The sequence below is a fragment of the Lysinibacillus sp. NPDC093712 genome, from assembly GCF_050280025.1.
Lineage (GTDB): Bacteria > Bacillota > Bacilli > Bacillales_A > Planococcaceae > Lysinibacillus.
The window spans coordinates 57,672-115,342 of record NZ_JBNNUU010000001.1 but is presented as its reverse complement, the minus strand read 5'-3'; the positions used below and the strand labels follow the sequence as shown (position 1 = coordinate 115,342).

Below are 57,671 nucleotides of genomic sequence, written 5' to 3'. Positions count from 1 at the left end.
GGAACGATTAAACGAAAAATCCACAAAGTCTCCTGCATGAAAAGAAACTAAGTGGATTTTTTTAATTTATAGCTTACTGACAGCTAGCAAAAAAGAAAAGATTCCATCAAATATTGAATTTTAATACCGTCGTATCCCTGGCTATTTTTTTCAATATAAAAGTCTATTGTAATATCCCATATTTATTTTTTATCCGCTCGAGCTTTTCGGAAATCGGTTTAGCTAACAATAGTAGAAAAATCACATTAGAAATAGCGTAAATTATTGTAAAAGGAACCGCAGAAGTCAATGCCAGTGAGTAGGCTTTCCAGCTGAAAACTCCATATATTGATACAGTTCCCCAAATATCCATTCCAAACGAAAAAAATATACCGGCAGAAATACCAAATATAATAAGGGGAATTTTTTTATGCATTACGCCTGTTTTACCTAACAAGCCCGCAATAAACCCAATTATTCCCCACATAAACATTTGGAACGGTGTCCAAGGACCTTGTCCAAAAAACATATTCGATACTAATGCAGAAATAGCCCCTGTTAAAAAACCTGCTTCTGCTCCTAGTGAAAAACCAGTAATAGCTGTAATAGCTGCAACAGGTTTAAAGCCAGGGGTAACAACAAATAAGGCACGCCCTGCCACAGATATAGCAGACATTACTGCAATGATTAAAATTTCGCGTGGCTGAGGCTTTCTACGTTCAAAAGATAGAAAAAAAGGAATACACGCCAAAACCATAATAACCAACGAAATAAAATAATATTTTCGGTCAGCCATTACCGTAATACCCGCAAATAAAGTTAGTGGAATTAAAATAAAAATAACAATGAGTGAAATAATTATACGTATGTTTTTTGGCATAAAGTTACGACATCCTCACATGTAATGGCATTGCTCAATAAATCTCTTGATATTCGATGAGCAGCAGTCGTATAAAAATTATTTCCACTGTAAAACTCTCGCGGCTCACCATCAGATACAATACTACCATCAAAAAATAGAGCGCATCTATTGCTGTGTTGTGCAGAAAATTCAATATCATGTGTCACCATAATAATTGTCATACCTTTAGCTTGTAAACCTTTTAATAAATCTGCGAGTTCTTCTTTTGCATGTGCATCCAGCCCCTTGGTCGGCTCATCTAGCAACAGAATTTTAGGTTCTATTAATAAAAGCTTTGCGAGAGCTAGTTTTTGCTGTTCACCCCCACTTAAATCATACGGATGTCGATTTAATAAATGAGTTAATCGAAACAATTGGATAGTTTCCTGAACTTTTTCATCTGTAACCTTATGTAATCGCACCATATCATCTAACTCTTGATGTACAGTTTTTTGTACAAATAGTGTTTTTGGATCTTGGGGTAGTAAAGTCAAGTATTGGTGATACAATTGTTTATTACTATATTTTTTTAAAGCTTTATTTAGTAACATTACTTTGCCATGATAAGGCTTTTGTAGTCCAGATAAAATAGAAAGAACCGTAGATTTTCCTGTTCCATTCCCACCTATTATAGTTAAAAATTCTCCTTCTCTGACTTGTAAATTAAAATGATGAACAATATCAATATCATTCTTTTCATAACGAAATGCAACATCGTTTGCTTCTAAAACAATATCTGTTTTATTTTGAGATTTTGTCGGAATAGTAAGCGACTGAGAAAAAGTGTATTGCTGGCTCTGAAGCCAACGTTGGCCTTCGCGAATAGTAAGTGGGATATGCCCTGTACCATTCAACAAGTGAAAAATTTTAGTAGCCGCCGGTAATGCCGTTATCATGGCGTGTTTCTCTGGTAGAGAATTTAAAATTTCCTTAGGTGGACCATCAAATAATATGCTACCTTCATCCATAATAAATACTCGATCAGCAAGGGGTAATACTTCTTCAAGACGATGCTCAATTAATATTATTGTAATACCTAGTTCTCTATTTAAACGATGCAGTGTCTGGATAAACTCCAATGCAGCTATTGGATCTAATTGCGATGTTGGTTCATCTAACAGCAGTAGCTTCGGCTGCATAACCATAATGGATGCTAAATTTAAAAGTTGCTTTTGGCCACCAGAAAGCTCGGTCGTTTTATGATGAAACCATTTCTGAATACCAAAGAAGTTTGCCATTTCAGCTACTTTCCTGCGAATTGTTGATGTATCGACACCGAGGCTTTCAAGTCCAAATGCAAGCTCATGCCATACTTTATCAGTAACAATCTGGTTATCAGGATTTTGAAATACATAGCCTATATCCGCTGCAGCCACTTCAGCAGTTAACTGTTCTAAGTCACAATCTTTATAAAAAATATTACCTGTCATTGAACCATGCGGTCGCAATTCCCGTTTAAAATGGCGAAGCAAAGTACTTTTTCCACAGCCTGATTGTCCTATTAGCACGATAAATTCACCTTGCTGAATATTTAAGTTAATATTTTTTAATATAGGATTTGCTTCATTAGGGTAAGTAAAACTTACATTGTCGATTTTAACGATCGCCACTTTAATGCCCCCCTTATTTCGATTGCTAATGGAATAGCGAGCAGAATGCAATAGCTCATATAAAACAAGATACTTGTAGTATCCCATCTAACTATCCCGAAAGTTGGATAAAAATAAAATGTTGTTGTACCAATGAAACTCGCGACTATATTACAACTAAAGAGCAATATAATTATTGCCAAAACATAGCCATCTCTACGTTCGAAAATAAAAATAGAAAAAGCAGTCCGCTTAGTAACACCATAGCCACGGGCTTTCATTGAATCAGCAGTATCAATGGCATTTTCTAACGCCCAAGTAATTAAAATAGATAAGATACGAATTATACATTTGACGCGATGCCATAGAGAGCCTGAAGTATAATCCATTCCGATTACTTTTTGCGCTAGTACAATTTGCTTTAATTGCCGCTTAAAACGTGGCACTAATCGTAATGAAATCGACAATGTTAGTGAGATTACTGGAGATATTTTTCCAAATAAATAAATAAACTTATCTGACGTTATTAGGACATTATAGCAGCTAAACCATAGCATAATAGAGACAATCATTGTAGAAATTGCAATACCATATGTAATGGCCTCTAACGTAAGTGGATTGCCATTTATATAAAGTAATACAAGTTGACCATTATGGCTTATCAAAGGGTTAATAATCGCCATTATGAAAAACAAAGGTACATATAGTTTCCAGTCCTTAAAAAAAAGCTGCCTGCGTAAAGCTAAATTTAAGCTTATTGCAAAGAAAATTGTAATAGCTAAATAGACTGGATGCATAAAAAACATAGATAAGCCAATAGTAGCGGCAAAAAAAGAGAAAAGAACAATAGGATGATATGTCTCAAATGCCTTCATTAGTTACCATCCCACCGATTTCCTAAATCGCGCCCTAAATCAACCGTGTAGTGCCATTCAATTACATCGCCATCCTTTAATACGTACTGACTGCAACCATAATTGGGATAAACACCGTTTACTTTATACATCCAACCACTTAATTCCCCCGCACTAAATTCATATAAATGATTAATTCCCTCTACATAGACACTATTGTAAATATTTTCGTTTGCTCCTTGGTATTCCATCTGAATTTTATACTCCTTCGTTGCACGCTGTAAAACATCCCAAACAGTATCCTTCTCTGAAAGCAGTTCGTATGTTGTTGGCTTCAAAATAATACCATTCTTAGGTACATATTTCTCACTTTGGAGGTTAGAATCTAACTTATCCCAATGCTTTAGTAACGTATCAACGCGAATCGCAATGGTTACAGTGTTTTTTTGGGTAGCTGGCTGTTGCTGAACTTCATTTGGTGGCGTAACTGTATTCGTTTTTTCTTTATCGCCAGTTTTATTAGTAGCTGTTTGTTCAGTTTTTGTATTTGGAGCTTTTGTGACTTCTTGCTTTTTCTCAGCTTCCTTTTTTGGTTGTTCCACTACTTCTTGGTTTTCTTGCTGAACATCTTGCTTAGGTTTGTCCTGCTTCTTCTCATCTTTGGAGTTCTCATCGATTCCAGACTTCATTTCAGCTTGCTTCTCTTCGTCAACTGAAGGCATTTCTTCTGTTGCTTCATGTTGTTCATTAGTAGATTTGGGCTCAACACTCCGTTCCTGCTCTTGCATTTGCTCAAATTTCTCTACTGTTTGAATATTACATGCTGTTAAAAAGATAGTGAGTAATAATAATAGTAATAAGGGTAATTTTATTTTCATATTACTCCTCTACAACCTTTAAGAAATTGACATACATTTTAGACGCATGGGCGCGTGTTATAAAGTTTTTTGGATTATACACACCATTGGAGCCTTGTGCAATTCCAAAATCATATAAGAATGTAATTGCTTGTTGCGATTCCTTTGATAACTTCGCAATATCATTTAAAGGTGCCATTACATTGGATACATACGGACTTCCTGTTTTATGTGTATAAGCATTTGCTAGAATTACTGCTAATTCCTCCCGAGTAATTGGTGAGGCAGGTAGAAATTTATTTGATTTAACCATTAATAAATTTGCCTCGTAAGCAGCAGCAATTTCTTGTTTTGTTTCAGCATTATATGAGTTTATGTCAGTGAATGGTGCATTTCCGGAACTTGTCAGATGAAGAGCGCGCACTAAAATTGATACTGCCTGTACACGAGTTAAATTGTTATCTGGTCTGAATGTATTGTCTTCATAACCTTTTAATAAGCCTTTGTCTACTGCAGCTTCAATATCTGACTTCGCCCAATGCGATTGAATATCCTTAAAACTTACCTTAGTCGGAGGAGCTGTAGGTTGGCTTGGCTTGCCTGGTGTTGCCGTATTATTTGGCTTTTTATCAGATGTATCATATAGCTTTGTTTTGCTTAAAAGCAGACGGTTATATGCTGCCAATGTATAAGAGGCCTGCTCTGTTGCCATACCATTGGCTACTGATTCAGTTAAAACATGTTTAAATCCACCATCTTGGGCATTGTAAAAAGTAAAAAAGCTTGTAAATAGCTTATTAAAGCGTTGGTCTTTGTTCGCATCAATATTTAAGCTAGCAAGTGCTGTAATTACCTGGGCAACACTTTCTAAATTTGTAGTTCCCCAGCTTTGGTAACTACCATTAGCTCCTTGCAAGTTTTTTAAAGCATCAAGTGCTTTATTAATAGAGACCTTAACATCTGATCTATCTTTATAAGTGGAGAGCGCTTGAATAGCCATAGCTGTCATATCTGGATCTGCTTTCACACCAGATAAATCCCAACCGCCGTCAGGCAATTGCTTTGATAAAATATGCTGGATAAGTTTTTCTCGTGTAGTTGTTGCTGTTTTGGAAAGCTCGAAGCTCCATGTATCTAAAGCGATTAATGCAAAAAAAGCCCCATTCGGACCTTGCCATACAACTTTATCAAAGTCGCTTAATTTTTCCACTAAATTGTAACCACCTACATTAGTAGGATCTTTTCCAATGGCAGTGAGTGCAATAATTAAACGTGAGTATTCCGTATATTTACGGTTGTGTAATTCTCCTTTTACAGATTTTACATGCTTCTCGACGTTTTCATAATATTTTTCAAAATAGCCTTTTGGAACATTGTATTCTCCCCTTGCAAGTGCAATAACAAACCACTCATCACCAAAAGAAGGGTTAGGTGCTTTGGTAACTAAAAACTGACCAGTTATTTGATAACTATCTATTGTTGATACTTGCTGTGCGGAGACTGGTGCTGCCATAGTAAGCAACATAACAAGTACCATTATAAACTTAGATATTCTTTTCATTAGCGTAACCTCCATCGATAAAAGGGTACTAACCCAAATACAAAATGCATTTGGGTTAGTGAAGAAATTTACATAATGCCTGAAATATTTAATGTACGTTTTAAAATTTTCGCTGTTTGTCCACGTGTAATTGGAGAGCTAGGGTCAAATGAACCATCCAGCTTACCTGTCATTATATCAAGGCTATTTAATAGCTTAATATAAGGTAAGTATTCAGCGCTAATATGACTAGCATCATTGAAATTAATCTCTCCTGCGGTTTTCACATCAGTATTTAAATATTCTAGAATGCGTGCCATAAATGCCGCTGCTTGCTGACGTGTTATTGGCGCATCAGGTTTAAATGTTGAAGCAGTTGATCCTTTTGTAATACCTGCCTCGTATAGAGCTTGAATATCTACCTCATACCATTTGCCTTTTGTATCGTTAAATGGATTTTCACCTATAGTTTGTAAACCAAGAGCGCGGCTAATTAATACTGCAAATTGGGCACGCGTAATTGGTTTATTTGGCTCAAACGTCTCTGGTGTAGTTCCTTGGATTACGTGACGACTCGCTAAAAATTCAATTTCTTCTTTATTTGCTAACTGTGCAATATCCTTAAAGGTTACTGTATTTTCAGTTATAACGAATGTACCGCTTATTTTTGTGAACAAAATAATTTCACCATTCACTATTTTATGTGGAACAGGTTTATATTCCCCATCAACAAGCTGTAAAACGACAGTATTAGAGTTGATTTCGCTATCCAATAGTGTAACTTTCAAATATTCTTTTCCTAAAGTAATAGGCTTTGTTTTACCGTTAGTAGACTCAATACCGAATGTAACAGAGAATTTTTTATTTTTAATATCCTTTGTTACTTCGACTGTTAACTCTTCGTTTTCAGCAAGTTTAATGCTATTAAAGATTGAAGTAGGGACTTCTATCTTGAAATTCTGTTTGCTTTGAATAACTATCTTTTGAATGTTCTTTTTAATATAATCTTGAATATTTTCAGATTTAATAATTGCTTTGTTACTACCATCTTCAATAGTAATCTCAGCTAATGAACTATCTTTATTTGTTTCTTCAGACACTGTATCATCGTCTTTATTGTCTTTTTCTGTTTCTTCAGTACATTGTTTATCATCGGCTTTACATTTTACTTCTTCTTTACATTTATCTGTTTCTTTCTCTTTACATTCTTTATTTTCTTCACCTTCACCTTTACCTCCACTTTCGATACCATCAACATAGCCACCGATATCTTTACCTAAATCAAGTGTGTATAGCCATTCCACAGAATCCCCAGGTGATAATTTATAGAGTCCTGCAGAATAAGAAGGGAATTGACCATTTACACGATACATCCAACCACTTAAAGGACCGCGGTCGAATTCATAAAGACCCGCAATACCATCGATATATGTGCCATATTGTGTTTCTCGATAGCTTAAATCGATACCATTTTCAGTTGTCACACGTTTTAATGCATCGAATACTGTATCTCCGGTATTTAGTTGAACAGTAGTTGTTCTTAATGGAATCTCTGAAGAAGAAATTCTAATTAAAAATGTTGCATAACCACTTGGGATACTTCCCCCTGGGTTAGATGGATTTCCACCTTCTCCCGGATTTGAAGGGTTTCCTCCTTCTCCTGGGTTAGACGGGTTCCCTCCTTCTCCTGGGTTAGATGGATTATTAGACTTCGTATCGGACGTATCATAAAGTGCTGTTTGACCGTTTAGCAGACGATGATAGGCCGCTAATGTATAGCCAACCTGCTCGGTAGCCATTCCATTTGCTTGCTTTTCGTTTAAATCGTGTTTAAAGCCACCATCTTGTGGGCTGTAATAAGTCATAATATTAGCAATTACTTTATTAAAGCGAGGATCTTTATTTGCATCAATGCCTATGCTTGCAAGTGCAGTAACAACCTGAGCAGCGCTTTCAACATTTTCTAATCCCCATGATTTATAGCCACCATTCTCTAATTGCATAGCAGCCAACGTACCTAATGCATTATTAACAGCTATCTTAACTTTTGAATTGTTGTTATAGTATGGAGCTAGTGCTTGTATAGCCATAGCTGTCATATCTGGATCAGACTTTGTTCCTGATAAAGCCCAACCACCATCAGCTAATTGCTTGTTTAAAATGTGCTCTACAAGCTTTTCAGGTGTTGTTGTAGCTGTTTTTGGTAGCTCAAAGTTCCATGTGTTAAGAGCAATTAATCCAAAATATGCACCATTTACACCTTGCCAAATTACTTGGTCAAAATCAGATAGTTTTTCAACTAAGTTATAACCACCGACATTTGTTGGATCTTTACCAATAGCAGTAAGAGCAATGATTAAACGTGAGTATTCTGTATATTTCCGTTTATCTAGTACACCATTTTTTGCAACAACGTGGTCAACAACATTTTTATAATACGTTTCGTAATATTCTTTAGGTACTTCATAGCCTCCGCGTGCTAATGAAATTATCCACCACTCATTATCAAATTTAGGGTTAGGTAGTTTATCTACCATGTATTGACCAACAGATTTATAAGCCTTCGAAGTTGATGTATCTGCATTAGATTTTGTTCCAACTTTTTTCGCTTCATTAAATATCGCTGTGGCCTGATTTAGTGCTAAAACTTTCGCATCAATGCTATCTTGTTCCGCTGTATTATCTGCTATTAATTGTTGGGCAGATAGGATTATATTTGTATAGGCATCTTGTACAGCTTGAGTAACCCAAAAATCAGCAGGGTCTATATTTTTTCCATCAGTACTTATTTTTACAGAACCCTTGTTTTGTTCTGCTTTCTCAATTGCACTTTGTAATACTGATTTATCAATGACTACTTTTTCATCTGAAATAATCGAAATCTCTGGGAAGATGCTGTAGTAACCTTCTCGAGCTGATGCATTAAGGTTAGGACTCGCTCCAGTTATAGGGTTAATATTGTGGTGTTCACCTATTGGACTTCCATAAAAACTCAGACGAATATGTCCATCACGTAACTTGTATTCACCCTTGTGTTCTTGTGGAATTGTAAATGTAACACTGTTTGCCTGCGTTGCCATATTGTATTGTCTTGCATCGCCTGAAACAAGAGTATTTTCAGGACCAGCGAAAAATCTCAGCTGACCTTGGAAGTTATATATACCAGAAAGTTTATTTGCTGGGAAAGACAAGCCTTTTAAAGTAACTTTTATTTTATCTCCAGGTACTATTTTTTTATTTGCTGCTGTTAAGTTTTCAATTGTTACATCAAGTGGACGTGCTGTCATCACGTGATACTCAGCTTTTCCATCTTTTTCAACCTTAACTATATTACGTCCTTCAGTTAATAAAACTGTGAAAGAGCCATTTCCACTAGATTGAACACTCTCTGTTGAAAATTCACCATTTCCATAGGATGCTGTCCCTAGACTATGATTAATTTCCGGACGCAAAACGCTTACTGAGCTACCAGAAGTCGGTGTAAACGTATAATATGCTCCTTGTTCGCCTTGAACATAGTAAACACTATCAATATCAGCATCAAAAACACCATTTTGTAGGTTTAGAAGGTCGCCACCTTTTTTACCTTCATTAACTTTTTGATTACGTTCTTTGTTACTTTCTATTCCTGTAGAAATACCTGTATCACCTTGACCAACAGTCACAACAAAGAGACCGACATTTTCTGGCCAAATAGCACTGAATGCATCATTCGCATCACTAATGTACCCGGATCCATTAACCTTCAATGCGTCATACGTCACTTTTACAACAGCTGTCCCATTTTTCAATGCTTTGACTGTCGAATAACTTCCTGGCTTACCAGGATCAATTTGAATTACATCATCGCCTGTTATGATTTCATAATGGAAATCAGGCTCAAAGAAATAGTTGTTAATTCCTTCTATTAATGCTTGCCAGCTACGTAAAGTTAGTAAATTGAAGCTATCTCCTTGGTTTAACTTCAAATGATTTTGTTCATTGATATTTAAATAAATATTACCTTCAAGGTATGTTCCTTTATTTAATATTGCTGTTGGCAATTGAATTGAGAGCTGTTGTTTTGTAATTGCCAATGATGCATTTTGAGCATTTGCTTTAAATGTACCTACATTTGTAAGTTTTCCTGCTTGGCTAACTCGGTAGTTATAATCACCATTGTTTATTAACTTGAAAGAAAATGTTTTTGTACCATCCGGGTTATTTGTAGCTACCCCTTCAGGCTGGACTTCTTCAAATGCAATAAAGTGTTTGATTTTTTTTCCTACAAATAATTCAGCATCTTGAGGAACTGTAAAAGTTATGTTCCCAGAAAACGGAATAGCTGCACTAATTGTTTGTACTGATGCCGAAAGTGTTACTGTAGTGCTATTACTAAATGGAACATATTGTGTGTGCTTTGCATCTGGCTCAAACGTATAGTAGATTTTTCCCCCTACAAGGGCTAATACTGGAATCTGTCCTTGTGTAGTTACTTTACCTAGTTTTATTGACGTATCGTTCGGTATTTCTTGCCCAACTTTTACAGTGTAATCACTATCAACATTCCAACTTGTATTACTAGCTTTAAAATTAAGCTGGCGGAATTGAAATTCTTGAGTTGATTCTGCTTTTACTGTTAGCTGACCACCGCCAACACTGTTATGATTGCTATCAAATCCTTCGTAGCGATAACTTCCTACTGGTATAGTTGCTGTATAAACATTGTATGTTCCTTCAACACCAGAGCCTAAGTTTATTTCTTGATCATTCGTATCATAAAGCTTTAAAATGACAGCTTTAGGTGCGACAGTAAATTTCACTGTGCTAGTAATATCTGTTTGTAAACCAGTTTTTTTACTAAATGCATTTGTGGCTTGATTTAGTGCTAAAACTTTTGCATCTATTTCTTCTTGACTGGCATTTTCATCTGCGATTAGTTCCTGTGCGTCTATAATTTCATTTGTGTATGCATCTAATTCAGCTTGAGTAACCCAGTAATCAGTAGGAGCTACATCTTTTCCATCTAAGCTTACTTTCACAGAAGCTTTTGTTTGTTCAGCTTGTTGAACCGCTGTTTGCAAAGCTGTTTTATCAGCTTTAACGATTTCTTCCCCTTCTCCATTTAAAGCAGCATTTAAATGGAGAAGTGCTGCATCCACATTTGTTTGACTACTCTCCATATTTTTAAGCTGCACATATGCGGCGTCATAAGAAGACTTTACTTGTTCATTTGCTAAAATTTCGTTTTTAGTTGGTGAGCTATTAATTTCAGCAATTTTCGCTGTTAACTCATCTTTATTCGCTGGCGTAATTAAACTACTTCCCTCAAAGCCGCCACCTAAATCTGTTCCATACCCCCATACTGTAAACTGCCATCTAATGATATCACCATCTTCTGGGAACCATTCAGAAGCACCTCGAGGAATAAAGTTATTATTTACAGCTACCATCCAGCCAGACATAGATGTATAGTCCATCTGTTTTAACCAGTCGGATTCCATTCTTCCATTAACGGGACCAGATTCATCAAGAATGTATTTTGGGACGCTCACTTCTCCAGGATCAGGATCAAAGACACCTGCTAAGTAGAAGCTTTCTTCTACAGATCCTGTAATGTCATAGTTACCTTCTCCTAACAGGTTAACTATAACCTTAGCTATATTATCCCCTTCATAAAAAGGAACACGAACAGGTTCCTTTATGTAGCCTTGCCCCAGTGTAAACTTCTCTACGGAAACCGTCACATAACCTTTAGGTTCAGTATTATTAAATATCGTCGCACTATCATTACTGGTAATAGGTGATAGCTCGCTTTCCGTTTGCTCGGTCATTTCTTTCTCTATTGATTCTTCATTAGTTTGAATAGTAGAATTTGTTTCTAACTCACTAGTATCATTTTGTTGTGTCTCAGCGAATGCGACTGGTGATAATAACGAAAATGATAAGATAAAGACAATCGCTATATTCAACCATTTTTTATAAAAGTCCATTTCTTTCCCCCCAATTTTTTTATAGATGAATGCGCTTGCAATAACTAGAAAATAAAAAAGATGCTTCTCTAATAAAAGAGAGCATCTAAGGAAAACAGAAAACGGCTTCAAATACTATTTGCCAATTCGTCTATTTGCCGTAAGTTCTCCTAGCTTCCGAAGAGATTTAATACGATGAAATAAAGGCAGGTCTCCTGGCTTGTGTACCCTAATCAGAACCTTCCCATCTACTTGAGGCATTTTTCCTCGTTTGACAGTGGTATTTTCTGGGGTCATCTACACATACAGTTGCGGAAACAGCTTCGGATTTGCACCGAATTCCCTATTAAGCTCTTAAAAGAGCACCTTTATTCTGCATTTGCTATTCACTTAATGCTAAGTTTAGCATAGTTTCCATCTTTTCAAAATAGTTTAAAAAAACAAGCATGACTGATTATCTAATAATAATGGAGTTGAATCTTTTTTTGCTATTATCCTTTATTCAATTAAATTAGTAGCACAACAGTATTCTCAATAAAAAACGCCAGAGCAATGATACTCTGACGTTGAAATCATTATTTTGTCGTTACTTTTCTTCCGTATGTCATCCATCTCCACACTTTTTCCAATGGCCCGATTTTGAAAAATTTAAAATAAATGATACTAAAGATGATTTGAATCACAAAAATCATAATGGCAATGATGACAATATAGGAAGTCGAAAGTACTTCGAGTCCCATGAGAGATATAATAGCTAACCCTATAAAACTTTGAGCTAAATAATTTGTAAACGCCATCTGTCCGACACGTCCAATTGGCTGTAGAATTTTTACAACATTTTTGTGTTCTAGAATCAGGAATAAACTCGCTAAATACAAATATGTAGTCGGGATTACACCTAAACCTAGTACTAATTGAAGCTTTTGATCATCATTTTGAGATGCAAACCAAATCCAACTAGATATAGCTACAAATATTGGAGCTGTTACATATAATACCAACTTTATTTGCTTGGTAAGTTGTCTCACATTTCTTATCCAGTCAGCTTTTGCTACTAGAAAACCTGTTAAAAACATAATAAAAATAGTTATTGTATCATTCCCTAGTACATTAAAAACTGTTGAAAGGATAGCTAGGTTTGGCAAAAACATTTGTCCAAGTATGCTTACAATGTGAACAGTAATTATGCCAATAAGCCAGTTGCGAATTGTATCAATCTGCGCTCGATAAAATGGTAGTAAAAACAAACCAATTACTGCATATACTGAAAGGATAGAACCCCAGAAAAAAATTATATGGACAATCCCAATAACAAATAATGCTAGTAAACGTCTTGCAAAACGCCATCGAGGCTTATCACCTCTTGCTTCAGCGCGTGAAGCAAAAATATAAAAACCGACACCGAAAAGAAATGAAAAAATGGAAAAGAATTTTTTCTCAATGAATATATCAATTAGTGTATCAATAATACTATTGAATTTACTATAGGCTGGCACCGGTCCGCCTTCAACTACTATTTGATAAGCACCTACATTAATAAATAGAATGCCAAATAACGCTAATCCACGAATAATATCTAAGGATATAATTCTTTCTTTTTGTGTAACTGATGGATTCATGCTTTCAACTCCTTATCTTCAATACTGCAATTCATGCTCCTTGGCTATTATATCTACTCAACCTTACAGTAGTTTGATGATTAGCTTACAAAAACCTTAACTGAAGGATTTTCATTTATCTTAACGATTTATTTAAAATTGCAGTTTCTTACGCAAACAATAAAAAGGTCTGGATTAATTTCCAAGACCATTCTTTTATTCATATTATTATCATGCGTAATCTAATGCATTAGCGGCTAATGGAATGTGAAATTTCATCTTATTCTTTTTCATGTTTACTTAGTTTTTCATCCCTTTTTAAAAGTTAAGCCAACATATTTTATAGTATGTAGACTATTTTGAAAAGAGGTGACCAAGGTGAATAGGAATAGAAGATTAAGATTTTGTTATCCTGGCTATAAATATTGCGGACCTGGATGTTCAGGACCTGGTTCACCAACAAATGCTGTTGATTCTTGTTGTAAGAAGCATGATGAATGTTATTCAAAATACGGTAGAACAAAAAATTGCGATGAATTATTCCAGCAATGTTTATTAGCACATATGAATACCAATAGCAAAATGGGCAGGGATGCTAGACTGTTCTACAAAGTTTTCGATTTGCGTAAAAAATTTTTTTAAACGTCAAAAGCCAAGAATGAACAACAAGTTTCATTCTTGGCTTCAAAGAAATATAAATGTCTATTGCCGTTGATTTCCGCTACGGCGGCGCTTTCCACAAAATTGTTTGAAAATTGTTTGAGTGCCTGACACTTTTATGGGTACTTTTACTTAATTGGGATCCAAATTTCCGAATAGAGATTTTCGCTTGTAGGATCTTCATCTGTGTAAACCTCTAATTCAGGTGTTCCAGCAGGCTCATATGGATTCGAAGGGAACCATTCGGAGAAAATTTGCTTCCATGCATTTTGCATCGCATCCGGCATTGGGCCGTGTACTTCAAACACAACCCATTTTGATGCTGGCACTTCCATCGCTAATAAATTTTCCGGTACATCCCCTACGTGTTCTGTTCCAATCCAATAATCCATTAAATTATTTTCTTTATAGTTTTCGTCTGGTACACAAACACCCAATACCCCTTTAATTTGTCCATCATTTAATGCAAATAATTGCTCGTCCATTCCTTGACGGTTTACTTCATCCCAAAATAGAGGGATACCTTGCAAATTCTCGCCTTTTTGGCAATTATACGTTCTTTTCACTCCTACAACTTGGAACTTTTCCTTTTCTACAATGTTATACTTCATTGGTTCTGCTCCCTTCAGACTCACCTGGATTACAAGGCGGTTATATGATTGTAATGGTCCTTGCTGTTTTCGTGCTTCACTCGGCGTTACGTTATGTTGCTTTCGGAATGCTTTTGTAAAAGCTTCGGGAGAGTCGTAGCCATATTTGAAGGCGAGATCGATTACTTTTATATCTGTATTGATCAATTCCTGTGCTGCTAAAGTCAATCTTCTTCGTCTTATATAATCTGCGATTGACATATCTGTTAAAATAGAAAATGTTCGTTGAAAATGAAAAACAGATGCATTCACTTCGTTTGCGATTTGCTCCATTGTAATCGTATCTTGCAAATGCTCTTCTATATAATTTATAGCTTTTTGAATCGACTCAATCCAACTCAAACTCAAATGCCCTCACTCCTTGCTTAAAGATTAACGTATTCTAGTTTTTTCTTCCTGTCTTTTTATGCTATCTTTGGACTGGTCCACTCAGTTGTATGCATAGTCTACTACATATCGTCCATTTTCCAAACCTTTACTTAAGAGTGCTACTGCTTCAATAATAATCATTTTTACGAGCCCATAACATAAAAATTTTAAGAAGATTAAGTGAGTGGAAAGCGTCAACCTGTAGCTTACGCTACCAATTAAATCTTTGCACTGAGCGTTATTTGTTGCTGAAAGTATATAAATGAGCAATTTTATTAATTATTAGTAGATTCTTAGTATTTAATTAATTTAAAATAAACAGTATTATTAAGTATTATAGATATTTCATCTAATGACACAATACGCGGAGGATATGACATGTTAGAGATAGCAAAAGAAATAACAACAAACCCAAAAGAAAAACCTGCAGTAGACCAATTAGGTTTTGGTCAATTTTTTACAGATCATATGTTTATAGTCGATTACACAGAAGGCATGGGTTGGCATGATCCACGTATTATCCCGTATCAGCCGCTTTCTATAGATCCTTCGGCAGCGGTTTTCCATTATGGGCAAGCTGTATTTGAAGGATTAAAAGCTTATGCAACAGTGGATAATAGGGTCCTTTTATTCCGTCCTGACCGTAATTTTAACCGCTTAAATCATTCGAATGAGCGTATTGTCATTCCAGCAATTGATGAAGAATTGGCGTTAGAGGCGTTAAAGCAGTTAGTAACATTGGATCGCGAATGGGTTCCAAAGGCACCTGGAACATCTCTTTATATCCGTCCATTTATTATTGCTACTGAGCCACACTTAGGTGTACACCCTTCTAAAAACTATAAATTTATCATCATTATGTCTCCATCTGGCTCGTACTACAAAGAGGGCATTAATCCAGTAAAAATCATGGTGGAACAACATTTTGTAAGAGCTGTAGTTGGCGGCACCGGCGAAGCAAAAACTGCTGGTAACTATGCGAGCGCCTTAAAAGGACAAGAAATTGCGAATAAGGAAGGCTATTCTCAAACTTTATGGCTAGACGGTAAAGAACACCGTTACATCGAAGAGGTAGGTAGCATGAATATATTCTTCAAAATAAACGGAACAGTCATCACACCAGCATTAAATGGTAGCATCTTACCTGGGATTACACGTAATTCAATGCTTCAAGTATTAAAGGCGAAAAACATTCCAGTTGAGGAACGTCGTATTTCAATCGATGAAGTGGTAGAGGCTTATCATAATGGCACTTTGGAAGAAGCATTTGGTACAGGAACAGCTGCGGTTATTTCACCTGTCGGAGAATTAAAATGGCAAGATGAAAAAATAGTGATTAATAACGGTGAGATTGGTGAAGTTTCACAATTGCTTTACGACACATTAACAGGCATCCAAAATGGCACGCTTGAAGATACATTTGGTTGGACGATTAAATTATAAAAATATACAAAAAGTGTTAGATTGATCGCAATCAATCTAACACTTTTTTACTGTCGTTTTTGTAGCGCAACATAAGCCACTAATATAGTCGTCTCCACATTTTTGACCTTTAATGATATTGGAATAACACCAAAATAGTCGTATCTTTTTCGCTTTCCCAAAGCTCAACAAAAAAGCAATATCCATTTGGGAAATCATTTAAATATGCCTCATCATCAAGGCAAATGTTATTTTTATACTTAGTATTCCATTCTGACTTAACATCATTTATTAATAAACGCTCTAATGTACTTTTTCGTTCCGTTTGATAGTTACAGATAAATATTTCTTCTACTTCGCCATTAAAAATCATTTGTCCAAGTTCCTGTAACGTAATATTATTATAGTAGATTTTACTTGCCACTACTACTTCATTGTTATAAATCTGATTTTTTTCCTTGTCTATGAAGTAGCCTTTTTTTGTCACACTGTTCACCTCTTCTAGTTTTTTAATCGACTAAGAAAAATCAAACATTAACTTTATAATTCAGTGCTAACTCATCCCCAGGTAGTCCTCGTATCCCCCAGTTATGCTTAGGTGTTTCAAAAATAGTAATTTCTATATCTTGAGGAGCTATACTCAATTGACTGTTAATTTTTTTAAATAGCAATGCGAGTAATTGTTTTTTCGTTTCCATCGTTCGACCTTCGAACATACTAATTTCAATAATGGTATATGCTTCAGTTCTTTCACTAGGAAAGTAAAAATCCTCTTTGTCCATCGGGAAAAAACGATGAAATTTCTTATCGGTTGGCAATGCCAGTGCCTCCATCATACAAGAATGAATAATAGTCGATAATGCTGCCTTAATAGGATCTAACCTATCCTTAATACCATATATTTTAATTTGACTCATGCTCATCTCACCTTTCTCTTCTAACCACCCATTTCTATTCTATAAAAAAACATGAAATTCCTTTATTCGTTCTTGCATTCAATAATTAATTCGCCTCTCTACAATGTAACTGGCACGAATAGGTAAAAAAGAGCTACATCCTTCGCTACCCAATCTCGCAATATTATTTAATAACCGGCAAGCTCACCCTGTTTACCCAATCATAAATAAATCTTTCTTGATGCACGTTTAGCTCAGGGAGGTTGTTACGGGCAAAGAATCGATGTTCGTGACTTTCATCAGAGCGTTGAATTAATTGTCCCGTAAAACAGCTTGAGTAAAAAATAATTTGGACACTGAAAACTTTATCGCTATTCGGATATGTTGCAAATCCTTCTTCACCAGAATAAATACCAAACAACGCCAATTGTTCAACTGTTAAACCTGTTTCCTCAAAAGTTTCTCTTACGGCCGCTTCAAGAAACGATTCTCCAGGCTCCATAATGCCACCTGGGATACCCCAAACATCTCGATCCGTTCGATGTTGTAGTAAAATTTGGTTGTCTTGTTCAAGTATAACGCCACAGCCTACAGTCATTAGCATTTCATTGCCAATGAGCTGCCGCATTGTTTGTATGTAATTCATTTTTTTCTCCTTTTATTAATTAAAGTATATGACCTATAAATCTTGCACTCAAAAACATTTTACACAATATAATTTTAGCATATTTATCCAATTTATATTAACACCTGTTCTTCACATTTTTAGAGAGGCTTTGAATTTAGGCAAACTTTTACTAAATGTACGATGTATGAAGTCAATAATCAGGGCAAGATTAAAAGTATAAAATTTTAAAATGAGGTGAATGAATAAAAAAAATAATGATCAATCCTAACGACAGGGCTATAAATTTCATTATCACGTTTACACAAAAAACCAGCCCAAATATGAGCTAGTTTTAAATTTATTAATTTTTTAATGCAAAAAGTTATAAATCGGCGCTCGAATAAATTGCATAAATATTCATGAATGAACAATGTATGAATTCAAAAATTAGGGCAAGAATAAACCTATATAATTCCACTATGAGGTGAATAGATGAAAAAATTAATCATCGGTACTTTTACTGCCATCCTAACAACTGGGTTATTATTTGGCTGTGGTACAGCGAAAGATAAAACAGAGACAAAAAAATCTGAAGAAACTTCTACACATAAAGAAGAACATAAGGAAGAGATAGATAAAAAAGATGAGAAAGCAAAAGAGTAACATTGCCTACAGTTCATTAGAGGTTCCTGGAAGAGAGCATGACCCTAGAGACTACTGGCTCTCAGACCCCCCACCACTCTGTAGCGGACATTAACATAAACAGCAAAAAAGTGTTAGATTGATTAATGTCAATCTAACACTTTTTCTCTTTTGCACCATCCGCAGAATCGTAGTTACACCAAAAGAAAACTATTCAGCAATAATCGTTACAGTACGATTATCACTTTTATATTTGCTTCCAACACCATCAGCGTCACCTTGTGCATTTATTGTGTAAGATCCCGCTGATATAACTTTGTTTTTAAATTCAAAGGCGATATCACCACTAGTATTAACTCCAGTAAATGTAAGTGTATGACCATCAGCACTAATTTCTGATGATGTAATGTTTCTCCATGATACACCTAAGTGAACGTAATCATTAGTAGTAGCTACTATTTCAGATGGTAATGTAATAACAAGTGTTCCGTTACTAAATGTAGTATAAGAATAATAATCTAATCTAAGAGTATTCGCTACATCTTTTGTTACTGTCAAACTAGTACTCCCCATACCACCAATTGTAAATGTAGCATTTGGTATTAGTGCGCTACTCTCGTCTTATCCCATCTTTTTGGTTTTATAACGAGCCTTCACCGTACGAGCGACTTTCATCGCATACGGCGATCCGTCAACAATAGCTTAAAAACTTATTTCCCCATTATTTAAGTTATCAGATGCAACTCTCAAAAAACTAACCAGGATTTATAAGCTATAATCTAACGCTAAGCTTTTTCTTTCGTTTTAGGATTATTATTTGGATGTAGTACTTCGAAAGACAAAAGATTCGTGCTTCTAACGCTTTAACAGATCCTTCAGCTGGTGTTGACTTCGTTGTTCTTTTTATCTCTTTTTCATAGATGGATGCCCCTTTTTCTTAGAAACAAGAGCATCATAACCACCACCAACTTCAAACTTCAACTTCCAATTCCGAATCATGCCAGGAGATGAAATATTGAATAGTGCAGCTGTGTCTCTCGAAGATGTACCTGTCTCGTTCATATAATTAAGACATTCATTTTATAGTCAGCTGAATATTTTGTATAGGACTTTAAGAAAGTCTCTACGCCATTTTTTTGATAACGGCGAACCCATTCACTGACAACCTCTGCTGTCACACCGATATCTTTCGCAATTTCAAGCATGGTTTCATATCCATTTAAATATCGTTGAACTGATTGAATACGTTGTTCAACACTTACTTTTGCCATAAAAAAATCCCCGTAAAAGTTAGATTGATGTCTAACTTTTACGGGGCAGATCAAATAGAGCTGGTTTTTTTCATTAAATTGAAATTGAATGTGTGAATTTTATCTTTAGAATTAATTGATATTATCCTTTAGGCTCTAATTTCCAGTATGAGGAATCGCCAGTTAACCCTAAACAATCGCCGATACCCACAGCCCCAACACTTCTTTTCTAATACATTGTCATATATTCATCGCGTTCCCAGTTGTATTGTAAAATTAAACCATCAGCAAAAGCATTCTATCGGAAGTAGTATAATTTTAATAGGAGACTAATGAATAATAGTAACATGCTCTTTTTTTACTAAACGAACTAATATTTTCTTTTGTATTACGCATTCTTTAAAACGTCTATTAATAATATTTTGCATAGATGTATTATCTACATCAGTAAAAAATGTCACGAACATATTTTCTTCTATCGCCCTTTTGACAACGGGCGCATACACTAACATCCCCCCTCCTCCCAATCTGGTAGCGGGCAAACGCTTCACATAAGAATGGGGTAAAAGTATCATGTTCTGTGCAACTCTCTCAGCAATACACCACCCCACTAAATCTCCCTCAAGAAATAAAGCAAAGCTAAATTCTTCATCGACATCGCCTAAATTCTGAACAAAAGGATAGACATGATCATCAAACTTATTCTTATTAGAAATTGCTTCTCTAAATATCTCACCCACATGCTGACTCCAAGGTACTACTGTTAAACTAGTAGGTATTTTTAAATTCCATAACCACTCATTTTGTTGTATTCGATTAAAATCCAGCACATATTTTTCTATACCTTGTACATTCCCACTCCATCCTTGATTGGTTAATATATTTATGAAGTCATCAGATTTACTGTTCATAGTAAGCGTTATTTCTGTTATCAAAAAGCCGATCTTTTCAAAATAATTTTCCGCTTCATTATATAGTTGCATAACAAAATGATGGGCATTCTCCTCATCATTTACAACTAAATGTGTAATCGTTGCTGACTTATTTTCAAAATTGATGTCTGCAATAAGGATACCTATTGGACTTGTATGGTCAACTAAACCTATTCCCCATAAACTTGCGTCCATTAATTGCAACCTTTTAAAATGATTAGGATTCAAAAAAGTTAAAAACATACTATAATTACTTGAAGTAAGATTTAAAATTTCCATTAATTTCACCTCTTAAAAATAAGTAGCCTAAGTTATTAGGCTACTTGGAAATACTACGCTTCGTCAAATGACTCTGTTACGGGATTAAATACAAGGTTGGCAAAGTGAATATTTTTGTAATTTTTAGTTAAAGCATACTTATTCTCAGTAGTTCTTAATTCATAACCTGCAGTTACAGCCGTTTCTATACCATTAGTTGCTTCAATGAAATAATAATATGTCGTAAATGGTGTTGCTGTATCATCATTCCAGCGTTGTGTACCACTCGCAATGTTTGATTGTAAAACCATTGCCCCTACTAAACTATTGCTTGTGTTACGTTTTATCGTATAAGTAACCGTTCCTACAGATGATTGATTATCTGTCCAAGTAATTGTATTTCTGACGCCACCCGGTGATAAATCTAGTGAACTTCCACTCACATTTGTTACAGGTAAAAATACGCTATTCTCGTTTTATCCCTCTCTATATCTCGGTTTTATAACGAGCCTTCACCGTGCAGGCAACTTTCATCGCACACGGCGATCCGTCAGCGATAGATCTATAAGATTTATTTCCCCGTAGTTAATTATAAATTAATTTAAGTAATGTCAATACTGACAAATGTTAATATTAATGTTAATTTTTAAAATTTTTTCACTTCTAAAACTTATAATATGATTATGCTGTTTGCTGTGTATTCATCATCAATTATACAAATTTCTAAAAAGCAATATGAACTTATTAAATGGAATGTTTCAAGTACCACCTATATTATTTTTAGTTTAACTTGGTTATTTGCTGCTTTAGAAAACTGTTTAGCTTGATAATGAGGATTAAAAAAACCCCGAATAAGTTCACTTTTAAAAGTGTCCATTATTCGGGGTGCAGTTCAATTTAAGTTTGTTAATTCAAACTTATGGGGTGCTTTAGTTAAATATTAAACTTCATATATCAAAACAAAACAGAGTTCATTCTATATGTAACTGTAAGATTAACTCTGTAATTTTTGTTTTAAAAGTAACAGTCTCTAGAAAAAGCCTTAAATTAATACTGTCTCTTTCTTCTTACTCTTACTTGCAACACGCAACACTTCTTTTCTAGTACATCGTCAAATATTCATCACGTTCCCAGTTGTGGACGCGTGTGCGGTATTTGTTCCATTCAATTTCCTTCGCTTCTGTGAACTTCTCAAAAATATGATTGCCAAGTGCGTCACGTACAATGTGGTCCATCTCTAGCTCGATTAGTGCGTATTCTAAAGAGGATGGTAAACTATCAATGCCATTTAATTCACGATCTACGCGGTTCATTTTATAAATATTTCGATCTACAGCATCTGGTGGTGTTAAGCCTTTACGTATCCCATCAAGTCCAGATGCTAAAATAACAGCCATCGCTAAGTATGGGTTAGCCGCTGGGTCAACAGAACGTAACTCAATACGAGTTGAAAGACCTCTTGCTGCTGGGATGCGAATAAGTGGTGAGCGGTTTTGAGCTGACCAAGCTATATAGCACGGTGCCTCATAGCCTGGAACTAAACGTTTATAAGAATTTACTAAAGGGTTTGTCACCGCTGTAAAGCCGTGAACATGCTTCATGACCCCTGCCATAAAGCTTCGAGCCGTTTCGCTCAATTGTAATTCTGCATGTTCATCATAGAAGGCATTTTTATCACCTTCAAACAATGAAAGATTGAAATGCATCCCTGAGCCATTAACGCCAAATAACGGTTTTGGCATAAAGGTTGCATGTAAACCGTGCTGTGCTGCGACTGTCTTAACGACGAGTTTGAACGTTTGGATATTATCGCACGCTTCAATGGCACTTGCGTATTTAAAATCAATTTCATGTTGACCAGGTGCAACTTCGTGATGCGACGCTTCAATTTCAAAACCCATGCCCTCTAACTCAAGCACAATATCACGTCGACAGTTCTCGCCTAAATCAGTAGGCGCTAAATCGAAATACCCGCCACTATCATTTAATTCAAGTGTTGGATGCCCTTTATCATCTAGTTTAAATAAGAAAAATTCTGGCTCTGGACCAAGGTTAAACGAACTAAAACCTAACTCTTCCATTTCCTTTAATACCCGCTTAAGGTTGGAACGTGGATCACCTTCAAACGCTGTACCATCTGGTCGTGCAATATCACAGATAAAGCGCGCTACCTTACCTCTTTCCGCTGTCCATGGAAAGATAACGAAAGTATCTAAGTCAGGACGTAAGTACATATCAGACTCCTCAATACGGACAAATCCTTCAATCGATGAACCATCAAACATGACCTTATTATCTAATGCCTTCGCTAATTGACTAACTGGTATTTCCACATTTTTTATTGAGCCCAATATATCAGTAAATTGTAGGCGAATAAATTTCACATTTTCTTCTTTCACCATGCGGATAATATCATCTCTTGTATGATGTTTCATTCTTCACCACTCCAATTGTCATTTTTCTTAACGTGTTTTTTTATAACTTCTTTTAAAGTACACTAAAACAACAAAAATGCGCAATGGGCATGTAATGTTTTCTTACATATGTATTTTCGAATAAATTTATCTTTATTTTAGATGTATAGATATATTAGGTTGGACCTATATATTGACATCAACTAAAATAAAACTTAATGATTACTAAAATATTTCATTTATAGAACATTAGTCTTGCGTTTTTTATATTTTACTGGTACATTATAAACGAAATATAAATTCAATAGTATCTAATAGGATATTTTTACTATTCTATATACCAATCCTTATTAAAGTAATTGAATAATTCAAAAGTAGCTTTTATAATAATGACGTCGGTGGAAAAAGTCCTTTGATTCCATCCAGTACAAAACAAAACTCCCTTTCAAATGGTCCTAACTACCAATTGAAGCAAACTTCGCAAACTCCAGGCAAATGATTTAGCATCGCCTTAAAAATTCTTATATAACACATTGTCACCAACATTAAGTATCCATATATTCAGAAGATACATAGACTTACAAGTTTTTTACTGCTATAGGTGACAAAAACCATAGAGTGAAAACAGTATTAGTCAACGATATTCATTCCTTTATCACACATAACTATTTTTATAGAGATGACATTAATTGTCTGCGTTTTCATTCCTATTCTTTCTCAATATAATAGCGATGACCTATTTAACTTTGCTTACATCACTAGCGAAAATATAAATGTAATTTCACGTACAAGATAGGTGATTGGCAATGAAATTTACACTGCGAGTTCAAGCAAATCGACAAGCAGTTCATTTTATTGATAATGTGATGGAAAACTATACAAATATTTATAGTATACCTTTCAGTAAAGAATTGAGATTTGTTTTACACGAATTAGTAATTAATGCTATTGAAGCGATGGAAAAAATCGATTCCCCCTCTCCCGACGGCAAAATTCAAATTCAAATTTTACATAACGATGAGGAGATTAAGCTAACTGTCATCGATGAAGCACAAGGCATTACTGAAAATGATATAAAGAAGGCTTTGCAATTCGATCCTAATGTACATAATTATACAGATCGAGGCCGAGGATTATTTTTTGTCAAAAATATGGTCGATTCTATTTGGTTTAAACATCTTTCAAGTACCAAATTTTTAGTCGGTGTTTCCAAGAAAATTCATGGATAAAGTACATCTGTAATTAGGAGGGACTTTTTGTGAAATGGACAATCCGTAAAAAAATGAATTTACTTATTCTTACCTGTATTTTGTTAATGATTACTCTTATAGCTGTAATTGATTTTTTTGAAGCTAAAAAGAATTTTTTAGAAAGTGCAAATGCCAAACTTTTATCGGATTTACAATTAAGTTATCAATATTTTGATGTTAAAATCCCTGGAGAGTGGGACATCAAAAATAATGAATTGTATAAAGGCAATGTTAAAATTGCTGGCAATTTCGATATTGTAGATGAGATTGGCAATCTAGCAGACGGTAACTTCGTGACAATCTTTCAGCACGATACACGCATTAACACAACTATAGTGGAAAATGGTATACGACAAGTGAACACGAAGGCCCCTAAAGAGCTTACTACTGCTGTGTTAGAGCAAAAAAAACGTTTTATTGGTACAACAAATGTATTAGGTAGTATGTATCAAGTTGCGACAGAGCCGATTTTCAATAGCAAAGGCGACATCATCGGCATGTGGTCGACAGGCACGCCATCTGCGCCTTATATTAACATCGCTACAAAATATGTCCTTGAGAATGTTGCCATTTCATTAGGAATAGCCATTTTGATGTTTGTCAGCATTAGTTGGTTTTTACAGCGTCAAATTATTGGACCAATTAATCAATTAAGTTTGAATGCTAATGAACTTGCTAATTTAAATTTAAGCGTAAAAATAGTAAATCCTAAAGGAAAAGATGAAATCGCCAATTTAGCACAAGCATTTAATAATATGAAGCAACGTTTAACCGAAACAATGACCATTGTCTCGAATAGCGCAAATCAAATAGCTAGATCCTCGCAGACATTAGCCGAATCATCACACCAAACTAGTGAAGCCTCAAACCAAATTGCGTTAACAATGAACGACATTTCAAATGGTACGACCATTCAATCAGACCAGGCTGAACGCATTGTTATGATGATGAAAAAAACAATTGAGGAAGTAACCAATAGTTTAGAAAAAGCAGAAGCAACTTTAAATAGAGCGATTCAATCTACCTACATCGCTCGAAAAGGAGAAGATGCCATTAATGAAGCAATTAAACATTTAAACACTGTCACACATACAGTTTCTTATGCAACCGATTCAATTCAAAAACTAGGTAAACGCTCAGAAGAAATAGGTGGAATTATAACTGTCATAACGGGTATTGCGGAGCAAACAAATTTATTGGCTTTAAACGCTGCCATCGAAGCCGCTCGAGCCGGAGATCAAGGAAAGGGCTTTGCTGTAGTCGCATCAGAAGTTCGTCAGCTTGCTGAGCAATCGAGTTTAGCTTCTGGTCAAATTACAGATTTAATTAACAACATACAAGCCGAAACCGCTGTGACCGTCCGAACTATGGAAAGTAATTTACTTGCAGTAGAAGAACAGGTGAACATCATTAGTAAAGGCGGACATGCCTTACAAGAAATCGTTGAACATGTTGTTGAAACAGAACGAGGTGTGAAACAAATGAAATCTGCATTCACGCATGTCAATGACAATTCATTAGGTGTTCAACAGGCAATACATGATATCTCACGCATTCTAGAAGATTCTGCGGCAGCTTCCGAAGAAATGGCAGCTACTTCTGAAGAACAACATGCAACTGTAGCTGAGATATCACATAAATCAGAGGAGTTAGCGGAAATTTCTACTAAACTACAAAACGAAGTAAATAAATTTAAATTTTAATCTATTAACTAAATGACATGGAGGAGCACTGAAATGAGGAAGAATAACATGATAAATTTTGATTCAAAGACTGATTATATTTCAATCGCCTTTACAGGTAATTTAGAATATGGGTTAATCGATGAGTTAAAAGAGGAGCTTCACGCTATTAGTGTAGACACAAAACATGGCTATGTAATCGATATGCAAAAGGTGACGAATATTGATAGTACCGGTTTTGGTATGATTATTAATTTTGCAAAGAAAGTTACGATTGCCGAAAAGAAAATCGCCATTATTGTGACAGATGATTTTATTCGTAAACTGTTCGCCATCTCACAATGTGACAAAGTATTTCCTATTGCAAAAAGTGAACTGCAAGCGCAGCAAATGATTAAAGAAAAAAGCTGGTTAGGTGAGCTTGCCCTCAGTGAATATTAAGTGCCAATATTAAGTGCCAGGCACCCAAACAATTCTGAATTTTTTAACAAAATAAAAATTCACGTAGACTCCTGCGGGAACGTATAAACGAAGCCGCAACAATCGCGCGATAGCGAGTGTTGCGGCTTATATTGTGTCTGCGAGTGCCAGGCACTCAAACAATTTCATTCAATATTATTTTTGTAAAAGCATATTTAATAAAACAACGATAATAACGATAGGTACGACTACTAACATTAACACGCGATAAGTCTTATAAAACCCCTGCCCCATTTGGCTGCCCATGAGCAATTCCTTTTTCACAAAGCTTTTATCTACGACATAGGCAATAAAGATCGCAATCAATAAGTTGCCCAATGGTAGCATTAAATTGGACACTAAATAATCAGTAGCATCAAAAATCGACTTCCCGAAAATGGATACATCTGCTAACAAACTAGATGATAATGCCGATGGAATGGCAGCAATAAAGACAACAACTCCTAGTAACATCGTTAAGGCTGAACGTGACATATGCCACTTCTCCATAAATGCTGCAACAATGATTTCATATAAACTAAATGATGACGTTAACGTCGCAAATAAAAACAGTAATAAAAACAGCGCTAAAAATACTTCACCAAAAGGCATTTGACTAAATGCTGTCGGTAGCACCATAAATAATAAGCCAGGTCCAGCTTGTGGCTCTAAATCAAAGGCAAACACTACAGGGAAAATAGCTAGTCCTGCTAAAAATGACACGAGCACAGTCAATATAACTACTGAGCCTGCTGAGTTTGGTAAACTAACATCCTTTTTCAAATACGAACTATATGTAACCAAACAAGAAAACCCTACTGCCAAACCAAAGAATGACTGCCCTAACGCCTCTAATAACGCTTTACCCGTTATATTTGAAAAGTCTGGCCATAAGAAGAATTTCACACCTTCCATCGCCCCATCTAATGTTAACGCACGAATAACAAGAACGATAAACATAACAAATAATAATGGCATCATCCACTTATTTGCTTTTTCAATGCCGTTTTGTACACCTAGCGAAATGACAAGTACATTTGCCAGTGTAAATAACGCTAAACCTAGTAACGTAATCCACGGAGTACTAATAATTTTTCCAAATAACTCACTTGGATTAACCGTTGAATCAATAACAGCCCCAGATACACCTAGGCCACTATAAATAAATATCCAGCCCCCTACAACACTGTAAAAGGTTAATAATAGAAAACAGCCAAGTACACCCATGCGTCCAACCCAAGCCCAAGCAGGTTTCGTTGGAACAACCTTTTTATAGGCTGTGATCGCCTCTGATTGCGTACCACGCCCTAAAATATACTCGGATAATAACATCGGTAGGCCAATCAACAAAGTGAACACCACAAATATAAGGAAAAATGCGCCGCCACCACTTTGCCCTGTGACATATGGTAGCTTCCATATTGCCCCTAGTCCAATCGCAGCACCCGCCGATGCTAAAATAAACCCTAACTTACTGGACCATTGTCCATTGTTTTCACTCATCTCTTCAATCTCCTCAAATCTAACTAATCTCACATTAATTGTACATTAAAATAGTAATTTAGACTAGTCAATTCCTGAATATTCCAGTATGCTATTAGATCTATACACAAAAAACCCCGAGTAAGAATAAACTCGAGGCTTAATTTATTATTTTGATAAATACATTGTACGTTGTTGTTCAATCCATCTACGCATCGTTGTGAACAGTAACACCATAATAGCTGTTAATAGAACACCTTTTACGATATTAAATGGCAAAATACCTGCAATAATCATTTTATATAATGAATCGCCAACTACTGGCTCCATACCTAAGAAATAAGTGTACATCGGTAAAAATACTGCGTAATTTAAAAAGCTCATTCCTACTGCCATAACAACTGTTCCTGTCGCCAAACCTCCAACAAGACCCGCCATTGTTTTAAAACGATTAAAAACAAATGATACTGGTAAAATAAATAATATACCTGTCACAAAGTTTGCAATATGGCCAACCGGAACCCCTGTAGGCGTACCCGAGAAAATCCAATCCAGGATATTTTTAAATAGTTCTACTAAAATACCCGCCACTGGCCCCATTGTGATTGCTGCAAGTAATGCAGGCATATCACTGAAATCCACTTCTAAAAATGCTGGGAACGGCGGAATCGGGAAATTAAAAAGCATTAATAAAAACGAAATACTACTTAGCATACCAATCGTAATAAACGATTGTAGTTTGATATTTTTCTTCATTGAAAACTCTCTCCTCTTTGCTGATTCAATCTTGCAAGAAGAAAGGTTACGACGTAATCGATTGTTTTTTCACGAAAAAACCCTTATGCACATCAGCATAAGGGAGAAAAGGCATGATAAAATAACGCCATTACTAGCTATTTTTTGCGCAAACAGTGTAATCAATAGACACACTGAAAAAACGCTTGCACATAGCTTAATTCGTAACAACGAATGACGATCGTACCTTCATCTTCTCCCATCCAGACTATACTGTCGGCCTTGGAATCGCACCAAGTCAGCCATGCAAAAAAATCTTTGCACAGGTCGCGGGCTGAAGAGCCATGTAGTAAATCATGCGAGCTAATGTAGTTTTGTACAACACTAGCGATTTACAACTCTATTACCGCCGGTCGGGATTTTCACCCTGCCCCGAAGATGAATCAATATTATTTTATAAATTAACTATAATGTTTTATCATACAAAAGTAAATACTTCTGCTTAAAAAATTCCGATTAAATCTGTATGTTTTAATGAATGCTTCTTAAAAAAAGCCATGTGCGACGGATTCCGCGTTTTAGCATTGGAATTCCGCGCTTTCGAGCCTGAATTCCGCGTTTCAACAGCCGGATTCCGCGCTTCTGCACCCGATTTCCGCGTTTCCCCCACCAGTTTTCTGACGCCAAAACAACTCATACAAAAAAACAGCTACCTCATAAAAGATAGCTGTCTTCCTTTGTTACGGCATTGTTTGTTTATTTGCACCTACAGGTATCGGCAAAAAATTTGTTAAATCAAAGCCTTCCCAACTATCCTGTACGACGTTATCTAAGCGCAGCTTTTTATCAAAGCTTGAAGCTGTCAGCATCATGGCCTCGATTAATTGCGTTGCCCGCACAGCCTCCATTGTCATCAAATCCAGCGGTGCGTCAAAGGTGATGACAACACCCCCCTCTTCTTCTTTCACTGTGTACGTTACATTTTCAGGGATGACCGGTACATAAATATCATCTTTTTTATCACGCATGGCGATAAGTGCCTCTGTAACAGTAGGATATGTTTGGTGGAAGTCGGGCGATAAATATTCAGTCCCATTTTCTTCTTTATATAAATAATAGTTGTAATGATTATCTTTCGTTAACTGCATAGGCTCACTTGGCTCACCAACCTGCGAAAATTCATAAGGAGTACCATCTGCATTTTTTAACGCAATCGCTTTATATTCAGAGTCGGAAAAAGTATCTTTTAACGAGCTTAAATATTTTGTTACGGAAGCTGAAGCTACATCGTAATCATTTTTTTTAGGTAAGACGTGAACTAGCGTCTCACCCTCTTCTTTCAACTCGCCTTTGTATGGATGATAATTAGCAAAACCAAGTGCTTCCTCATCAATTTGTGGTGCGTATTTTTCATACATTTGTAGAGTTGTCGGCTTTTTCTTTCCAAAATCAGCCGTTAATTTTTCGTTCGGGATTACATAGGTCATTGGTATGCTATCAGCATTGCCACCTGGTAAGCCGATTCTAAATACTACTGCATCTGCTAAATCGTCTTCGTAAACTGATGTCCGAAGTGATAGCATGCGTGCATGTTCGGCACCGATATTCGCTTTCATCACACCATCTGCATTTTCATTTTCTTGTATAGCACGATCCTCTTGCATCGAAGAATAATTTTCAGCAGGGGCGTTTGCCTCATCCTTAACTGGATTATTATTTGTTAAAAACACGTATCCTGCTATTGATAGAACAAAAACAGCTGCAATACTACTAAAAATAGGTAACTTACTCTTTTTACGCTGTTGCATTGGCTTGATATTTTCATTCTCGTGAGCTGCAATAGACTGCTCTTGCTCTTCAAGCACTTTTGACTCTGTTGGTTGTTGCATTGCTTCTTGAAGATGTATATTATCTTGCAAACGTGCATCTGCAAGCAATCGTTTCAACACTTCTTCTTTCGAACGGTCATCAGTCAGCTTCGGGGCATTCTTCAACATTTGTTCTAGTTGTTCATCGTCGTCAAATTGTTTATGAGTCATTGCCTTTTCGCCTCCTGTTCCCTAACCTGTTGTAGCTGTTGCCTTAAAAACTTAATGGCTCGATGTTGCGTCGTCTTAACCTTTGCTTCTGTCCAATCAAGTATTTGCGCTGTTTCAGCAATCGATAAATCTTGGAAAAAGCGCATAATAATCACCATTTTTTGATCCCCTGTACAATTTTCGAGTGCAGACTCTATTTGCATTAATTCATCACTGGCCTGTAGCATATCTTCCGGTGATGGTGTGGTTGAATGTAGTTGTTCCGTTTCCCAGTCAAAAAAATCGAGCGAATGTTTTTTCCGCACTGCCTGCTTTCTAAAATGATCTATTGCGACATTTTTAGCAATAGCAAAAAGCCATGTTTTTTCACTGCTATTTCCTGCGAATTGTTCATACGATCGCAGAACACGAACGTACACCTCATGTGATAGATCCTCAGCAAGTGTACGATTTTTTACTAGATAAATTAGAAACTGGAACACGTCTTGATGGTATGAATCGTATAATCGATGGAACAAGGAGTCATTCAAAGCACTCCACCCCCGTTCTCATAGTATTTGTCGTCTAACGCTCGCACAAGTTACATCTTAATTAATGATTTGCTCAAAATTTCGCTATGTGCCAATCCCTGCACTAAAACTACATACAATCAGCTTACAGACATTGGCATTAAGTCCGCTAACATGCTAGCCACCAGTATCCTTTATTAATAACTTTTCAAATCAATGGATTTCTAACGGACAAAGTTAGTCGAAGGGTAGATAGAAAGTAAAGGTTGTTCCTTCTTTTAATACACTATCGACCATAATATTTCCAGAATGTGCCTTTACAATGTTTCGAGCAATAGCAAGCCCTAAACCCGTTCCCCCTTTAGAACGCGTACGCGCTTTATCAGCCTTGTAAAACCGCTCAAAAACATACGGTAAATCTTCTTGTGGAATACCATGTCCCGTATCCTGAACAGAGATTTTAGCAAATGTCGGTTCTTTCTCTACTTTCACAATGACAGAACCTTCATCTGTATGACGCAGTGCATTATCAACTAAGTTCGTTAACACTTGTTCAATACGATCCTCATCCATGCTTATTACCGCATCTTCCTCAAACTCACTATTAAATAGGAGCTGAATATGCTTTTCTTTTGCTACTTGCGCAAATTTTTGCGTAATGCGCTCAAAAGTCGCATTAATCGGTACTTCATCTTTGTATAATGTCATATGTCCAGATTCCATCCGTGCTAAATCCAATAAATCTGTAACTAAACGTCCCATACGCTTTGATTCATCATAAATAATTTTAGTAATCTCATTGCGCTCTTCTTGATCTTGTATAAAATCATCATCCATTAGCGCTTCTGAGTAGCCCTGAAGCATTGAAATAGGTGTCCGTAGTTCGTGTGATACATTGGCAATAAAGTCTGAGCGAAGCTTTTCTAGACGATGCTGTTCTGTCATATCACGGATAACAGCAACAGCTCCTCGTATCAATTCCCCACTATAGAGCGGGCTAATCGTAAATGTGTAATAATTTCCATCCATCTCAATTTCTTCTTCCAGCTTATCTTCAAACATTAATACATGATCAAGCATATGATATAGCTCAGGTGGAATAGGCTTGGCACTTTGCGAGCCTTTATTAACAAACCATTTTTGCATTAAGCGTTCCGCAGGTGGGTTGCTGAGTAAAATAGTACGATCCCGATTAAACGTGATAACAGCATCAGTCATAGAAGTTAAAATATTGGATAATTGCTCATTTTCTTGATTGATTACCTCTAAATTGTGCTTTAACTGGCGCCCCATTTGATTGAATGCAACCGCAAGCTGTCCAATTTCATCGTTTTGCGTTGTCGGCATTTTTGCCTCGAAATTACCTTTTGCAATTTCAAATGCTAGCTCGCGCATTTTTCGTAGAGGAGAAGTAATACGTGATGAAAGGAAAAATGCAAAGAATGTCGTTAACACAAAGGCAATGAATGCCGCTAAAAAGACAATTTTCGTAGTCTCTTTAGACGTTTTATGTAACGCATCTGGACTTTGGTAAATAAATACAGCTCCATGCACTTCATTTTCCACATTTAGTGGGAAACCTAACACGACATATGATTCCATTTTTTCTTTATCAGTCGAGGATGGCATCATCATTTCCTTAATGATAGGATCATCTGATTTGAAAACTTCATGGAATGCTTTATTCGCTAAAATTGCGCCTTGGATTTCTTTTTTGTTAACGCCTTCTTGCATCGCAAATGTTACTTCTAGATGATTAATAGCGATAAGCGCATTTGTACCATCAGGTAAAATATCTGTTAATAGTTGCGAAGTCGATTCTGCTGTTTCATTGTCATCCACTATACTCGCTATTGTTGCAGCCGTTTGACGCAAAGAAATCTCGGCTTGCTGCATATGATAGTTTTGAAGGAATTCGAGCATTAAAACCGTGAAAACAAATAATACAAATGAAACGAGAAGCAATATGGTTACCCATAGCTTCCCGACAACACTGTTCCATATTCTATTCATTGACAACCTCAAATTTGTAGCCAACGCCCCAAACAGTGACAATCATTTTTGCAGCGTTTTCTGATACACGATTGAGCTTCTCACGTAATCGCTTAACATGTGTATCTACTGTACGTAGATCCCCAAAGAAATCGTAATGCCAAACCTCTTTTAGTAATTGTTCACGGTCAAATACTTTGTCTGGAGATTTTGCAAGGAAATACAATAATTCATACTCTTTCGGTGTTAAATTGACTTCGATTCCCTCTGCAGTTACACGGTGTGCATCATGATCAATCATCAAGTGTTGGAATACCACTAAATCTTTTGATGAAGATGCATTTGTTGTAGGTGAAAATGCTTGTGATCGACGTAAAATAGCTTTTACACGTAGCACTACTTCACGTGGACTAAATGGTTTTACAATATAATCATCTGCCCCAAGCTCGAAGCCTTGTACACGGTTTGCTTCCTCACCTTTTGCAGTTAATAAAATAATTGGAGTTGCAGCACGTTCTCTAATTTCTGCACAAACTTCTAGCCCATCTTTTTCAGGCATCATAATATCTAATAAAATACAGTGATACTCTTTTTCTAAAGATTTCTCGATCGCTTCTTCACCATTCTCTGCTTCGTCGACTTGGTACCCTTCGCGCTCCAAATACATTTTTAATAAGCGGCGAATACGATCCTCATCGTCTACTACTAATACTGAAATATTCTCTGACACTTTCACGATCCCTCTCTTCCAAACTTTCTCTACCCTCTATTGTACATGGTACACAACGTCTTGAAAAGAAAAGAAAGCCCTTTCGCCGCAGCGAAAAGGCTTTTCGTTTCCCATTGTTACGCGTAGGAGTGTAAACCTGCAAGAATTAAGTTAACAGCTATTAGGTTAAATAAAATAATACCAAAACCAATTAGTGCTAACCAAGCAGATTTTTCACCTTCCCAGCCCTTAGATAGACGTAGGTGTAGGAATGCTGCATAGAATAACCATGTAATAAGGGCCCATACTTCTTTCGGGTCCCATCCCCAGAAACGACTCCACGCAAGTTGTGCCCATATCATCGCAAAGATAAGTGCACCTAACGTGAAAACAGGGAAACCAATAATAACAGATCGATAACCAATTTCATCTAATAATTGCAGATTTACACGTTTAACAAGCGGCTGGAACAATGCGCTAATTCGGCGACGTGCAATAAGACGAATTAATAAGTATAGTAATGACCCTACTAGTAATGACCAAACAACTGTTGTTAATTTTTTCGCATTAATGAGTGCAGGCATTTCTACTAATGGAGACATGCCATGTTCTTCAACTGCCTCATAATCGTGCATACCAAAAATTGGTGGCAAATTATAAGTAATTTGACGAGATACACCTTCTTTATCAAGATATGTGTATTTTGATTCGTAATCCATAGCACTAAATGTAGACGAAACAGCAACAAAGCCAATTACAATAACTAAACAGTACATAACGGCTTCAAGCCAGAAACGTTGCTTTGAAGGCTTCTTTAAATCAACAACTTTTAATAAGTAAATTAAACCTGCAACTGCACTAATCGCTAAAATGGATTGACCCATGGCAGCTGTAATAACGTGAATTGTTAACCAATAACTTTGTAATGAAGGTACTAATGGACTTACTTCGCTCGGGAACATCGACGCATATGCAATAATTAAAAGCGCTACAGGTAACGCTACAAATCCTAATGCTGTCAGACGATAAATAAAGTAGATTAAAATGAATGCTGCAACGATAAACATCCCGAAAGCAGTTGTAAATTCAAACATATTACTTACAGGAGCATGCCCTGTATGAATCCAACGTGTAATAAAATAACCAAGTTGTGCAAGGAAACCAACAATTGTTATTGTGATTGCAAGTTTACCCCATTTATCGGTATTTTTACCCGAAGCATTGGATTGTTTAATTGCACCGCCAAATAATAAGGTTGCTACTAGATAGGCTACAAATGCTACAAATAATAGATTCCCACTTAAGTCAATCAAACTCATAAGGTGTTGTCACCTTCCTTTTTATTATTGCCATGGTTTGTGGAATTTTCATCCTCTTCTGCCATATCTAACTGGTCATTATATTGTGGTAGACCAGCAAATGCAGTCACGGCATCTAAATCTTTTTTCATGCTAAACATATTTTTGTTTACGTGGGCAGCCATCAGTAATTTACCATCTGGCTCTACTTGTAACCAAAGACGACGGTGATTCCAATATGCACCAATCGCAACGCCAATCATGAAAATAATACCACCAACAAATAAAATAGGGATTGTACGGTCTTTACGTATCGTAAAGCCTGACATATCTCGTGTTTCCACACTTGCAAACTTCATTTTGTATTGATTTTCGCCTAGTGGCTCTAGTGTTTGTTTAATAGCAACAAAGCTTGTTTCACCCTCTGGTGTTTCTGGTGTTGTCATTTTAAATAGAAATGCTGGATTATTAGGAACGGATGTCGCAGTTTGCGGTACACCATTTTCAAACCCAGAGAAGTCTGGCGTGTAGACAAGCAGTTTAACAGTTGTACCATTTCCTAAATCATAGACCTTTTTAGGGTTTGTTAAATCGATTTCTACTTTACCAAGTGATTGCTCAGTTGTTTTATTTACTAGTTCAAAATTCATTTGCTTCAATTCATTTAGACGATAATCCATTTGATATAATGCGTAGCCTTCTTCTTTTAACGGATGGTTAACTCGAATTGAATAATCTCTAACCTTCTCTAGATTATCCGTATCACCAGCAATTGCATCTTCAGGCTGTTTGTATAACGTAACATTAGTTTGGAAGTTTTTCGCAACGACGTTCACGCCTTGTTTCAGCTGTTCGCCTTGTGGTGTATTATCATGTGTTTCTAAAATAAATTCATGATTTTCAATAAAATAACCTTCCATGCCAGTTATTGCACGTGTTTCACCTTCACGTACCCATATCGATTCATCGACATAAAAACCAGGAACTAAACGCAACATAACCCCTGCTAAAAAGATAATGAGGCCTACATGATTTATGTACGGACCGTAACGAGAGAAACGCCCTTTTTCTGCTAACAAAGCACTTCCATCTCGACGAACATTATATTTCATCTCAGTCATTTTCTTTTCAACTTTATTAAGCGTCTCTTCAGGACTTTCAGTTACTTGTCCTTCAGCAACAATACGTTGGCGCTTCATAAAGCTTTCATGGCGCTTTACTCGTTGATTTTTCAATGATTTATAAAGTGGTATACCACGGTCAAGACTTGCAACAATAATCGATATTGCAAGCATCCCAACTAAAATTTGGAACCACCAAGAGCTATATAAATCTGAAAGACCTAATGTATAATAGATTTTCCCTACGAAACCATAAACATCCTCGTAATATGCTCCTTTTTCAATGTCAGAAGCTTTTACGTAAAACTCTTGCGGTAATAAGGTTCCGATTGAAGCTGCTATTAATGTGATAATAATTAAAGCGATTCCAACTTTAACACTAGAGAAAAAATTCCAAATTTTATCGACAATTGTTTTGTTGTACGTTTTTGAGCGAATAGCCGTACCATCATAGCGCATATCGACAACTTTATTCTGTTTTTCTTCTTCGGTTAAAGGACGACCACATTTCTCACAGAGCTTCGTGCCAAACGGATTACTATGTCCACAAGCACAAATGATATTCTCCATCGTCAATTACCCCTCATTTTGGCTTTATTAATTCCATGTAAGAAGCGATATTCGCCTCTGTCATTTCTCCAGTCGTAATTTTAACTACCTTACCATCTGGATCAATTAAAACAGTTGCAGGTAAATTTCCAACATTATAGGCAGTCATAACACTTTTTGTTTTGTCAATTACTACAGGAAATGTAAGATCGTACTTATCGACAAAATTTTGTACTTCAAAATCTGTTTGTGCAATGTTGACAGCCAATGTTTGAACACCTAGGTCTTTAAAGACTTGATACTGGCTGTTCATTGCTGGCATTTCCTTCTCACATGGCTTACACCAAGTTCCCCAGAAATTCAAAAATACCCCCTGCCCTCTATAATCAGACAGTTTGTGTTTCTCTCCATTTAAATCTACTAACGTGAAGTTTGGTGCTTCAGAGCCAACTGCTACTAACTCTACCTTATCCTTTGTCGCTGTCCCGTAAACAGTGTACCCTATGGCAAGCGCCAAAATAACTAAAATAATGGTACGGGTTACAAGACGTTTTTTCTTTTTCTCCAAGTTAATAAACCCCCTACTCAAATACGCCTCGAGGTAATTATGTCGATATTTCGCATTCGTACAAGAAACATCTGTTATATCTCCCCGAGACTTACTTTGTTCAGCGTCTGCTGGATAAATTTAAAACTGGTGTACTATTCTCACCTATTATAGCAAAATGATACAAATTAACTTAGTTATTAATTATGAATGATTTATGAACGTTTTCACACGAGGAAAGTGAAAAACTCACTATACGTATAACGGTATGTTCACCTTCCATCGCTAATGTCCTTTTAGCCGAGTTGTCCCGTTTCAGCTAACACGCGCAATTGCTTGACTTCATGTTTCGACAATTCACGGTATTCTCCTGGTGTTAAACCATATAAATCTAAAAACGCAAAACGTTCACGTTTCAGTTTAACTACTGGTGTACCGATTGCCTCAAACATACGACGCACTTGACGATTTCGCCCTTCGTGAATAGTAATTTCACAAATCGCCTTGCCCGCTTGCTCATCAAAAGAAGTCATACTCACTTTTGCTGGTGCTGTTTTGCCATCTTCAAGCTTAATACCACGTTGTAGCTTTTTTAGACCCTCAATTGTTGGTATACCTTTTACGCGCGCAATGTACGTTTTATCAATTTTAAATTTCGGATGCGTCAACATAAAAGAAAACTCTCCATCATTTGTCAGTAATAATAATCCAGATGTATCATAATCTAGACGACCAACAGGGAAAATACGTTGCGGAATATGCTTAAATAAATCTGTGACAGTTTTGCGTCCTTTATCGTCCGTTACAGCAGAAATTGTTCCACGTGGTTTATATAGTAAGTAGTAGACTTTATCTTCTTTCTCAAGTTTGACACCTTCTACTTCAATTGTATCCGAGTTGGATACTTTTGTTCCTAGCTCACGTACAACAACACCGTTTACCTTTACTTTACCTTCTACAATCAATTGCTCTGCTTTACGCCTTGAAGCGACACCCGCATAAGCAATAACTTTTTGTAATCTTTCCATTCTTTCACCTCTAGTTAAAAATGTAACCTTTTTAAGGTTATTTTTCCCGTCAATCTGTGAAAATTATGTCATACTTTTGTGTAATATAAAAGAGAAACTAATTTTGTACTAGTAATACGATAATTCTAAATAGTGTATTATTTGCTAGTTTATCGATTATTTGTCTTTGCGTAACCTAAAGATTCATCGATGTTTGCTATATATTTCTAATATGGACCAATCAACAAAATGCAAATCGCATTTAGTACCGATATTAAAAAAAAAGTGCCAAAAAAAGTGCCAGGCACTCAAACAATTTGTCTGCATTCTACAGCCTAATTAAAAAAGCTGCCCTCTTTAGGCAGCTTTTTTTAATTATTCATTTTCACTATATACATTTTCGATTGTAATGCCATTTTTACTTAATTCATAATTGATAAATGCCTTTGCTTTTGCTAACTTCGCCGTTAAAGATTGTTCGATTGTCGAACCATCGTTCAATGTGAAAATAAGCTTATCTGGTTTAGTTACGCCATCTTTCTGCACATTTGTTTGTTCGACTTTAACAATCTCTTCCCAGCTTGTCGAGTCTTCTTGCAAACTAAAAAAATTATTCGTATGTAACCCTTTTTCATCAATAATTTGATAATGATTAATACATAAAAATAAAATCGCAAGAACGAGCAGCCATGATGTACCAACGATTGTTCGTTGGACATTTCTCCCCTTTTTTGTAGTGGGAGTAATCAATAAATTTATTAATAAAATTATTGCCATCGCAATTAAAACAAACATCAATATAATATATGCTTTAAAAATGGTCTCAAAAAGGTAATATTCGTGTGGTCGGTAAAGAAGCTCTTGAATGGGAAATAGCAAAATAAATGGTGCTGTAAAGCTTGAAAGAAATAAAATAATGATAATAGCGATTTGAGTTTGCTTACGATTATTTTCACTAGTAGCCATAATAGTATACCTCCTAATGCTTCCATATTATAACTCTCATTATTTTACACCAATTACAATAAATATAAAATAGTTTTTAGTAAACAATGCAACATAATGTTCATTATAAAAAATCAGCGCATCGCTTTTAACGATCCGCTGATTCTACTTTAACAGGCGTTGCATAAATACGCTCTTCCCCAATAAATATCGAAAGTACGGCTTCCTTTCTTTTTCTGGACACTTGAAGTACTTGCCTAACTGTCTTTTTTTCCTCTTTGTTTAATTGCAATTGAATTGGTTGCTCTAAACGGATAGCCAGTTTATCGTTGACATTGTATTTCCCTTTTTTCACAACCGTCTCCATATTATAATTTTTCCAAACTTCATTTGCTAAACCTCGATGCATATTCCAGTCATCAGATTCATTTAAAGTAACAACAATACATGTTTGCCCATCTTTATGAAACGCTGTTGCCAATGTTCTTCCAGCAACCTTTGTAAAACCAGTCTTTCCAGCAAAAGCAGTACCTGTTGCTGATTTTAATGAACTTACAGGTTGTTCCGTTTCATCATCTACATCAGCTGCGACTCCTGAGCCTTCTCGTAATAAGCGGTGTTTATTTTCCCAAAGCATGCCGTTTTCTGTATTGGCACGATAAAGGACAGTAGATGCAATTTTTTCAAAGGTTTTATTTTGGAGCGCTAACCTCAACATCTCCGCTGTATCTCTTGCAGAAGATAAATGCTCGTCATGATGTAAGCCAGACGGGTTCATAAAAACTGTATTTGTGAGTCCAGCAATAACTGCTCGTTCATTCATTAATTTGACAAAGCCTTCAACTGAACCACCTGCATGCTCAGCTAATGCAGTTGCAGCATCATTGCCAGATCGGAGCATTAAGCCATAAAGCAAGGTTTCAACTGTTACCGTCTCACCAGCTTGCAAATAAATAGACGAACCTTCAGCCATTGCAGCTCTTGGAGAAATTACTACTTCATCTTGCAGATCACTGTTTTCAATCGCGACGAGAGCTGTCCAAATTTTTGTTAAGCTCGCGATTGGGAGCCTTGCATCACTATTAGTACCTGATAATACGCGGCCAGTGTCGCCGTCTAACACAACATATCCGCTTCCGCCTCTTGCCAAACCATTTTGTGGAAAAACTAAAATTCCAACTACTATCATGAACAACATTACTCGTAGTAACCGTAGCAACAAGCCACTCCTTATTATAAGTGATAGAAAGTAAAACTATTAAACTAAAAAGGAAAGCGACAAGCACATTTCCTCTATTACTTAACGCCGTTAAAAGTTTCTTGGAATTTGGTCATAAATAAATCCGTTTCTTGCTCTGTATCTCCATTTTCCTCCTCAGGTAATGGAGGCATTTCTTCAATACTATTTAAACCAAAGTAATTTAAGAACTCTTTCGTTGTGCCATATAAAATAGCACGTCCAGTTCCCTCTGAACGGCCAACCTCTTTCACTAGCCCTCTGGAAGCAAGTGTTTGCAGTGGTCGTTCACATTTTACGCCCCGTAAATCTTCAATCGCCACCCTTGTAATAGGTTGTTTATACGCCACTATCGCCAATACTTCTAAGGATGCCTGAGACAATGATTGTGCAGTCGGATTCTCTACTAATTTTTGAATCGTATCTGCAAGCTCTGGCTTTGTAATTAACTGGTAAACGCCAGCCATTTCTTTAATTGTAATTCCTCTATTTTCATCTTCGTCAAATGCTGTACGTAATGCATCCATAGCTTGTGCAACAACTTCTTCTGCATCACCAAGTAAGTGTGCTAATTGCTTAATCGTTAAGCCATCATCTCCCACAACAAATAATAAAGCTTCAATTCTACTTTGTAGGATCATTGTTTTCGTCATCATCCCATTCCTCCTTCTGTAATGTGACCGTTAGTTCTTCAAAATTACCGTCTTGCTCTACAATGACAATCTGACGTTTCATCAGTTCAAGCAGTGATAGAAACGTTAAAATCAATGTTGGTTTATCTTCATAGGGAAAAAGCTCGAAAAATGATGCACGTCCACCTGTGGAACGTAAAGAATTGACAACAGAACGCATTTGATCTTTAACAGAGCGTTCCTGCCTCGTGACAGTTGTTTTCAATGGTTTTTTTAATTTTTTTCTGCGCATCAGCTTTTGAAAGGCACCAAGCATATCATATATATTGACATTCATATCAAACAACGCCATTTGCTCATCTGATGCCAACCCCGATAAATCTGTAGGTGGTCTTGTAAACACCTGCGCTCTATCTGATTCAAGCTCCTGTAGGCTGCCTGCAGCTTCTTTATATTTTTTATACTCTATTAAACGTTGAACCAGTTCCTCACGAGGGTCAGGTCCATCGACTTCAATTTCCGCATCCTCTAGCTCACCTTCATGTATCGGTAAGAGCATACGACTTTTAATGGCTAACAGTGTAGCAGCCATCACTAAATACTCACTCGCCTCATTTAATTCCAGTACCTGCATTGCATGGATATGATCTATATATTGTTGCGTAATTTCAGCCATTGGAATATCATAGATATCAATTTCCAATCTGTGAATTAAGTGCAATAATAAATCAAGAGGTCCTGAAAAGGCTTCTAATTTTACTTCATAAGACATTATTTTACCACCCTGATATTCAATGTTCTTTTAGTATAGTGGAAAGGAGTCCAAAATGCATCCACAGCACCATACTTTATTTATTGATTACTGTGCCTATTTCAATGGCAATGGGGATTTTTTTGAATGCCATGAAGTACTCGAGGAATATTGGAAGGACATCGCGCCTGGCAATAAAAATCATCCTCTTGTAGGTTATGTTCAATTAGCGACCGGATTATATCATTGGCGTCGCGGCAACGCAACTGGTGCTTTCAAAATCCTACATAAAGCACTCAATAATTTTCAACTCAATAAAGGAAATGTGTTTTTTCATGAAATAAACTACACAATTCTTATCACACAATTAACCGAAACGCTCAACAATATTCAAATGGGCAAGGCCTTTCAAGCGTTTCAATTACCGCTAATGCCCGCTTTACATGATTTAGTGATGGCGCGCATACTACTTTTACCGGAAAGTAGCTCTGATTATCTTCTTCATAAACATATGCTCCGTGATCGCTCACATATTCTTGCTGAACGACAAGAAAGCAAACAAAGAAAAAGCAGACGTTAATTTTCGTCTGCTTTTTCTTCATTACATTGTATACATTTTTGAACAAATTCACGCGTTTCATCCGTTGCACGCACATGTTTGTATTGGCCAAGTTCTGCTACTTCTTGTAGCATTTCCTTTGCCACACCTTCACCTCTATAAGATGGAACTACAGAAACGTGCTGAATAGTTGCTGTGTTATTGTCTACTACAAGCCCGACGATACCAACATACTCATCGTTCTTTTTCCATAAATATAATACCCAATTCTCATCATTTTCATAGGATTGGATTGTCTCTGTGAGCTTTTTAATGTCTTTTTCGTTAGGCATAAACGAGAGTAGCCCCATCGCTATTTTCTCGAAAGCTTTTTTATATCGAATTAACATAATTGTCTATTCCCTCTTTTTCTAGCTGTACATAATCTTTGACTATCCTACACGATTTGTACTATTACCGCAAGCCAATTTCTGTCTTACGAACCAGGGCCGAGAATACCTTTTGATGCTAACACCCAATAGACAACGCCCCACAATAAAATAAATGTCGTCATGGACGCTAATAATACCCATTTATTTTTTCTCAAATTCATTCACCCTTTTTTAACGTTAACGGGAGATCATTTTGTACAATATCTTCATAACTTTCACGTTTAATGGCTAATTGGTGCTGTCCATTTTCTACAAATACCACCGCTGGACGTGGTACACGATTGTAGTTGCTCGCCATTGAATAGCCATATGCCCCTGTACAGAAGATTGCTAGTACATCACCTGAAGCTGCTTCTTGTAATTTTGCATCGATAATCAATTTATCGCCCGATTCACAAAGTTTTCCAGCTACAGTGTACGTTTCTTCTTTTGGTGCATTGGCTTTACTCGCAATGACCGCCTCGTATTTCGCATCGTAAAGTGCAGGACGAATATTATCACTCATTCCACCATCAACTGCAATGTAGTTCCGTACATCTGGTACTGTTTTTTGAGAACCTATTGTATAAAGTGATGTTCCTGCATCGCCAACCAGTGAACGACCTGGTTCAATCCAGATTTCTGGCATCGTTAGCCCAAGTACCGTTGCTTTATTTTTCACAACTGTAATCATGTCCTCAACATATACTTGCGGTTCAAGCGGTGCGTCTTCTTCTGTATAGCGAATACCAAAGCCCCCACCTAAGTTTAACACAGTGCACGTAAAACCGTGAGTCTTGTTCCAGTTAGAAATCTTGTCGATTAATTTTTCTCCCGCTAAACCAAAGCCAGCTGTATCAAAAATTTGAGAGCCTATATGGCAATGTAAGCCTAAAAGCTGTAAGTATTCATGTTTAAATGTTTGCTCAAATGCTTCATCTGCTTGGCCATTGTTTAAGTCAAAGCCAAATTTAGAATCAGCTTGCCCTGTCGTAATGAAATCATGTGTATGTGCCTCAACACCTGGTGTGACACGTAACAAAATACGCATGTTTTGCTGACGGCGCTCTGAAATTTCTTTTAAAAGCTTAATTTCATAGAAGTTATCTACTACAATACAACCAATTTTTGAGTCAAAGGCTTGCTCTAATTCGGCAATACTTTTATTATTGCCATGGAAATGTATACGCTCTGCAGGGAATCCAGCTTTTAATGCTGTAAATAGCTCTCCTCCAGAGACAACATCCAATGATAGATTTTCCTCTGCTGCTAATTGATACACCGCTACACATGCAAATGCTTTTGAAGCATAAGCTACTTCTGCCTTTACACCTAGTTTTTTAAATGTATCGATAAAGCTGCGTGCACGCTTTCGAATAAGCGCCGTATCGTACACAAAAAGTGGTGTACCGTATACTTTTGCAAGCTCTAATGTGTCTACTTGTCCTATTGTTAAATGTCCATCTTCAGAAATCGCTTGTGTTCCATATAAATGCATTTGCATCTCTCCCTTTTCACGTCTCCATTTTGTGACAATTGCACCTCTGGGTGTACCCAAAAACTTAGTTTTGAAAACATCCGATTGAGGCTTTATCTTTTACGAGCATGTAAATGGCTCATTACTCATACCATTTAAGCATGCTAACAAAAATAATTTTTGCAAAAATCACAAAATACTATAGGTGAACTTTATCACATGAAAAAAGTGAGTGCAACGGCTCCTATGATCTTTTTCGCTGTTTGGAATTGACGACAAAAGGTCTTAATGCATCCGACGTCATTGGGAAACGGATAATTACCCGAAGCATCGCTGTCGGGAAAAATGGTACGAGCGGCCATAAATACGGCGCTTGTAACGGACGTAATGAACATAAATACGTAAATAATATAAATATCCCAATGAATAATCCATCCGCCCCCCAAATGCCTGTCATAAGGAGCAAAAAAATTCTAAAGAGCTTAATGGAAATACTTAACTCATAAGATGGAATAATAAATGTAAATATTGCTCCTACTGCTGTGTATAACACAACTTCTGATGAGAAAACGCCAACATCAATTGCGATTTGTCCAATGATGACCCCTGCTACTAATCCCATTGCAGTGGACAATGGCGTAGGGGTATGAATGGCGGCCATCCGTAAAAATTCAATCCCTATATCAGCTATTAGAATTTGCAGTAATATTGGAATATGTGATTTTTCCTGACTACCTAAAAAGGACAAGGTATCAGGTAATAACGATTCGTTCGTTACAAATAAGTACCATAATGGTAATAATAGTAGCCCCATAATCGTTCCGAAATAACGCATAAAACGAACAAATGTCCCAACAATTGGGGCTTGTCTGTATTCTTCAGCATGCTGCAATAAATGAAAAATTGTAACAGGTACTAAAATAACAGAAGGTGAAGTATCCACCATGATGGCCACATGCCCCTCTAATAAATGAGCAGCGACAATGTCGGGTCGTTCTGTATAACGTACAAATGGTATTGGGTGAAACTTTTGCTTAAATAGCCACTCCTCTAGAGATTTATCGGCCATCGTCAAACCATCATGGTTAATTTGACCAAGACGCTGTCGCAATTTATCGAGCATTTCCTCATTTGCAATATCCTTCATAAACGCAATTGCCACATCGGTTTGACCGATTTTGGATATTTTATGTAGCTCGAAACGTAAATTACTGTTGCGTATGCGTCGACGCACTAAAGCTGTATTTTGTGAAATCCCTTCCGTAAAGCCATCCCTTGAACCACGTATTACCTTTTCGTTATCAGGCTCTTCTGGTGATCGCCCTGGATAATTTCGCAGCTCAGCAACATAACAGTAACCACTTTTAGTGATAAATGTTACTTGTCCACTTAAAATGGCGAGCAAATAGGCTTTACGCTCTGTTTCTTCAGAACGACCATGAAAATTGAAAAGTGTTTCAAAATATTCTTTCTCATTGTCAATTTCAATGTCTTCTTCAGGTAACATATTAGATAGTAATTGTGTTAGCGCCTCCCCATCTACAAGTCCACTAATATATGCACAAAGAACCGGCAAATCTTTGACAAATAAATGCTTAATTCCAACGTCAAATGATTCGCCGTCCCCAAATTGCTCTTTAAGAAAATTTTCGGCTTCTTCTAAGCTGTTAAATAGTTTATTTGTCATGGTGTCACCATTTTCTTAGATGTCTTTTTCTACTCCATGTTCAACTGTGGCACTCGTTGCCATCCAGCTTTTTAACTGCGCTAAAATCTTTTTCTCTAAACGAGATACTTGTACTTGTGAAATACCAAGCCTGTTGGCAATTTCAGTTTGTGTACAGTCTGCAAAATATCGTAAATAAATAATGGATTGCTCTCTGGGGTCTAATCTTGTTAGCACTTCTTTGAGCGGAATATATTCAAATGGTTGCTCAGATTTTTCATCCTTCATTTGGTCCATTAATGTAATGGAATCCCCTTCACTTTCATACAATTGCTCATGTAAGGAAGCAGGATCCCTTAAAGCATCCGATGCCGTTACGATTTCCTCTGTCGTAACACCAAGTACTTGTGCTAAATCTTGAATGGTCGGTGGATGCTCATTGTTCTTAATAAATTCATCAGTTGCATGGCGTATTTTAAAGTTAAGCTCACGAATAGAGCGGCTAACCTTCACCATGCCATCATCCCTTAAGAAGCGCTGTATTTCGCCGATAATCATCGGCACCGCATATGTGGAAAACTTCACATCGTATGCTAAATCAAACTTATCTACAGATTTCATAAGCCCTATACAGCCAATTTGAAATAAATCTTCGAGCTCCACGCCCCTTGTAGTAAAGCGTTGGACGATGGACCATACAAGTCTCGTATTCCCCTCAATCATTCGTTTACGAGCTTCATGGTCGCCCTGTTGTGAACGCGCAATTAAATCACGCATTTCCTCCTGTGACAAAAGCTTATCGGACGACTGTTCTATCGGCTTCACGGTAGCAACCTCACATTACTGCCGTGCGAACCGAGTAAAATTTTTTCGTAAACGTTACTGTTGTACCTTGTTGCCATCTAGACATTACTGTCAGTTGATCTGAAAAGCTATCCATAATTGTAAAGCCCATTCCGGAACGTTCCATTGCACTTTTCGTTGTAAACAAAGGTTCCATTGCTTGACTCACATCTGCAATACCAACCCCTTTATCCATTACAGATACGGTTACAATATCATCCTCACGCTTTGCATGAACTGTAACAACACCTTTGCCATCCTCTTCGTAACCGTGGATAATGGCATTGGAAACAGCTTCCGAGACAACTGTTTTAAATTCTGATAGTTCATCTATTGTTGGGTCTAATTGTGCGATAAAGCCCGTAATAGCCACACGTGCCAGAGCTTCATTTTCGCTAATTGCTAAAAAAGTTAATGTCATTTCGTTATCCATTTACAATCCCCCTAACTCGATCAATCGCTTCTTCCTCTGTTGCATCCATCATCCACGGACCTAAACCTGAAAATTGAAATACTTTTCGCATTGTCGGCGATGGATTCAATAAAATTGTTCTTCCAGCCACTGCCTCTAATTCACGCATTCGACCTAGCACAAGGCCTACACCCGAACTATCCATAAACGATAGTCGCTCAAAATTCCAAATGATGGTCGTTACAGCGCCTTGAAAAATTGCTGTAGAAATTTTAGCCCGAATTTGCTCAACTGCATGATGATCGAGCTCACCAAATAAACGTATAACTACTGTTTCTCTCGTTACCATTTCTAATTGAAAATGCATGAACATCGCCTCCTCCTCGTGCAATTCCACATTCCATATGACAAATCCTTGCTGTTGACAGAACTAGTGCCAAGTCCCTCGAAATAGTGTAAAATCGACATTCTTATTGCTTTTAGGTTAAGTGCAGTATGGGATAAATAAGAAAGTTTTAAACGTGGTCTACACTTTTTGTAAGTGTTACTGCGTGGAAGGCTTTTTTATGTAGTTATTTGGTAAAATAGTTGCCAAACAACAAAAGAAAAAAGTGGTAGATTGACTGAAGTCAATCTACCACTTTTTTGCAATGTCGTTGATGTTTACTAAGGCGGACGCTTTCCACGGGCACACTGTAAGCTGTAACCGTCGCTATCGCGTCACCAGTTGCGTCTTGCATGCTTCCCGCAGAAGTATACGCCTTTCTCTACCATCAACTAGTGTATTCTATTTTTTATTTATGCAATTGTATAAGCTTGCTGTACTTTATCGACTGTTTCCTCGTTGATTTCACTGTTTGAATACAGATAAGCAATCGTTTCACCAGCTGTTACACGGTCACCTTTTTTTGCGACTAGTTGAATGCCTGCATCATAATCTAGTGCGGATTCCTTCGTTAAGCGACCTGCACCAAGACTAACGCTTGCCTCACCAATCATTAATGCATTAATAGACTCTACAACGCCTTCTGACGCTGCTGTTACAGCAATCTTGTGAGCCGTATCATTTTGCACAATATCCGCTAAATCTCCGCCTTGTGCCACTATAAATTCCTCAAACTTAGCGGCTGCAGAGCCGTCGTCTAACACTTTCTTAACTGCCGCTACTGCTGTTGTTTCATCCACTCCAGCTGCAATCTGATACATAAGTGAAGAAATAATGATGCACTCCTCAAGTAAATCAGCGTGTGTCTCTTCTAAGCGACCATTTAGTAAGGCATATGCCTCCACTACTTCAAGCTTATTACCAATCATTTTCCCGAGTGGATTATCCATATCACTTATATGTGCGACTACTTTACGTCCTAGTTTTTCACCAATCGCTGTCATCGCCTCAGCTAATTTTTTCGCTTCTTCTTCCGTTTTCATAAATGCGCCAGAGCCACATTTGACATCTAACACAATGCCATCTGCGCCACTTGCAATTTTTTTACTCATAATAGACGCAGCAATTAACGGAATAGAATCGACAGTACCCGTTACATCACGCAATGCATAAAGTTTTTTGTCTGCTGGCACAAGATTACCCGTTTGACCAGCAACAGCAATTTTATGTTTATTGACATTATCAATAAATTCTTGTGAAGACAGCTCTGTTTTTAAGCCTCGAATCGATTCTAGTTTGTCAATTGTACCACCTGTAATACCAAGGCCTTTACCACTAAACTTCGCCACTGGAATGCTTAGTGAAGCAATGATTGGTGTTACGATTAACGTTACTTTATCACCGACACCTCCTGTTGAATGCTTATCAATTTTAAAGCCTTCAATCGAAGTTAAATCAATGACATCTCCTGATTCAATCATTGCCTTCGTTAAATAAAAAGTTTCTTCATCTGTCATGCCAATTAAGCGAATGGCCATTAGCAAAGAGCTTGCCTGATAATCCGGAATAGAACCTGTTGTATAGCCTTCAACAAAGTATTGAATTTCTGCCTGTGAAAGCTCCTTACCTTGTTTTTTCTTTTCAAATAGTTGCACCATATTCATGGAAAATTCCCCCTTATTTTAAATCATTTAAGAAACTTTTACCGAATGGTGGTGCTTCTACATTGAAGTTTTCAGCGACAGTTGCGGCAATATCTGCAAAAGTCTCACGTAGAGCTAGCTCGCTACCACCTTTAAAACGTGGTGAATAGATAATTAGTGGTACGTATTCACGTGTATGATCTGTGCCAGGGAATGTCGGATCATTTCCGTGGTCAGCTGTAATCATAAGTAAGTCATCTTCTGTCATTGCCTCTAAAATTTCAGGAAGGCGTGCATCAAATTCTTGTAGGGCATTGCCATAGCCAAGTGGATCACGGCGATGTCCAAAATTTGCATCAAAATCTACTAAATTTAAGAAGCTTATCCCGTGGAAATCACGTCGTGCAACTTCTGCAAATTGATCCATACCGTCCATATTATTTTTTGTACGAACTGCATCCGTAACACCTTCGCCATTGAAAATATCAGAAATTTTACCGATAGCGATTACATCTAACCCTGCATCCTTTAATGCATTCATCGTAGTGCGACCAAATGGCTTTAATGCATAATCATGACGATTTGGCGTACGCGTAAAGTTACCTGGTGTTCCGATAAATGGTCGTGCAATAACGCGTCCTACTAAGTACTCTGGCTGCAATGTTAACTCACGTGCAATTTCGCAAATTTTATATAGTTCTTCAAGTGGAATGATTTCTTCATGTGCAGCAATTTGTAATACAGGATCAGCAGATGTGTAGACAATGATTGCCCCCGTGTCCATATGTTCCTGCCCAAAATCATCAATCACTTGTGTGCCACTTGCTGGCTTATTACATAGCACTTTTCGGCCTGTTCGTTGTTCAAGCTCTGCAATAAGTTCAGCAGGGAATCCTTCTGGGTACACTTTAAATGGTTTATCAATGTTAAGACCCATAATCTCCCAGTGACCTGTCATTGTGTCTTTCCCAACAGATGCTTCCTGCATTTTCCCGTAGTATGCTTTTGGCGCATCCACTGCTTGCATTCCTTGAAGCGGCTCAATATTTGCTAAGCCAAACGATTCCATAACGGGCATTGTAAGCCCATTCATTTTTTCAGAGATATGGCCTAATGTATGTGCGCCTACATCTCCGAATTTAGCTGCGTCTGGTGCCTCACCAATCCCAACTGAATCCATTACAACGACATGGATTTTTTTAAATGGTTTATTCATAATTATTGCCTCCTAATCTCACGACTCCATTTTACCAAAAACAAGCTAAAGGATAAAGGTCAGACATCCGACTAAGGTAAATATTTATTCTTTTATACGGAAAGAGACTCTATCCATCACTTATTTTTTTATGTTAAGCACGTGGATGGTACTGTTTATATACCTCAGAAAGTCTCGTTTTACTAATATGCGTATAAATTTGGGTTGTAGAAATATCTGCATGACCTAGCATCTCCTGCACTGCACGTAAATCAGCTCCATTCTCCACTAAATGGGTAGCAAACGAATGGCGTAAAGTATGTGGTGTTAGCTCATGTTGGATGCCTGCCTTTAATGCGTGCTCCTTCATTAATTTCCAACAACCTTGTCTAGTTAAACGTTTTCCACGTTGATTTATAAAAAATGCATCTGTTTTTGGATATTTCCCTTGTAATGTTCCTCTTGCGCCATCTAAATAAACACTCAAAGCAGAAAGCGCACTTTTTCCTAGTGGAATGATGCGTTCCTTGCCTCCCTTGCCAAACACACGCACAAAGCCCATTGTCAAATGAATATCAGCTAAATCAAGTGCAATCAGCTCACTAATACGCATACCAGAGCCATAAAGCAACTCTAGCATCGCAACATCACGAATACCTTGCGGCTTACTGCGGTTCGGCGCTACCAGTAAAGCTTCAATTTCTTCAATGGAAAGGACATTCGGAAGTTTTTGTTCAATCGTTGGCATTTCTAAATGGACTGTTGGATCTGATTCTGTTCTCTTTTCTCGAAGTAAAAATTGGTGGAAACTACGAATCGATGAAATATGGCGCGCAACAGTACGGCTTGTCTTTCCTTGCATACGCAGTTGTTCTAAATGACGTAATATAGTTGTCCGTTCAACATGCCGAAAATCAGACATCCCTTCAGCTTCTTGCAAAAAATGTACATAGTTTTCTAAGTCTCGGCGATAGGATGCTAATGTATTAACGGATAATTGCCGCTCTACCTGGATAAAATGGATATAATCCTCTATTGCATATTGAAATTCATTCATCACAACGCCCCCTCACTGTCAATTATTCTCTATTTTAGCACGCCTATAAAAAAAGTGCGAAAGGGCTCACTTCAATCAAATTGACTAGTTTAATAGAAAGTCCAAGCATCCAAGTGAAAAAACAAAAAACTGCCTAATGCAATCTATACGTAAGATTTCATCAGACAGTTTTTCGTTATTGTTCTTCATTCGTTTCGTCGGTTTTATCATGACAACGCCAGCAAATACCGTGGAAAGTTAGTCGGTGATCTTTTATAATAAAGTTCCAACGTTTCTCAACAACGGCTTCCACATCCTCAAGTAAATCTTCTTGAATTTCATCTACAGCACCGCACTCGATACAAACTAGATGATGGTGGAAATGTGCAGCTCCTTCTTGGCGCAAATCATAGCGTGATACGCCATCGCCAAAGTTGATTTTGTCGACGATTTTAAGCTCTGTTAGTAATTCTAAAGTTCTATAAACAGTAGCCAGACCAATTTCAGGTGCCTTATCTTTTACTAAAAGATAGACATCCTCTGCACTTAAGTGGTCCTCTTCGTGCTCTAGCAAAACAGCAACTGTTGCTTCTCGCTGCGGCGTCAGCTTATAACTAGCACTATGCAACTGTTTTTTAATACGATCAATACGGCTTTCCATGTGACGCCCCCCTAAACTCATTTCATTATACCAAAGGAGTAAATCCTATTACAAGATAGTGATTAGATTTCAAATGCATTTATGCTTTTAGCTGTTTCTTCACTTGAGTACGTACGATATTACGATAAACTCAGCAACTATTATGATGAAAAAAGCGATAAAATTCAACAAAATTGTCCGTCCATTCATCTTTTTCCCGATTTTTCGCTTTGACCAGGCGGGTACAAGTAAATTACATAATACTAGCAACAATATACAATAGATAAGCTGAAATGGAAACCACCAAATCGTATATAGCCAAAACGCCTCAAGTTTTTGCAGTAAAAATACGGAGCTAAATCCAAAAAAAGTTGCGCGCATTGCAACTGTAACACGTACTAAAACTTTTAAGACACTATGTGTAGCAAGTAACAATATAATGCCGACTGAAGCGGCGACAGGTAGCACTAAACGAAAAATAGATTGCCTGTCCACATCTGCTAAACGAGGTTCTATAAATAAAATAAAAGGCTCTGCATTCGCCCCTCCAATAATATGAAAGCAGATGACGCCACAAACGAAGCTCACTGCAACAATTGATGCGTGATAAAATAGAGAAACCGTACGAGACATTAGCATGCTCCTTTTCTATCAAGGTTTGTACAGCTTATGCTCGTCCGCTTCTATTATGCTAAACTTTATTTATCTTGTTGCAATGCAAACCAAAGTACGGCAAACGCTGTCTTAGCGTCATATATACGCCCATCAGCGACCATCGCTTGTGCCTCTTCCAACGAAACTTCTAGTAATTCGACAAATTCATCTTCATCTAGTTCTGCGCTATTTTCAATCTGATATAAATCTGTCCCTACAAATAGATGAATCACTTCATCCGCAAAGCCTGGTGAAGTGGCAAACGCTTGTAAATACTCGAATTGATGTGCACCATAGCCTGTCTCTTCTTCTAGTTCTCGACGAGCAGTATTGATCGGTTCCTCACCTATTTCAATTTTACCAGCAGGAATTTCTACAATAGAACGCTCAAGCGCTTTACGATATTGCTCAACCATAACGATCTTGCCTTCGTTGGTAATGGCAATGATTGCTACCGCACCTGGGTGCTTAATAATTTCACGCTTAGCCGACTTGCCATTTGGTAATGTGACATCATCGACCTGTAACTTAACGATTTTCCCATCATAAATTGATGTCGTTTGTGTCGTTTTTTCTTCAAACTTTTTCATTGCCCATAACCTCGCTTGTTCTTCAGATATGTTCATTGTACCATTACAAGTAGAGAAATCGAAGGAGGGCATTCGTATGAAAAAAAGACAGCTCGGCTCAAGTAATTTATTTATTTCAGAAATCAGCTTAGGAGGTATGTCTCTTTCGACAAACAAAAATAATGCAGCAGCCATTATCGATATGGCACTAGATGCTGGTATTAATTACATTGACACAGCAGATTTATATGATTTTGGTGCAAATGAGCAAATTATTGGTGCCATTTTGGGCAAACGTCGACAAGATATAATCGTCGCAACTAAAGTAGGCAATCGTTGGTCACAAGGTGTGGATGGCTGGCATTGGGATGCCTCCCCTACATATATTAAAGAGGCCGTGCATCAAAGCCTGAAAAGACTTAATACAGATTACATTGATGTCTATCAACTACATGGTGGCACGATAGAGGACGATTGGGATGGCATTATTGACACATTTGAAAACTTGAAAAAAGACGGTGTCATTCGAGAATATGGCATTTCCTCGATTCGACCTAATGTACTGAAACGATTTTTACCAGCCAGCTCTGCCAAAAGCGTCATGATGCAATATAGTGCGTTAGATCGTCGCCCCGAAGAATGGCTAGATTTTATTGCCAGTGAAGGTGCTTCGGTAGTAACACGCGGCACTGTTGCGAAAGGCTTACTAACAAATACGTGGCACGAGCGTTTGCAACGTGTTAACGGTTATCAAAACTATTCAGCGGATGAATTAACAACGACATTAACAGACTTAGCAAAACAATATGAAGATTTACATGCATTAGGGCTTGCCTTTAATTTGAAGGAACCTACTATTGCTTCAACTGTGATAGGTGCTAGTTCACAGGAACAACTTGTCCAAACACTTACAGCCTACGAAAAAGTCAATTCCATTACTAACTTTGACGTAGCCAATACACTGACAAAAGCAGAACAATACGCAGACCACCGATGAAAAAATGGCTCATTTTATTACTCCTTTTAGTTATTCTCGCCATTTCCTCTAGCATGAGCTACGAACAACAATCTATTATTCCTAAGCTAGAGGAACTGTTGGTCAATAAACCTTTTGAAGCACAACTGTCAGTATTAAAAATTCCATATTGGGATACAGTAGTGTCTGTTGAGGAGCGTGGCTACTTTGAATTTGTAGAATTTCTAATTCGAAAGTTTACGCATTTTATAGGTTTTGGATGTATTGCGCTCGGTGTTTACTTTGCATGGGGAAAACGGCGTTTTGCCGCGGGCGTCGCCATTGCCCTTACCGCAGTGATTGCGATGCTAGATGAATTCCGCCAAAGTTTTACACCTGGACGAACAATGAACGGGCAAGATGTCCTAGTAGATACAGCTGGTGCTATTGTTTTTATTAGCATCGCCTTCACCGTGAAGAAAATACGGATGTTTAGAAAATAAATTATGTTGGGGCTATCGGCGATTTAAAGCATTTTATCGGCGATTCTCACGGAGTTACCGGCGATTCCAAGCACTCTATCGGCGATTCTCACGGAGTTACCGGCGATTCCAAGCACTCTATCGGTGATTCTCACGGGGTTACCGGCGATTCCAAGCACTCTATCGGCGATTCTCACGGAGCTACCGGCGATTCAAAGCATCCTATCGGCGATTTTCACGGAGTTACCGGCGATTCTCGGCATCCTATCGGCGATTCAAAGCATTTTTGTGGCGATTCTCCATAGTTTATTGGCGATTCCACACATTTTTGTGGCGATTTCTATTGAGCTACCCGCGATTCCAAGCATCCTATCAAAATAAACTAAAGAAACAGTGAATCTCTATTAAGAGATTCACTGTTTCTACAAAACTAAGACTAAAATTTCGAGCCTTTATCACCGTACTCGTTTAATAATTCTTCAAACGATTTGTTTTTCTCACGTTGCTTGCGCTCAAAGGCTAGCTGTGCTTGACGCTCTTCCTCTGCCGCCTGCTCTTTCGCTGATAAATCTTGTTTTGCAGCTTTTAACTTCGCTAACACATCACCACCAAGCTGGTCGGCTAATGTAACAGCTTCTTGCTTTGGCAGACTTGCTGTGAAACGATCATCTACACGCTGCTGTTGTTGTTTTCGTTTTTTTCCCATTACTTTCACCTTCTTACTAACATTAAGGGCGTTGAACAACTGTTGCTACACCTTGTCCACCACCGATACATAATGTGGCAAGGCCCGTTTTTGCATCACGCTTCTCCATCTCATGTAGAAGTGTGACTAAAATTCGTGCCCCGCTTGCACCAATTGGGTGGCCAAGAGCAATTGCTCCCCCATTTACATTTAGTTTATCATGATTGAAGCTTAGTTCGCGATCTACAGCAATTGATTGTGCCGCAAACGCTTCATTCGCTTCAATTAAATCTACATCTACTAAAGATACATTCGCCTTTGCTAACGCTTTTTTCACCGCAGTTACTGGACCAGTCCCCATAATTGACGGATCTACGCCAGAGCTCGCATTTGCTGAAATTTGTGCCATTGGCTTAATCCCTAACTCTAACGCCTTCGCTTTTGACATCACTACAACTGCCGCTGCACCATCGTTAATACCAGAAGCGTTCGCTGCAGTTACTGAGCCGTCCTTTTTAAATGCTGGGCGTAGCTTTGATAAGGATTCCGCTGTAACGCCTGCACGTGGAAACTCATCTTGATTAAAAATAATCGCATCGCCTTTTCGTTGAGGAATTTCTACAGCAACGATTTCATCATTAAATTTACCAGCAGCGATAGCCGCTTCTGCACGTTGTTGTGAACGTGCTGCAAAAGTATCTTGCTCCTCACGTGTAATTTCATACGCATCACATAAATTTTCCGCAGTAATGCCCATATGATAATCATTAAATGCACACCATAAACCATCATGAATCATCGTATCCACGACTTTTTGATCTCCCATGCGGAAGCCTTCACGTGCATTTTTTAATACATACGGTGCTTGGCTCATATTTTCAAAGCCACCTGCTACTATGATGTCCGCATCGCCTGCTACAATTGCCTGCGCTGCTAAATGCACTGCTTTTAAGCCTGAGCCACATACTTTATTAATTGTTAAAGCAGGCACTGTATGTGGTAATCCCGCTGCAATCGATGCTTGACGAGCCGGATTTTGTCCAAGTCCAGCCGATAAAACATTCCCCATGATGACTTCATCGACTTGTTCACCTGCTACGCCAGCGCGCGCTAATGCTTCTTTAATAACGATACTTCCAAGAGTTGTTGCCGGCACATCCTTTAATGTTCCTTGGAATGAACCGATTGCAGTACGCACGGCACTAACAATCACTACCTCGTTTGTCATAATCATTCTCCCCTTTTCCCCGTTCAAAAATCAACACTGCATGCATATGCTACTAGCAGATAACTATATTTTAACAAATATTTTGACGATTTTCGATAACGGAAATAATCGCAGTATTTCAAAGGTTGTTGTAAAATGTTGTCGTGTTTTAAACAAATATAGTTGGGAACATTACAATTAAGAAACATGCATTTACCTTATGATAACTTAGGGACGAATGCCTAGACATACAAAGAAACAAGTCGTGGAGGTATTGAAGATGAAAAAGAAAATGCTTTTATTTTCAGGTATTACAACGACGCTTGCCGCTGCTGCAACGGGGCTGTTCGGCTTTGCGCTTTCTAATAAATTAATGTATATTCAGCAAAAAGACCCCGATTTTATTCGTGAACGCGAAACAACTGCCAAACGTTTTGACGAAGCTTGGTACAATAAAAATTTTAAATGCGAATTAAATATTGACTCTCCTAATGGCTACTCCATTCGCGGCATTATGTTCCAACCACTGCAAACAAATAA

The 57,671-nt window shown here is 37.2% G+C and carries 56 protein-coding genes and 2 riboswitches (2 of these 58 cut by a window edge); of the genes, 11 read left to right on the top strand and 45 right to left on the bottom strand.

The annotated features are described in order from the left end of the window. On the top strand, positions 1-11 hold the 3' end of the coding sequence (locus tag ACQKNX_RS00575) for a YbaK/EbsC family protein (protein WP_401018942.1). 463 nt of this gene lie to the left of the window's left edge; 11 of the gene's 474 nt are visible here — the last part of the coding sequence; the start codon falls outside the window, past its left edge; the stop codon is at positions 9-11. A gap of 152 nt (positions 12-163) precedes the next feature. Here the strand turns inward: ACQKNX_RS00575 and ACQKNX_RS00570 are convergent, their stop codons facing one another. The 7 genes from ACQKNX_RS00570 to ACQKNX_RS00540 form a co-directional block, all read right to left on the bottom strand. Next, positions 164-859: an ECF transporter S component gene (locus ACQKNX_RS00570; protein ID WP_427427094.1), complete on the bottom strand. Its 696-nt coding sequence runs from the start codon at positions 857-859 to the stop codon at positions 164-166. After that, positions 838-2,490 carry an ABC transporter ATP-binding protein gene (locus tag ACQKNX_RS00565; RefSeq protein WP_427427093.1) on the bottom strand — a complete coding sequence of 551 codons (1,653 nt, stop codon included), beginning with the start codon at positions 2,488-2,490 and terminating at the stop codon, positions 838-840. The genes ACQKNX_RS00570 and ACQKNX_RS00565 overlap by 22 nt, the downstream gene beginning before the upstream one ends. Continuing rightward, complete coding sequence (locus ACQKNX_RS00560; RefSeq protein ID WP_427427092.1) at positions 2,463-3,344, bottom strand: energy-coupling factor transporter transmembrane component T; 882 nt, start codon at positions 3,342-3,344, stop codon at positions 2,463-2,465. Before ACQKNX_RS00560 ends, ACQKNX_RS00565 begins: the two co-directional genes overlap by 28 nt. Further along, positions 3,344-4,201: a DUF4430 domain-containing protein gene (locus ACQKNX_RS00555; RefSeq protein ID WP_427427091.1), complete on the bottom strand. Its 858-nt coding sequence runs from the start codon at positions 4,199-4,201 to the stop codon at positions 3,344-3,346. The genes ACQKNX_RS00560 and ACQKNX_RS00555 overlap by 1 nt, the downstream gene beginning before the upstream one ends. 1 nt (position 4,202) lies before the next feature. After that, positions 4,203-5,741: an S-layer homology domain-containing protein gene (locus ACQKNX_RS00550; protein ID WP_427427090.1), complete on the bottom strand. Its 1,539-nt coding sequence runs from the start codon at positions 5,739-5,741 to the stop codon at positions 4,203-4,205. Between the two features lie 68 nt (positions 5,742-5,809). Continuing rightward, a complete protein-coding gene (locus tag ACQKNX_RS00545; RefSeq protein WP_427427089.1) occupies positions 5,810-11,692 on the bottom strand; it encodes an S-layer homology domain-containing protein in 5,883 nt (1,960 codons plus the stop codon). Between the two features lie 167 nt (positions 11,693-11,859). Continuing rightward, positions 11,860-12,056, bottom strand: a riboswitch (cobalamin riboswitch). Positions 12,057-12,246: 190 nt separating this feature from the next. Beyond that, complete coding sequence (locus tag ACQKNX_RS00540; protein ID WP_427427088.1) at positions 12,247-13,290, bottom strand: DUF418 domain-containing protein; 1,044 nt, start codon at positions 13,288-13,290, stop codon at positions 12,247-12,249. Positions 13,291-13,638: 348 nt separating this feature from the next. Between ACQKNX_RS00540 and ACQKNX_RS00535 the strand changes: the two genes are divergently transcribed. Next, positions 13,639-13,911: a phospholipase A2 family protein gene (locus ACQKNX_RS00535; protein WP_427427087.1), complete on the top strand. Its 273-nt coding sequence runs from the start codon at positions 13,639-13,641 to the stop codon at positions 13,909-13,911. Between the two features lie 146 nt (positions 13,912-14,057). Here the strand turns inward: ACQKNX_RS00535 and ACQKNX_RS00530 are convergent, their stop codons facing one another. Beyond that, entirely contained in the window at positions 14,058-14,921 is an 864-nt protein-coding gene (locus ACQKNX_RS00530) for an AraC family transcriptional regulator (protein ID WP_427428241.1), read from the bottom strand. Between the two features lie 405 nt (positions 14,922-15,326). Here ACQKNX_RS00530 and ACQKNX_RS00525 point away from each other — a divergent pair, with 405 nt between their 5' ends. Then, positions 15,327-16,391, top strand: a complete 1,065-nt coding sequence (locus ACQKNX_RS00525; protein WP_427427086.1) for a branched-chain amino acid aminotransferase — start codon at positions 15,327-15,329, stop codon at positions 16,389-16,391. Positions 16,392-16,500: 109 nt separating this feature from the next. Here the strand turns inward: ACQKNX_RS00525 and ACQKNX_RS00520 are convergent, their stop codons facing one another. The 3 genes from ACQKNX_RS00520 to ACQKNX_RS00510 form a co-directional block, all read right to left on the bottom strand. Further along, positions 16,501-16,857 (bottom strand): hypothetical protein, encoded by a 357-nt coding sequence (locus tag ACQKNX_RS00520; RefSeq protein WP_427427085.1) that lies wholly within the window; start codon positions 16,855-16,857, stop codon positions 16,501-16,503. Positions 16,858-16,897: 40 nt separating this feature from the next. Next, the gene (locus ACQKNX_RS00515) at positions 16,898-17,287 is read right to left on the bottom strand and encodes a tautomerase family protein (protein WP_427427084.1); all 390 of its coding nucleotides are present in this window, start codon (positions 17,285-17,287) and stop codon (positions 16,898-16,900) included. A 163-nt stretch (positions 17,288-17,450) separates the two neighbouring features. Then, a complete protein-coding gene (locus ACQKNX_RS00510; RefSeq protein ID WP_427427083.1) occupies positions 17,451-17,912 on the bottom strand; it encodes an NUDIX hydrolase in 462 nt (153 codons plus the stop codon). A 453-nt stretch (positions 17,913-18,365) separates the two neighbouring features. Between ACQKNX_RS00510 and ACQKNX_RS00505 the strand changes: the two genes are divergently transcribed. Beyond that, complete coding sequence (locus tag ACQKNX_RS00505) at positions 18,366-18,536, top strand: hypothetical protein (protein ID WP_427427082.1); 171 nt, start codon at positions 18,366-18,368, stop codon at positions 18,534-18,536. 189 nt (positions 18,537-18,725) lie between these two features. On the opposite strand, the gene ACQKNX_RS00500 is transcribed toward ACQKNX_RS00505, so the two are convergent. The 6 genes from ACQKNX_RS00500 to glnA all read right to left on the bottom strand — a co-directional run bounded on the left by ACQKNX_RS00500 (position 18,726) and on the right by glnA (position 23,390). Beyond that, positions 18,726-19,073 carry a BslA/BslB family hydrophobin gene (locus ACQKNX_RS00500; RefSeq protein ID WP_427427081.1) on the bottom strand — a complete coding sequence of 116 codons (348 nt, stop codon included), beginning with the start codon at positions 19,071-19,073 and terminating at the stop codon, positions 18,726-18,728. Between the two features lie 345 nt (positions 19,074-19,418). After that, positions 19,419-19,577: a hypothetical protein gene (locus tag ACQKNX_RS00495; protein WP_427427080.1), complete on the bottom strand. Its 159-nt coding sequence runs from the start codon at positions 19,575-19,577 to the stop codon at positions 19,419-19,421. After that, positions 19,574-19,786: a helix-turn-helix domain-containing protein gene (locus tag ACQKNX_RS00490; RefSeq protein ID WP_427427079.1), complete on the bottom strand. Its 213-nt coding sequence runs from the start codon at positions 19,784-19,786 to the stop codon at positions 19,574-19,576. Before ACQKNX_RS00490 ends, ACQKNX_RS00495 begins: the two co-directional genes overlap by 4 nt. A gap of 308 nt (positions 19,787-20,094) precedes the next feature. Next, positions 20,095-20,976, bottom strand: coding sequence for a hypothetical protein (locus ACQKNX_RS00485; protein WP_427427078.1), 882 nt, complete (start codon positions 20,974-20,976; stop codon positions 20,095-20,097). Positions 20,977-21,029: 53 nt separating this feature from the next. Continuing rightward, positions 21,030-21,398, bottom strand: coding sequence for a hypothetical protein (locus ACQKNX_RS00480; protein WP_427427077.1), 369 nt, complete (start codon positions 21,396-21,398; stop codon positions 21,030-21,032). 657 nt (positions 21,399-22,055) lie between these two features. Beyond that, complete coding sequence (glnA, locus tag ACQKNX_RS00475) at positions 22,056-23,390, bottom strand: type I glutamate--ammonia ligase (protein ID WP_427427076.1); 1,335 nt, start codon at positions 23,388-23,390, stop codon at positions 22,056-22,058. Between the two features lie 785 nt (positions 23,391-24,175). Here glnA and ACQKNX_RS00470 point away from each other — a divergent pair. From ACQKNX_RS00470 to ACQKNX_RS00460, 3 genes are read left to right on the top strand one after another with little or no spacing between them, the layout of a single operon-like run. After that, a complete protein-coding gene (locus ACQKNX_RS00470) occupies positions 24,176-24,598 on the top strand; it encodes an ATP-binding protein (protein WP_427427075.1) in 423 nt (140 codons plus the stop codon). Between the two features lie 29 nt (positions 24,599-24,627). After that, the gene (locus ACQKNX_RS00465; RefSeq protein ID WP_427427074.1) at positions 24,628-26,322 is read left to right on the top strand and encodes a methyl-accepting chemotaxis protein; all 1,695 of its coding nucleotides are present in this window, start codon (positions 24,628-24,630) and stop codon (positions 26,320-26,322) included. Between the two features lie 33 nt (positions 26,323-26,355). Beyond that, complete coding sequence (locus ACQKNX_RS00460) at positions 26,356-26,742, top strand: STAS domain-containing protein (protein ID WP_427427073.1); 387 nt, start codon at positions 26,356-26,358, stop codon at positions 26,740-26,742. Positions 26,743-26,916: 174 nt separating this feature from the next. Here the strand turns inward: ACQKNX_RS00460 and ACQKNX_RS00455 are convergent, their stop codons facing one another. The 14 genes from ACQKNX_RS00455 to ACQKNX_RS00390 all read right to left on the bottom strand — a co-directional run bounded on the left by ACQKNX_RS00455 (position 26,917) and on the right by ACQKNX_RS00390 (position 42,334). Beyond that, positions 26,917-28,263: a sodium-dependent transporter gene (locus ACQKNX_RS00455; RefSeq protein ID WP_427427072.1), complete on the bottom strand. Its 1,347-nt coding sequence runs from the start codon at positions 28,261-28,263 to the stop codon at positions 26,917-26,919. A gap of 147 nt (positions 28,264-28,410) precedes the next feature. Then, positions 28,411-28,998: an ECF transporter S component gene (locus ACQKNX_RS00450; protein WP_427427071.1), complete on the bottom strand. Its 588-nt coding sequence runs from the start codon at positions 28,996-28,998 to the stop codon at positions 28,411-28,413. Positions 28,999-29,224: 226 nt separating this feature from the next. After that, a riboswitch (FMN riboswitch) is annotated at positions 29,225-29,421 on the bottom strand. A 296-nt stretch (positions 29,422-29,717) separates the two neighbouring features. Further along, positions 29,718-31,016: an RNA polymerase subunit sigma gene (locus tag ACQKNX_RS00445; RefSeq protein WP_427427070.1), complete on the bottom strand. Its 1,299-nt coding sequence runs from the start codon at positions 31,014-31,016 to the stop codon at positions 29,718-29,720. Next, complete coding sequence (gene sigX, locus ACQKNX_RS00440; protein WP_427427069.1) at positions 31,013-31,546, bottom strand: RNA polymerase sigma factor SigX; 534 nt, start codon at positions 31,544-31,546, stop codon at positions 31,013-31,015. The genes ACQKNX_RS00445 and sigX overlap by 4 nt, the downstream gene beginning before the upstream one ends. A 216-nt stretch (positions 31,547-31,762) precedes the next feature. Next, positions 31,763-33,538 (bottom strand): ATP-binding protein, encoded by a 1,776-nt coding sequence (locus ACQKNX_RS00435; protein ID WP_427427068.1) that lies wholly within the window; start codon positions 33,536-33,538, stop codon positions 31,763-31,765. Continuing rightward, positions 33,531-34,247 carry a response regulator transcription factor gene (locus ACQKNX_RS00430; RefSeq protein WP_024361488.1) on the bottom strand — a complete coding sequence of 239 codons (717 nt, stop codon included), beginning with the start codon at positions 34,245-34,247 and terminating at the stop codon, positions 33,531-33,533. The genes ACQKNX_RS00435 and ACQKNX_RS00430 overlap by 8 nt, the downstream gene beginning before the upstream one ends. A 116-nt stretch (positions 34,248-34,363) precedes the next feature. Then, positions 34,364-35,545 carry a c-type cytochrome biogenesis protein CcsB gene (ccsB, locus tag ACQKNX_RS00425; protein WP_427427067.1) on the bottom strand — a complete coding sequence of 394 codons (1,182 nt, stop codon included), beginning with the start codon at positions 35,543-35,545 and terminating at the stop codon, positions 34,364-34,366. Then, complete coding sequence (resB, locus tag ACQKNX_RS00420; RefSeq protein ID WP_427427066.1) at positions 35,542-37,215, bottom strand: cytochrome c biogenesis protein ResB; 1,674 nt, start codon at positions 37,213-37,215, stop codon at positions 35,542-35,544. The genes ccsB and resB overlap by 4 nt, the downstream gene beginning before the upstream one ends. Before the next feature lie 13 nt (positions 37,216-37,228). After that, positions 37,229-37,762, bottom strand: coding sequence for a thiol-disulfide oxidoreductase ResA (gene resA, locus ACQKNX_RS00415; RefSeq protein ID WP_401008731.1), 534 nt, complete (start codon positions 37,760-37,762; stop codon positions 37,229-37,231). Positions 37,763-38,037: 275 nt separating this feature from the next. Further along, positions 38,038-38,769 carry a pseudouridine synthase gene (locus ACQKNX_RS00410; RefSeq protein WP_340825530.1) on the bottom strand — a complete coding sequence of 244 codons (732 nt, stop codon included), beginning with the start codon at positions 38,767-38,769 and terminating at the stop codon, positions 38,038-38,040. Positions 38,770-39,123: 354 nt separating this feature from the next. Further along, entirely contained in the window at positions 39,124-39,714 is a 591-nt protein-coding gene (locus tag ACQKNX_RS00405) for a hypothetical protein (RefSeq protein WP_427427065.1), read from the bottom strand. Between the two features lie 127 nt (positions 39,715-39,841). Further along, complete coding sequence (locus ACQKNX_RS00400; protein WP_427427064.1) at positions 39,842-40,912, bottom strand: D-alanyl-D-alanine carboxypeptidase family protein; 1,071 nt, start codon at positions 40,910-40,912, stop codon at positions 39,842-39,844. Between the two features lie 77 nt (positions 40,913-40,989). Beyond that, positions 40,990-41,583, bottom strand: a complete 594-nt coding sequence (gene scpB, locus ACQKNX_RS00395; protein ID WP_427428240.1) for an SMC-Scp complex subunit ScpB — start codon at positions 41,581-41,583, stop codon at positions 40,990-40,992. Further along, positions 41,555-42,334 carry a segregation/condensation protein A gene (locus ACQKNX_RS00390; protein WP_427427063.1) on the bottom strand — a complete coding sequence of 260 codons (780 nt, stop codon included), beginning with the start codon at positions 42,332-42,334 and terminating at the stop codon, positions 41,555-41,557. Before ACQKNX_RS00390 ends, scpB begins: the two co-directional genes overlap by 29 nt. A gap of 55 nt (positions 42,335-42,389) precedes the next feature. Between ACQKNX_RS00390 and ACQKNX_RS00385 the strand changes: the two genes are divergently transcribed. Further along, positions 42,390-42,893 (top strand): DUF309 domain-containing protein, encoded by a 504-nt coding sequence (locus ACQKNX_RS00385; protein WP_427427062.1) that lies wholly within the window; start codon positions 42,390-42,392, stop codon positions 42,891-42,893. Here ACQKNX_RS00385 and ACQKNX_RS00380 read toward each other — a convergent pair. The 12 genes from ACQKNX_RS00380 to ACQKNX_RS00325 all read right to left on the bottom strand — a co-directional run bounded on the left by ACQKNX_RS00380 (position 42,890) and on the right by ACQKNX_RS00325 (position 53,823). Continuing rightward, positions 42,890-43,261, bottom strand: coding sequence for a GNAT family N-acetyltransferase (locus ACQKNX_RS00380; protein WP_427427061.1), 372 nt, complete (start codon positions 43,259-43,261; stop codon positions 42,890-42,892). The two genes, ACQKNX_RS00385 and ACQKNX_RS00380, sit on opposite strands and share 4 nt — an antisense overlap. Positions 43,262-43,460: 199 nt before the next feature. Further along, the gene (gene lysA / locus ACQKNX_RS00375; RefSeq protein ID WP_427427060.1) at positions 43,461-44,780 is read right to left on the bottom strand and encodes a diaminopimelate decarboxylase; all 1,320 of its coding nucleotides are present in this window, start codon (positions 44,778-44,780) and stop codon (positions 43,461-43,463) included. 223 nt (positions 44,781-45,003) lie between these two features. After that, positions 45,004-46,446, bottom strand: a complete 1,443-nt coding sequence (locus ACQKNX_RS00370) for a spore germination protein (RefSeq protein WP_427427059.1) — start codon at positions 46,444-46,446, stop codon at positions 45,004-45,006. Positions 46,447-46,461: 15 nt separating this feature from the next. Next, positions 46,462-47,250: a SigF/SigG family RNA polymerase sporulation sigma factor gene (locus ACQKNX_RS00365; protein ID WP_427427058.1), complete on the bottom strand. Its 789-nt coding sequence runs from the start codon at positions 47,248-47,250 to the stop codon at positions 46,462-46,464. A 10-nt stretch (positions 47,251-47,260) separates the two neighbouring features. Continuing rightward, positions 47,261-47,701, bottom strand: coding sequence for an anti-sigma F factor (gene spoIIAB / locus ACQKNX_RS00360; protein WP_427427057.1), 441 nt, complete (start codon positions 47,699-47,701; stop codon positions 47,261-47,263). Continuing rightward, a complete protein-coding gene (gene spoIIAA, locus ACQKNX_RS00355) occupies positions 47,694-48,047 on the bottom strand; it encodes an anti-sigma F factor antagonist (protein WP_024361503.1) in 354 nt (117 codons plus the stop codon). Before spoIIAA ends, spoIIAB begins: the two co-directional genes overlap by 8 nt. A gap of 431 nt (positions 48,048-48,478) precedes the next feature. After that, on the bottom strand, positions 48,479-49,729 hold the full coding sequence (locus ACQKNX_RS00350; protein WP_427427056.1) for a thymidine phosphorylase: 1,251 nt from the start codon (positions 49,727-49,729) through the stop codon (positions 48,479-48,481). Positions 49,730-49,742: 13 nt separating this feature from the next. Continuing rightward, positions 49,743-50,924: a phosphopentomutase gene (gene deoB, locus ACQKNX_RS00345; protein WP_427427055.1), complete on the bottom strand. Its 1,182-nt coding sequence runs from the start codon at positions 50,922-50,924 to the stop codon at positions 49,743-49,745. Positions 50,925-51,057: 133 nt separating this feature from the next. Next, the gene (gene xerD / locus ACQKNX_RS00340) at positions 51,058-51,960 is read right to left on the bottom strand and encodes a site-specific tyrosine recombinase XerD (protein WP_427427054.1); all 903 of its coding nucleotides are present in this window, start codon (positions 51,958-51,960) and stop codon (positions 51,058-51,060) included. 175 nt (positions 51,961-52,135) lie between these two features. Beyond that, positions 52,136-52,600, bottom strand: a complete 465-nt coding sequence (locus ACQKNX_RS00335; protein WP_340825543.1) for a Fur family transcriptional regulator — start codon at positions 52,598-52,600, stop codon at positions 52,136-52,138. A gap of 99 nt (positions 52,601-52,699) precedes the next feature. Beyond that, positions 52,700-53,212 (bottom strand): hypothetical protein, encoded by a 513-nt coding sequence (locus ACQKNX_RS00330; RefSeq protein WP_401008750.1) that lies wholly within the window; start codon positions 53,210-53,212, stop codon positions 52,700-52,702. A gap of 65 nt (positions 53,213-53,277) precedes the next feature. After that, entirely contained in the window at positions 53,278-53,823 is a 546-nt protein-coding gene (locus ACQKNX_RS00325; RefSeq protein WP_427427053.1) for an NUDIX domain-containing protein, read from the bottom strand. Between the two features lie 76 nt (positions 53,824-53,899). Between ACQKNX_RS00325 and ACQKNX_RS00320 the strand changes: the two genes are divergently transcribed. Both ACQKNX_RS00320 and ACQKNX_RS00315 read left to right on the top strand, forming a co-directional pair. Next, positions 53,900-54,799 carry an aldo/keto reductase gene (locus tag ACQKNX_RS00320; RefSeq protein WP_427427052.1) on the top strand — a complete coding sequence of 300 codons (900 nt, stop codon included), beginning with the start codon at positions 53,900-53,902 and terminating at the stop codon, positions 54,797-54,799. After that, positions 54,796-55,260, top strand: a complete 465-nt coding sequence (locus ACQKNX_RS00315) for a VanZ family protein (protein WP_427427051.1) — start codon at positions 54,796-54,798, stop codon at positions 55,258-55,260. Before ACQKNX_RS00320 ends, ACQKNX_RS00315 begins: the two co-directional genes overlap by 4 nt. A gap of 415 nt (positions 55,261-55,675) precedes the next feature. Here ACQKNX_RS00315 and ACQKNX_RS00310 read toward each other — a convergent pair whose 3' ends face one another. Further along, positions 55,676-55,945, bottom strand: coding sequence for a YqkE family protein (locus tag ACQKNX_RS00310; protein ID WP_427427050.1), 270 nt, complete (start codon positions 55,943-55,945; stop codon positions 55,676-55,678). A gap of 22 nt (positions 55,946-55,967) precedes the next feature. Continuing rightward, positions 55,968-57,152 carry an acetyl-CoA C-acetyltransferase gene (locus ACQKNX_RS00305; protein ID WP_427427049.1) on the bottom strand — a complete coding sequence of 395 codons (1,185 nt, stop codon included), beginning with the start codon at positions 57,150-57,152 and terminating at the stop codon, positions 55,968-55,970. 259 nt (positions 57,153-57,411) lie between these two features. On the opposite strand from ACQKNX_RS00305, the gene ACQKNX_RS00300 reads away from it, so the two are divergent. Next, on the top strand, positions 57,412-57,671 hold the beginning of the coding sequence (locus ACQKNX_RS00300) for an alpha/beta hydrolase (RefSeq protein WP_427427048.1). The gene runs 712 nt beyond the window's last position; the window shows 260 of its 972 coding nt (coding positions 1-260); it begins with the start codon at positions 57,412-57,414; the stop codon falls past the right edge of the window.

Bases quoted from the DNA above. Each gene is read 5' to 3' on its own strand.
- ACQKNX_RS00570 (WP_427427094.1), bottom strand. From the start codon at position 859: ATGCCAAAAAACATACGTATAATTATTTCACTCATTGTTATTTTTATT.
- ACQKNX_RS00560 (WP_427427092.1), bottom strand. From the start codon at position 3,344: ATGAAGGCATTTGAGACATATCATCCTATTGTTCTTTTCTCTTTTTTT.
- ACQKNX_RS00555 (WP_427427091.1), bottom strand. From the start codon at position 4,201: ATGAAAATAAAATTACCCTTATTACTATTATTATTACTCACTATCTTT.
- ACQKNX_RS00550 (WP_427427090.1), bottom strand. From the start codon at position 5,741: ATGAAAAGAATATCTAAGTTTATAATGGTACTTGTTATGTTGCTTACT.
- ACQKNX_RS00545 (WP_427427089.1), bottom strand. From the start codon at position 11,692: ATGGACTTTTATAAAAAATGGTTGAATATAGCGATTGTCTTTATCTTA.
- ACQKNX_RS00540 (WP_427427088.1), bottom strand. From the start codon at position 13,290: ATGAATCCATCAGTTACACAAAAAGAAAGAATTATATCCTTAGATATT.
- ACQKNX_RS00525 (WP_427427086.1), top strand. From the start codon at position 15,327: ATGTTAGAGATAGCAAAAGAAATAACAACAAACCCAAAAGAAAAACCT.
- ACQKNX_RS00515 (WP_427427084.1), bottom strand. From the start codon at position 17,287: ATGAGTCAAATTAAAATATATGGTATTAAGGATAGGTTAGATCCTATT.
- ACQKNX_RS00510 (WP_427427083.1), bottom strand. From the start codon at position 17,912: ATGAATTACATACAAACAATGCGGCAGCTCATTGGCAATGAAATGCTA.
- ACQKNX_RS00505 (WP_427427082.1), top strand. From the start codon at position 18,366: ATGAAAAAATTAATCATCGGTACTTTTACTGCCATCCTAACAACTGGG.
- ACQKNX_RS00495 (WP_427427080.1), bottom strand. From the start codon at position 19,577: ATGAACGAGACAGGTACATCTTCGAGAGACACAGCTGCACTATTCAAT.
- ACQKNX_RS00490 (WP_427427079.1), bottom strand. From the start codon at position 19,786: ATGGCAAAAGTAAGTGTTGAACAACGTATTCAATCAGTTCAACGATAT.
- ACQKNX_RS00485 (WP_427427078.1), bottom strand. From the start codon at position 20,976: ATGGAAATTTTAAATCTTACTTCAAGTAATTATAGTATGTTTTTAACT.
- glnA (WP_427427076.1), bottom strand. From the start codon at position 23,390: ATGAAACATCATACAAGAGATGATATTATCCGCATGGTGAAAGAAGAA.
- ACQKNX_RS00470 (WP_427427075.1), top strand. From the start codon at position 24,176: ATGAAATTTACACTGCGAGTTCAAGCAAATCGACAAGCAGTTCATTTT.
- ACQKNX_RS00460 (WP_427427073.1), top strand. From the start codon at position 26,356: ATGAGGAAGAATAACATGATAAATTTTGATTCAAAGACTGATTATATT.
- ACQKNX_RS00455 (WP_427427072.1), bottom strand. From the start codon at position 28,263: ATGAGTGAAAACAATGGACAATGGTCCAGTAAGTTAGGGTTTATTTTA.
- ACQKNX_RS00450 (WP_427427071.1), bottom strand. From the start codon at position 28,998: ATGAAGAAAAATATCAAACTACAATCGTTTATTACGATTGGTATGCTA.
- ACQKNX_RS00445 (WP_427427070.1), bottom strand. From the start codon at position 31,016: ATGACTCATAAACAATTTGACGACGATGAACAACTAGAACAAATGTTG.
- ACQKNX_RS00435 (WP_427427068.1), bottom strand. From the start codon at position 33,538: ATGAATAGAATATGGAACAGTGTTGTCGGGAAGCTATGGGTAACCATA.
- ccsB (WP_427427067.1), bottom strand. From the start codon at position 35,545: ATGAGTTTGATTGACTTAAGTGGGAATCTATTATTTGTAGCATTTGTA.
- resB (WP_427427066.1), bottom strand. From the start codon at position 37,215: ATGGAGAATATCATTTGTGCTTGTGGACATAGTAATCCGTTTGGCACG.
- ACQKNX_RS00410 (WP_340825530.1), bottom strand. From the start codon at position 38,769: ATGGAAAGATTACAAAAAGTTATTGCTTATGCGGGTGTCGCTTCAAGG.
- ACQKNX_RS00405 (WP_427427065.1), bottom strand. From the start codon at position 39,714: ATGGCTACTAGTGAAAATAATCGTAAGCAAACTCAAATCGCTATTATC.
- scpB (WP_427428240.1), bottom strand. From the start codon at position 41,583: ATGACGAAAACAATGATCCTACAAAGTAGAATTGAAGCTTTATTATTT.
- ACQKNX_RS00390 (WP_427427063.1), bottom strand. From the start codon at position 42,334: ATGTCTTATGAAGTAAAATTAGAAGCCTTTTCAGGACCTCTTGATTTA.
- ACQKNX_RS00385 (WP_427427062.1), top strand. From the start codon at position 42,390: ATGCATCCACAGCACCATACTTTATTTATTGATTACTGTGCCTATTTC.
- ACQKNX_RS00380 (WP_427427061.1), bottom strand. From the start codon at position 43,261: ATGTTAATTCGATATAAAAAAGCTTTCGAGAAAATAGCGATGGGGCTA.
- lysA (WP_427427060.1), bottom strand. From the start codon at position 44,780: ATGCATTTATATGGAACACAAGCGATTTCTGAAGATGGACATTTAACA.
- ACQKNX_RS00370 (WP_427427059.1), bottom strand. From the start codon at position 46,446: ATGACAAATAAACTATTTAACAGCTTAGAAGAAGCCGAAAATTTTCTT.
- spoIIAB (WP_427427057.1), bottom strand. From the start codon at position 47,701: ATGGATAACGAAATGACATTAACTTTTTTAGCAATTAGCGAAAATGAA.
- spoIIAA (WP_024361503.1), bottom strand. From the start codon at position 48,047: ATGCATTTTCAATTAGAAATGGTAACGAGAGAAACAGTAGTTATACGT.
- ACQKNX_RS00350 (WP_427427056.1), bottom strand. From the start codon at position 49,729: ATGAATATGGTGCAACTATTTGAAAAGAAAAAACAAGGTAAGGAGCTT.
- deoB (WP_427427055.1), bottom strand. From the start codon at position 50,924: ATGAATAAACCATTTAAAAAAATCCATGTCGTTGTAATGGATTCAGTT.
- xerD (WP_427427054.1), bottom strand. From the start codon at position 51,960: ATGAATGAATTTCAATATGCAATAGAGGATTATATCCATTTTATCCAG.
- ACQKNX_RS00335 (WP_340825543.1), bottom strand. From the start codon at position 52,600: ATGGAAAGCCGTATTGATCGTATTAAAAAACAGTTGCATAGTGCTAGT.
- ACQKNX_RS00330 (WP_401008750.1), bottom strand. From the start codon at position 53,212: ATGTCTCGTACGGTTTCTCTATTTTATCACGCATCAATTGTTGCAGTG.
- ACQKNX_RS00325 (WP_427427053.1), bottom strand. From the start codon at position 53,823: ATGAAAAAGTTTGAAGAAAAAACGACACAAACGACATCAATTTATGAT.
- ACQKNX_RS00320 (WP_427427052.1), top strand. From the start codon at position 53,900: ATGAAAAAAAGACAGCTCGGCTCAAGTAATTTATTTATTTCAGAAATC.
- ACQKNX_RS00315 (WP_427427051.1), top strand. From the start codon at position 54,796: ATGAAAAAATGGCTCATTTTATTACTCCTTTTAGTTATTCTCGCCATT.
- ACQKNX_RS00310 (WP_427427050.1), bottom strand. From the start codon at position 55,945: ATGGGAAAAAAACGAAAACAACAACAGCAGCGTGTAGATGATCGTTTC.
- ACQKNX_RS00305 (WP_427427049.1), bottom strand. From the start codon at position 57,152: ATGACAAACGAGGTAGTGATTGTTAGTGCCGTGCGTACTGCAATCGGT.